This is a genomic window from Kitasatospora sp. NPDC086791, assembly GCF_040685975.1.
Lineage (GTDB): Bacteria > Actinomycetota > Actinomycetes > Streptomycetales > Streptomycetaceae > Kitasatospora.
In genome coordinates this window covers 63,160-119,576 of record NZ_JBFBOC010000016.1, presented here as the reverse complement: position 1 = coordinate 119,576, position 56,417 = coordinate 63,160, and the positions used below count along the sequence as shown (strand labels likewise).

Below are 56,417 nucleotides of genomic sequence, written 5' to 3'. Positions count from 1 at the left end.
TGCCGCGCACGGGATCCCGGCCGCCATGGTGTCCGCCTCGCACCGGCACGTGATCGACATCGTGCTGCGCTCGCTGGGCGCCCACCACTTCGCCTTCACCATCGGCGGGGACGAGGTGCCGCGCACCAAGCCGTTCCCGGACCCGTACCTGGAGGCGGCCCGCCGGCTGGGCGCCGAGCCGGCCCGCTGCGTGGTGGTCGAGGACACCCCGACCGGGGTGAGCGCCGGCGAGGCGGCCGGCTGCCCGGTGATCGCGGTGCCCTCGGTGGCGGCGATCGAGCCGGCCCCCGGGCGGCTGGTGCTGCCCTCGCTGGAACAGGTCGACCTCGATCTGCTGCGCTCGCTGGTCGCCTCGCGGGTCTGAGGGTCCGCCAGCAAGGGTGTGATTGTCATCTCATTGCGGCGGCGGCCTACCGGCCGGTACACGGCTCGGCGGGACTCCGACCCGGGGGCATCGGGGGAGAAAAAGGGCATCGGCTGACATCTCGTCGGGCGCGCGCGGAGATGCCCCGAACCGCCGTGTCCCAAACGTCACCTGCACGGGTATCGGTCGTGCGTGTTCGATATGGCACGCTACTCGGGTTTCGTGCCACCGATAAGGACGCGCCCCGTGAAGACTTCAGGTGAACGCCTCGCCGTACTCGGCTGTGCCGCTCTGGTCGCCGTGACGGTGGCCGGCTGCGGATCGGTGACCGACGCCGTCAAGGGGGACAGCGGCAAGTCGATCACGATGGGCACCGCCCAGCTGACCGGCACGCTGGACCCGGCGACCTCCTACGACTCCGGCTCCTGGCTGATCCTGCGCAACACCTTCCAGTCGCTGCTCGCCTTCCCGGCGGCCGCCAGCACGCCGAGCCCGGACGCCGCGCAGTCGTGCGAGTTCACCGGCGGCGAGGCCACCGAGTACCACTGCACCCTGCGGCCCGGGCAGAAGTTCTCGAACGGTCACCCGCTGACCGCCGCGGACGTCGTCTTCTCGATCGACCGGGTCAAGAAGATCAACGACGAGAACGGCCCGGCCTCGCTGCTCTCCTCGATCAAGTCCGTCGAGGCCAAGGGCGACAACGAGGTGCTCTTCCACCTCGCCGCGCCCGACGCCACCCTGCCGGCCAAGCTGGCCAGCCCGGCCGGCGCCATCGTCGACCACCAGGTCTACCCGGCCGACAAGGCGCTGCCCAACGACAAGCAGGTCGGCTCCGGCCCGTACCGCATCGACTCGGTCGAGAACGACGGCGGCGGCAAGCAGATCGGCAAGGTCGCGCTGTCGGCGAACGACAAGTACGGCGGCGAGGCCAAGCTGCGCAACAGCAAGTTCACCGTCCGGTACTTCGACAAGGCCGACGACCTGAAGGCCGCGCTGGACAAGGGCGACGTCGACCTCACCGACAACAGCCTGGAACCGAACACCGCCGCGCAGATCCGCTCCGACCAGCAGGGCGGCAAGACCGACCTGCAGGTGACCGAGGGCGACAGCAACGACACCCGCTCGCTGGTCTTCAACACCAAGGACCCGGTCGGCGGCAACGTCGCGATCCGCCAGGCCGCCGCGCAGCTGATGGACCGCAAGGCGCTCGCCCGCGACGTCTTCGCCCGGACCGTCCAGCCGCTGTACGCGATGGTCCCGGCCGGCGTCTCCGGCCACACCACCGCCTTCTTCGACCGCTACGGCGACCAGGACGCGGGCAAGGCCAAGAAGATCCTGACCGACGCCAAGGTCCAGACCCCGGTCAAGCTCACCCTCACCTGGTCCCGCTCCCGGGCCGGCAGCAACGAGGCCGACACGCTGAAGAAGCAGCTGGAGGCCGGCGGCCTGTTCCAGGTCACGGTCCAGCAGGAGCCGGACTGGGAGGCCTTCAAGAAGGGCTGGGCCGACGGCAAGTACCAGGCCTACGTCATCGGCTGGTTCGCCGACTATCCGGACCCGGACAACTACATCGCCCCCCTGCTGGTCAACGGCGGTGCCTACCACCACGGTTGGGACGACCCGCGGATCAGCGGCAAGCTGGTGCCGGAGGGCCTCAAGCAGGCCGACCGCAGCGCGGCCGCGGCCGGCTACGGGCAGATCCAGCAGATCGAGGCCGAGAGCGTGCCGCTGATCCCGCTGTACCAGAACAAGGCCTTCTACGCGGCCCGTTCGTACGTCACCGGGGTCGAGTCCACCGTCGACACCACCGGCGTCTTCCGCTTCTGGGAGATCGGCCGGACCGGCAAGTAGCGCGACCGGCGGGCGCACACACGTCGGCGGCCCGTCCGCTCCCCTCGTCGCCACGGGGGAGCGGACGGGCCGCCGTCACGTCCGCGCGCCGTCAGCGGCCCGCGGCGGGCCGCCGCGGGCCGTTACAGGGCGCCCGGACGCACCAGGCCGCTCTCGTAGGCGTACACCGCCGCCTGCACCCGGTCGCGCAGCTGGAGCTTGGTCAGCACGTGGCCGACGTGGGTCTTCACGGTGGTCTCGCTGACGAACAGCTCGGCCGCGATCTCCGCGTTCGACAGCCCGCGCGCCACCAGCTTCAGCACCTCCAGCTCACGGTCGGTCAGCGCGCTCAGCGCCTGCGGCGGCGCCTCGTCGCCCGAGGGCAGCTTGGTGGCGTACATGTCCAGCAGTCGGCGGGTGATGCTCGGCGCCAGCATCGCCGCGCCGTCCGCGACCACCCGGATCGCCTGCACCAGCTCCTCGGCCGGCACGTCCTTGAGCAGGAAGCCGCTGGCACCCGCGCGCAGCGCCTCCACCACGTACTCGTCCAGGTCGAACGTGGTCAGCACCAGCACCTTGGCCGGGCCGTCCCGCCCCGGGCCGGCGATCCGGCGGGTCGCCTCGACGCCGTCCATCCTGGGCATCCGGATGTCCATCAGCACCACGTCGGGCTGCAGCGCCCGGACCTGGTCCAGCGCCTGCTGACCGTCGCCGGCCTCACCGACCACCACCAGGTCGGACTCGGCCTCCAGGATCATCCGGAAACCGGTGCGCAGCAGCGGCTGGTCGTCGACCAGCAGCACTCGGATCGTCACTAGGACTCCTTGCTCATCGGATCCCCCGTGGGATCGTCTTCATCAGACCTACGGGCCAGCGGAAGGGGGTACGGCGGCGGGGTGCCGCCGAACTCCGGGCAGCTGGCCTGGTGGTCGCACCAGTCGCAGAGGCGGTTGCGGGTGGCCGGGAAGTCCCCGGTGGCCACCGCGAGCCCGATCCGCTCCCACAGCGCCTGCAGCTTGCGCTCCACCGCGAGCAGGTCGGCCCGGTCGGGGTCGTAGCTGACCACGTCCCCGCCGCCGCCGAGGTAGACCAGCTGGAGGCGCTTGGGGATCACGCCCTTCCAGCGCCACACCACCAGCGCGTAGAACTTCATCTGGAACATCGCCTTGCCCTCGAAGTCCCGCGAGGGCGCCCGGCCGGTCTTGTAGTCGACCAGCCGGACCTCACCGGTCGGGGCGACGTCCACCCGGTCGATGTAGCCGCGCAGCAGCAGCCCCGAGTCCAGGGCCGTCTCCACGTAGAGCTCCCGCTCCACCGGGTGCAGCCGGGTCGGGTCCTCCAGCCGGAACCACTGGCCGACCAGCTTCTCGGCGTCCGCCAGCCAGCGGGTGAGCGCCGCGCCGTCCGGGTCGTCCGGGAACAACGAGCCCAGCTCCGGCCGTTCACCGAGCAACCGCTCCCACTGCGGGCGCAACAGGCCCAGCGCGCGTTCCGGCGTACGCTCGGCCGCCGGGCTGTCGAACAGCCGCTCCAGCACCGCGTGCACCAGGGTGCCCCTGGTCGCCGCCGAGCTCGGCGGCTCGGGCAGCCGGTCGATCACCCGCAGCCGGTACAGCAGGGGACAGGTGAGGAAGTCCCCCGCCCGGGACGGGGACAGGCCGGTCGGGGGCGCCGCCGGGCGCACCGGGGCCCCGGTGGCGCTGGTGGTGTCGGTCTGCTGCATGGCTACGACCCTATTGCCCTTCGCTGTCATCCCGCTGCCACGGTGCTGCCACCGGGACGCGCACAGTGGGTATGAAGGCAGCAGGAGGGGCGCGCGGCCGCGGAGCGCCACGATCACGTAGCGTGGGCGCACCGGGGCACGACGGGGGCGACGACCGAAGGGATGACGGTGAGCGACAGCAGGGGGCAGCAGACCTCCGACCAGCCACCGCAGGACGACCGCGGGCGCCCGGCCGGGCAGCCGCCGGAGCGCCGCGGCGGCCTCCTGATGGGCCGGCCCTTCGGCGTGCCGATCTACGTCACCCCCTCCTGGTTCGTCATCGCCGCGCTGATCACCTGGGTGTTCGGCGGGCAGCTGAACGACGTGCTGCCCGGCCTCGGCGGCGCCCGCTACCTGGTCGCGTTCTCCTTCGCGGTCGCCTTCTACGCCTCCGTCCTGGTGCACGAGCTCGCCCACACCCTGGTCGCGCTGCGCTACAAGCTCGGCGTGCGGCGGATCCAGCTGCAGTTCTTCGGCGGCGTCTCCGAGATCGAGAACGAGGCGAGCACGCCTTGGCGCGAGTTCTGGCTGGCCTTCGTCGGCCCGCTGCTCTCGCTGGCGCTCGGCGGGGTGTTCTACCTCGCGATGCGGGCGGTGGAGCTGTCCTCCGTGCCCGGGGTGCTGCTCACCGGCCTGATGGTGTCCAACCTGGTCGTCGCCGCCTTCAACCTGCTGCCCGGCCTGCCGCTGGACGGCGGGCGGATGCTGCGCGCCGTCGTCTGGGCGGTCACCGGCAAGCCGATGACCGGCACGGTGGCCGCCGCCTGGGTCGGCCGGGCGCTGGCGATCGTCGTGCTGATCGGCCTGCCGCTGGTCAGCGCGGCCCGCGGGGTCGAGCGCACCACCACCGACACCCTGGTGGACGCGGTGCTGGCCGCCGTGCTGGCCGCGATCATCTGGAACGGCGCCACCGGCAGCGTGCGCAACGCCCGGCTCAAGGAGGCGCTGCCCGGGCTGCGGCTGCGCGACCTCGCCCGCCGGGCCGTCGAGGTCACCGCCGACACCCCGCTCGGCGAGGCGATGCGCCGCGCCCGCGAGGCCGAGGCGGGGGCGGTGGTCGTGGTGGACGGCCGGGGCGAGCCGATCGCCATCGTGCGCGAGTCCGCGGTCCGGGCCGTCCCCGAGCACCGGCGCCCCTGGGTGGCCGTGGGCGCGCTCTCCCGCGACCTCGAACCCGGGCTGCGGCTGGACGCCGACCTGCGCGGCGAGGACCTGCTGCGGGCCGTCCAGGCCACCCCGGCGGGGGAGTACCTGGTGGTCGAGGCGGACGGCCGGGTGTACGGCGTCGCCGCGCTCAGCGACATCGAGCAGCGGCTGACCGCCGCCGTCTCCGGACGGTGACGCGCGTCGGCGGTGCCGACGGTGCCGGTGGGACGGCGGGCGGGCCCAGGGCCCGGTGAGGCGGGGCGGCCCGCTTCCCTTAGGATTGGCCGCATGTCCGAACCGACCGGTGCCGCCCGCCGACGCGGGCCCTTCCAGGTCGGGGACCAGGTCCAGCTGACCGACCCCAAGGGTCGCCACTACACGTTCACGCTCCAGGCCGGGAACCAGTTCCACACCCACAAGGGTGCGTTCCCGCACGACGAGCTGATCGGCGCTCCCGAAGGCACGGTCGTGCGCACCACGGGGAACGTCCCGTACCTCGCGCTGCGCCCCCTGCTCCCCGACTACGTCCTGTCCATGCCGCGCGGCGCCGCCGTGATCTACCCCAAGGACGCGGGGCAGATCCTGGCGATGGCCGACATCTTCGCGGGTGCCCGCGTGATCGAGGCCGGCGTCGGCTCCGGGGCGCTCAGCATGTACCTGCTGCGCGCCGTCGGCGAGCACGGCATGCTGGCCTCCTACGAGCGCCGGCAGGACTTCGCCGACATCGCCCAGGGCAACGTGGAGCGCTACTTCGGCGGGCCGCACCCGGCGTGGAAGCTCACCGTCGGCGACCTCCAGGACAACCTGGTCGAGACCGACGTCGACCGGGTCATCCTCGACATGCTGGCCCCCTGGGAGTGCCTGGACGTCGCCTCCGAGGCGCTCGTCCCCGGCGGCCTCATCTGCTGCTACGTGGCCACCACCACGCAGATGTCGCGGACCGTCGAGGCGCTGCGCGAGCACGGCACCTTCACCGAGCCGCAGGCCTGGGAGACCATGGTCCGCACCTGGCACCTGGAGGGCCTGGCCGTCCGCCCGGACCACCGGATGATCGGCCACACCGGCTTCCTGCTCACCGCCCGCCGCCTGGCGGACGGCGTGGAGCCGCCGCTGCGCCGCCGCCGTCCGGCCAAGGGCGCGTACGGCGAGGACTACGACAACGGTGCGCCGGAGCCGAGCCTGCAGGAGCGCGCCGCGGCCCGCAAGGCCGCCCGGGCCGTCGAGGACGACCAGCCCGACCTGGGCTGAGCCCGCACACCACCCCGGGGGTGGCACGAGCGATCTCGTGCCACCCCTTCGCCGTGCCCGGCCCGGTCCCGCGGCCCGTCCTCCGGCCCGTCCCGCGACCCGCTCCCCGCGGGCGAGCCGGGGCGTGCCGTGTGGGACGATGCTCGCTCACGCAGACCAGCTCCTGGAGCTCTGGAGGGGACGCCTGGTGGAGACCGCGGTCGGGACGACGGCGACGGCAGGACAGCAGACACCGCGGGGCCGGACCCGGCCCGAGCACGTGCGCACCACCCCTTGGCACTGGGCCCTCGCCCTGGCCGGCAGCGGCGCGGTGGTGGGCGCCGCCCTCGCCGCCTCCCCGGCGACCGGCACTCCGGTGCCAGTGCCCGTCCACAGCACGCCCAGGGCCCTCGCCGCGAGCGCCGCCCCCGATCCGGCCGCCACCCAACTCCCGCTCGACTGCGGCCCGTTCCCGGTCAAGGCGGCGCTCAGCGTGCCGGTCGAGCTGGGCGACGGCCACCCCGGCACGGTGGTCGCCGCGCACTGCGCCGCCGAGACCGGCACCCCGCCGGACGCGGTCTTCCTGCTCGGCTTCGGCCCCGGCAACCACCCGACCGTGCTGGCCACCCTGCTCACCGAACGCGAGAACCTCACCGTGAGCCGGCTCGCGGTGCGCTCCGACGGCGCCATCACCGGCCACGCGCAGGGGTATTCGAGCGAGGACGTGCCGCGCTTCCGGCCCGACATCTCACTCGACCTCACCTGGACGCGCAAGGGCGGCGGCTGGGAACGCGCCCAGACCGCCGCCCCGATCGCCCAGGCCTGAGCCGTGGGCGCCTACTCCGCGTCCGGCCCGTACACCTCGACCCGGTCCGCGGTCCGGCGCACGTGGATGCAGTCGCCGGGGCACTCCTTGGCCGAGTCCACCACGTCCTGAAGGAGCGTCAGCGGCACCGGGGCGGTCTCCCCGGGCTGCTGGCGCAGCTCGTCGTCCGGCCCCTTCACGTAGGCGAGGCCGTCGATGTCGAGCTCGAAGACCTCCGGTGCGTACTGGACGCAGATGCCGTCGCCGGTGCACAGGTCCTGGTCGATCCACACCTCCAGTTCCTCGGTCGCCGCCGCGGTCTCGTCGGTCACCGACATGGTCCCCTGCCGTTTCTGTCCCGGGTCGCCCATTTCTGGGCGCAATCCCGCCATTCGTACAACGATCGGACCCCGCGGTGCGGTCCCGATCGGATATCACTTCGCTCGACGATACATCTGGCCCGCTTTGGGCGGTGCGCGGTGGGTATCCCCTTAGCAGAGGGGAAGCACGCTGGGGCGAAGATCGGACACGCCCGTTCCATCTTTCTTGATCTAGGGGTTTACGGACCCCTGGTCCCAGGTAGGGTCTGGAAGCGTCCAGCTCCCCGGAGGAGGTGAGGACCGTGGCAGCCCACGATGACGACTACAACCGCAGCACCGGCAGGCCCGCTCGTGGTTCCGACGAGGCCGCTCAGGTCTCGTACCTTGAGCAGGAAATCGCCGTGCTGCGCCGCAAGCTCGCCGACTCGCCGCGCAATTCGAGAATCCTCGAAGAGCGGATCGTCGAGCTCCAGACCAACCTGGCGGGCGTGTCCGCCCAGAACGAACGGCTCGCCTCCACCCTGCGCGAGGCCCGCGACCAGATCGTGGCCCTCAAGGAGGAAGTGGACCGGCTGGCACAGCCCCCGGCCGGCTTCGGCACCTTCCTCGACGCGAACGAGGACGGCACCGCGGACATCTTCACCGGCGGGCGCAAGCTCCGCGTGAACGTCAGCCCCAACGTCGCCCTCGACGAGCTGCGGCGCGGCCAGGAAGTGATGCTCAACGAGGCCCTCAACATCGTGGACGCGATGGCCTTCGAGCGCATCGGCGAGATCGTCACCCTCAAGGAGGTCCTGGAGGACGGCGAGCGCGCCCTGGTACTCGGCCACACCGACGAGGAGCGCGTGGTGCGCCTCGCCGAACCGCTGCGCGAGCTCACCATCCGGTCGGGGGACGCCCTGCTGCTGGAGCCCCGCTCCGGCTACGTGTACGAGGTGGTGCCGAAGGCCGAGGTCGAGGAGCTGGTCCTCGAAGAGGTCCCGGACATCGACTACCGCCAGATCGGCGGCCTGAGCAACCAGATCGAGCAGATCCGCGACGCGGTCGAGCTGCCGTACCTGCACGCCGACCTCTTCAAGGAGTACGAGCTGCGCCCGCCCAAGGGCGTCCTGCTCTACGGGCCGCCCGGCTGCGGCAAGACGCTGATCGCCAAGGCGGTCGCCAACTCGCTGGCCAAGAAGGTCGCCGAGGTCACCGGCCGCCCGCAGGGGAAGAGCTACTTCCTCAACATCAAGGGCCCCGAGCTGCTCAACAAGTACGTGGGCGAGACCGAGCGGCAGATCCGCCTGGTCTTCCAGCGGGCCCGGGAGAAGGCGAGCGAGGGCACGCCCGTCATCGTCTTCTTCGACGAGATGGAGTCGCTGTTCCGCACCCGCGGCTCCGGCGTCAGCTCGGACGTGGAGAACACCATCGTCCCGCAGCTGCTGGCCGAGATCGACGGCGTGGAGGGCCTGGAGAACGTCATCGTCATCGGCGCCTCGAACCGCGAGGACATGATCGACCCGGCGATCCTGCGGCCCGGCCGCCTGGACGTCAAGATCAAGATCGAGCGCCCGGACGCCGAGGCCGCGAAGGACATCTTCTCCAAGTACCTCAAGGACTCGCTGCCGTTCCACCCGGACGACCTCAAGGAGCACGACGGCTCCGTCGGGGCCACGGTGGCCGCGATGATCCAGTCGGTGGTGGAGCGGATGTACTCCGAGACCGAGGACAACCGCTTCCTGGAGGTCACCTACGCCAACGGTGACAAGGAGGTCCTGTACTTCAAGGACTTCAACTCCGGCGCGATGATCCAGAACATCGTCGACCGGGCGAAGAAGATGGCCATCAAGGACTTCCTCGACCACGGTCAGCGCGGTCTGCGCGTCTCCCACCTGCTCGCCGCCTGCGTGGACGAGTTCAAGGAGAACGAGGACCTCCCGAACACCACCAACCCGGACGACTGGGCCCGCATCTCCGGCAAGAAGGGCGAGCGGATCGTCTTCATCCGCACGCTGGTCACCGGCAAGCAGGGCGCCGAGTCCGGCCGCTCGATCGACACTGTCGCCAACACGGGGCAGTACCTGTAAGCACACGGTTACCCGGGCCGGTGGCGGTCCCCGGAGCTGTACGCACACCGTCCGGCTGTGGCGCCTCGCGGCCCCGCAGCCGGACGGCGCGTCTCGGGGCCCGCCGGTCGGCGCCGGGTCCTAGGCTCGACCCACCGTCCGCGGGCAGATGGCCGGCGCCGGTGTTGTTCAGCGGTACGTCAGCGTGTTCCGCCCGCCGGGGGCGGCGCACCGGGCAAGGAGGGCCGCATGACCGTACGGCGCGTGATGGGCATCGAGACCGAGTACGGGATCTCCGTGCCCGGGCACCCCAACGCCAACGCCATGCTCACCTCGTCCCAGATCGTCAACGCCTACGCGGCGGCGATGCACCGGGCACGGCGGGCCCGCTGGGACTTCGAGGAGGAGAATCCACTGCGCGACGCGCGGGGCTTCGACCTGGCGCGCGAGGTGGCGGACGCCAGCCAGCTGACCGACGAGGACATCGGCCTGGCCAACGTCATCCTCACCAACGGGGCCCGGTTCTACGTGGACCACGCGCACCCCGAGTACAGCTCGCCCGAGGTGACCAACCCGCGCGACGCCGTGCTCTGGGACAAGGCCGGCGAGCGGATCATGGCGGCGGCCGCGCAGCGCGCGCTGGAGCTGCCCAACGGGCAGAACATCCACCTGTACAAGAACAACACCGACAACAAGGGCGCCTCCTACGGCACCCACGAGAACTACCTGATGAAGCGGGCGACGCCGTTCGCCGACATCGTGCGCCACCTGACCCCGTTCTTCGTCTCCCGCCAGGTGGTCACCGGCGCGGGCCGGGTCGGCATCGGCCAGGACGGCTCTGCGCACGGCTTCCAGATCAGCCAGCGGGCGGACTACTTCGAGGTCGAGGTCGGCCTGGAGACCACGCTCAAGCGGCCGATCATCAACACCCGGGACGAACCGCACGCCGACGCCGAGAAGTACCGCCGGCTGCACGTGATCATCGGGGACGCCAATCTCTCCGAGATCTCCACCTACCTCAAGCTGGGCACCACCTCGCTGGTCCTGTCGATGATCGAGGACTCCTTCATCGCCTCCGACCTCGCCGTCGACCAGCCGGTGCGCACCCTGCACCGGGTCTCCCACGACCCGACCCTCAAACACCTGATCACCCTGCGCAACGGGCGCAAACTCACCGCCGTCCAGCTCCAGCTGGAGTACTTCGAGCTGGCCCGCAAGTACGTCGAGGACCGCTTCGGCACCGACGCGGACGAGCAGACGGTGGACGTGCTGACGCGCTGGGAGGACGTCCTCGGCCGGCTGGAGCGCGACCCGATGTCGCTGTCGAGGCAGCTGGACTGGATCGCCAAACGGGAGATCCTGGAGGGCTACCGCAGCCGGGACGCCCTGGGGTGGGAGAGCCCGCGGCTGCAGCTGGTCGACCTCCAGTACAGCGACGTACGGCCCGAGAAGGGCCTCTACAACCGCCTGGTGGCCCGCGGACGCTTCGAGCGGCTGCTCACCGAGGACGAGGTCGAGCGGGCCGTCTCCAAGCCGCCGGAGGACACCAGGGCGTACTTCCGCGGGCGCTGCCTGGAGCAGTACGCGGACCACGTCGCGGCGGCCTCCTGGGACTCGGTGATCTTCGACCTGCCCGGCCGGGACTCGTTGCAGCGGGTGCCCACCCTGGAACCGCTGCGCGGCACCCGCAACCACGTCAAGGAGCTGCTGGACCGCTGCCGCACGGCGGAGGACCTGCTCCGGGTGCTGGCCGGCGGGTAACTTTTCGATCACCACGGGTGAACGTCCGCCGAATGGGAATCATCCGGGGTGGCAGCGGGTGTTGGACAGGAAGCGCCACCGGCAAACCGGGAGCGGCAGTCGCACCTTGTGTATAGGGTCGGTGCCAACCGGCAACGATCCGACCGACCAAACCGTGCCAGACGATTCGAGCGGGGTGAGGGAAATGGCGAGCAAGGACACCGGCGGCGGCCAGCAGCGGGCAAACCGCTCCTCCGAGGAGGTCGAGGAGCAGGCCGCGGAAACGCAGAATTCCGACGACCTCAAGGAGCGCCAGGAAAAGCTGAGCGACGACGTCGACGCGGTGCTGGACGAAATCGACGAAGTCCTCGAGTCGAATGCGGAGGATTTCGTGAGGGGCTTTGTCCAAAAGGGCGGGCAATAGCCCGTTCCCGGTCAACGGCAATTCACGGTCGCGACCGTCGAGGGCGGTCGGGCGGCGCTGGCCGCCCGGCCGCCCGGCACCTCCCGGCCACGCTCCGGCAGTGATCGTCGGGCGGGTAGGGTGCGGGCAGCGCGCGCTTCAAGCTACCTGGAAGGAATCGTGTGGAAGCCAACACTCGTGGCACCGGGCGTCTACCGGCTGCCTTCCTGACCCCGGGGTCGTCCTCGTTCCTCGACTTCCTCGCCGAGCACCGGCCGGAGCTGATCCCCGGCCACCGCGGGCTCCCCGAGGGCTCCGTCGTCGAGGCGCCGCACGGGACCACGATCGTGGCCGCGGTCTTCGACGGCGGCGTGGTGATCGCCGGTGACCGCCGGGCGACGATGGGCAACGTGATCGCCCAGCGCGACATCGAGAAGGTCTTCCCGGCCGACGAGTACAGCGCGGTCGGCATCGCCGGCACCGCCGGTCTCGCGGTCGAGATGGTCCGGCTGTTCCAGCTGGAGCTGGAGCACTACGAGAAGATCGAGGGCACCACGCTCTCCCTGGAGGGCAAGGCGAACCGCCTCACCAGCATGATCCGGGGCAACCTGGGCATGGCGATGCAGGGGCTGGCGGTGGTGCCGATGTTCGCCGGCTACGACCTCGGCCTCGGCCGCGGCCGGATCTTCAACTACGACGTCACCGGCGGGCGTTCCGAGGAGCGCGGCTTCGCCGCCACCGGCTCGGGCTCGGTCTTCGCCCGCGGCTCGATGAAGAAGCTCTACCGCGACGACCTGACGGCCGAACAGGCCGTCACCCTGGTCGTCCAGGCGCTCTACGACGCGGCGGACGACGACTCCGCCACCGGCGGCCCGGACCTCGCCCGCAAGATCTTCCCGATCGTCTCGCTGATCACCGAGGACGGCTTCCGCCGGCTCACCGACGCGGAGGTCGCCGAGACCGCCGTGGCCATCACCGACGAGCGCCTGAACCACCCCAACGGCCCGCAGGCCCCGCTGATCTAGCCATCACCTCACAGGAAAGGGACGACCGCCGGTGTCGACACCGTTCTACGTCTCGCCCCAGCAGGCCATGGCGGACCGCGCGGAGTACGCCCGCAAGGGCATCGCGCGCGGCCGCAGCGTGGTCGTGCTCACCTACGCCGACGGCATCGTCTTCGTCGCGGAGAACACCTCCAGGGCGCTCCACAAGGTCTCCGAGATCTACGACAAGATCGCCTTCGCGGCGGTCGGCCGCTACAACGAGTTCGAGAACCTGCGCATCGGCGGCGTCCGCTACGCCGACCTGCGCGGCTACTCCTACGACCGGGCGGACGTCACCGCCCGGGGCCTGGCCAACGTGTACGCCCAGACCCTGGGCACCATCTTCTCCTCGGTCGGGGAGAAGCCGTACGAGGTCGAGCTGATCGTGGCCGAGGTCGGCCGCACCCGCGACAACGACCAGATCTACCGGCTCACGCCGGACGGCTCGGTCGTCGACGAGAAGAACTACGTGGTGGTCGGCGGCAACGCCGACTCGATCGGCAACTACCTGGGCCAGCGCCACCGCGTCGGTCTGGGCCTCACCGAGGCGGTGAAGGTCGCGGTCGACGCGCTCGCCCGCGACCCCAACGGCGGCAGCCCGCGCAGCCTCACCCCGGAGCAGCTGGAGGTCGCGGTCCTCGACCGCCAGCGGTTCCAGCAGCGCAAGTTCAAGCGGATCCTGGGCAACCAGCTCGCCCGGCTGCTCGACGGGGACCAGTCCGCCGAGGCGGACGACGAGGACCACCCGGCGGACACCGCGCCGGAGTAGCAGTGCCTGCGGAGTCCCGTACGGCGGCCGGACCGCCGTCGTACGGGGCTCCGGTGCCCCTGCGGCGGCCCAGTCGTCGTGGAGGCGGTTTCGGACAGCTCCGACCAGAATGGAGTGCTCATGGACCGCCGGATTTTCGGGCTGGAGAACGAGTACGGCGTGACCTGCACGTTCCGCGGGCAGCGACGGCTGTCGCCGGACGAGGTCGCGCGGTACCTGTTCCGCCGGGTCGTCTCCTGGGGCCGCAGCAGTAACGTCTTCCTGCGCAACGGCGCCCGGCTCTACCTCGACGTCGGCTCCCACCCCGAGTACGCCACCCCCGAGTGCGACGACGTGGTCGAGCTGGTGACGCACGACAAGGCGGGCGAACGCATCCTCGAAGGTCTCCTGGTGGACGCCGAGCGGCGGCTGCACGAGGAGGGCATCGCGGGGGACGTCTACCTCTTCAAGAACAACACCGACTCCGCCGGGAACTCCTACGGCTGCCACGAGAACTACCTGGTGGCCCGGCACGGCGAGTTCTCCCGGCTGGCCGACGTGCTGATCCCCTTCCTGGTCACCCGCCAGCTGATCTGCGGCGCGGGCAAGGTGCTGCAGACCCCGCGCGGCGCGGTCTACTGCGTCAGCCAGCGGGCCGAGCACATCTGGGAGGGCGTCAGCTCCGCCACCACCCGCTCGCGGCCGATCATCAACACCCGGGACGAGCCGCACGCGGACGCCGAGCGCTACCGCCGGCTGCACGTGATCGTCGGCGACTCCAACATGTCCGAGACCACGACGCTGCTCAAGGTCGGCGCCACCGACCTGGTGCTGCGGCTGATCGAGGCCGGCGTGGTGATGCGCGACCTGACCCTGGAGAACCCGATCCGGGCGATCCGCGAGGTCAGCCACGACCTCACCGGCACCCACCAGGTGCGGCTCGCCAACGGCCGCGAGGCCAGCGCGCTGGACATCCAGGAGGAGTACTACGGCAAGGCGCTGGAGTTCGCCGACCGCAAGGGCATCAACACCGGCACGATCGCCCGGGTCCTCGACCTGTGGGGCCGCACCCTGGAGGCCGTCCGCACCGAGCGGCTGGACGGGGTGGCCACCGAGATCGACTGGATCATGAAGTACAAGCTCATCGAGCGCTACCGCGAGAAGCACCAGATGAGCATGTCCAACCCGCGGGTGGCCCAGATCGACCTCGCGTACCACGACATCCACCGCCGCCGCGGCCTGTTCTACCTGCTCCAGGGCAAGGGCCAGGCGCAGCGGGTGACCACCGACCTCAAGACCTTCGAGGCCAAGTCGATCCCGCCGCAGACCACCCGGGCCCGGCTGCGCGGGGACTTCATCCGCCGGGCCCAGGAGCAGCGCCGGGACTTCACGGTGGACTGGGTGCACCTGAAGCTGAACGACCAGGCGCAGCGCACGGTGCTGTGCAAGGACCCGTTCCGCTCGGTGGACGAGCGGGTGGAGAAGCTCATCGCCGGGATGTAGCCCGGATCGCGATCGAGCCGCCGTGCTCACGGCGGCGTCCGGCCCCGGTGGTGTCTACCGGGGCCGGACGCGTGCCGGGCATACGCTGTCCGTCGAGTCGGGAGAGCCGACTTCGACCGACAGTTAGGACCACCGTGCGCCGCACCGCCGGTTTGCTTCTCACCCTGCCGCTGCTGCTGGCGGTCGCCTGCAGCAGTTCCCCCAAGGCGGCCGGTCCGGCGACACCGTCCCCGGCGAGCGCCGCCCCGACGGTGCCGGCGCCGGTCTCCGAGGCGTCGCCGATGCCCACTCTTTCGGGTGGCGGGTACGGCAGCAAGGCCACCATCACGATCCCCGAGGGCCAGCAGCCCAGCGGGCAGTTCGTGGTGAACACGGTCAGCGAGGGCGATCGGGCGACCGTCAACAAGGGTGACTGGGTGACGGTCAACTACACCGCGAAGGACTGGACCACCGGCAAGGACCTGCCCAGTTCGTACGACCCCAACGGCAAGCCGCAGCTCTACCAGGCGGGCAGCGGGCAGCTGGTGCCGGCGCTGGACCAGAGCGTGATCGGCAAGAAGGTGGGCAGCCGGCTGCTGGTGGTGGCGCCGCCGGCGGCGGCCTTCGGCGAGCAGGGCTCCACCCAGCTGGGCGTCAACAAGAACGACACCGTGGTGTTCGTGCTGGACATCATGGAGAGCCTGCCGCAGGACTCCACGCTGAGCGGGACCATGACCCAGCCGCCCGCGACCCTGCCGCAGGTCAAGGACAACGGCAAGGCGCCGGTGACGATCACCATCCCGGCCGGGCAGCCCGCGCCCACCGACCTGCAGCAGGCGGTGCTGATCAAGGGCGAGGGCAAGCCGGTCAAGAGCGGGCAGACCCTGGTGGTGCAGTACACCGGGGTGCTGTGGAGCAACGGCCAGCAGTTCGACTCCTCCTGGACGCACGGCGGTGCGCAGGCGGTGCAGATCGGCACCGGCAGCGTGATCGAGGGCTGGGACAAGGGCCTGGTCGGGCAGACCGTCGGCAGCCGGGTGATGCTCGTGGTGCCGCCCGCGCTCGGCTACCAGGACAAGGCGCAGGGCGCCGTCCCGGCGAACTCGACGCTGGTCTTCGTGATCGACATCCTGGAAGCGGTCTAGGAAGTCACCCGGGGGATTCCGTACGCTTGGGCGGACGCTCGTACAACGAAGCGTCCGCCCTCATCCTGAGCTGTCATACTGCCCTCGCGCTGTGGCAGGCGCCGCCCGGCGCCAAGGTCCGGGGCGGGCGGTGCGACGGCAGGCCGGCGCTCAGCACGCCGGGCGCAGACCTGGAAGACCTGTGGCGAGATGGATGGGGAGTCATGACTGAGAAGACGCCGAGCCCGGGCGGGGCCGGCACCGCGGCGAACGACAGCCCTGCGGGTGACCCGGCCGCCTCCCGTCCCGGCGGCCCGCTTCCGGGGGACGGCGAGTCGATCGTCGTTCCGCCGTCGATCCTGAAGCAGCAGGCCGGCTGGGCGCAGCCCGGTGAGACGCCGCGTGCCTCGGGCGGGACGACCACCGACGACACCCCGCAGATCTTCGCCTCCACCGTGCGCCGGGCCGACACCTCCGAGGCCGGGTACGACGAGAACCCGCCGGGGGTCGGCCGGCTCGGCGTGATCCTCGGCACGGTGCTGGCCCTGCTGCTGGCCGGCAGTGCCGTGACGCTCTACCTGGTGAACAAGGACGGCGACAAGGACACCAACGCGGCCAAGCCGGACGCGGCCAAGACCGCGCCGCCCAAGCCGAGCGCCGAGCCGGTGCCGCCGATCAAGGACAGCGCCAAGGTGCTGCCGACCGTCGCCGGTGACTTCGGCAAGAAGGCCGAGATCCAGGTACCGGGCGAGCCGTCCGACGGTTCCTTCGTGGTCAAGGTGCTCTCCGAGGGCTCCGGCGCCAAGGTGGACAAGAACTCCTGGACCTCGGTGGACTACACCGCCAAGGACTGGAACACCGGCAAGGACATCCCGAGCTCGTACGACGCCAACGGCAAGCCGCAGATCTTCCAGGCCGGCACGGACTCGCTGATCCCGGCGCTGGACCAGGCCGTGATCGGGAAGAAGGCCGGCAGCCGGCTGCTGGTGGTGGCCCCGCCGGCCGCCGCGTTCGGCTCGCAGGGCAAGGCCGACATGTCGATCGGGGCGAAGGACGACCTGATCTTCGTGATCGACATCCGCAACGCCAACGCGCCCGACGCGGTGGTCAGTGGCACGGTCACCCCGCCGCCGGCGGACTTCCCGCAGGTCAAGGACAACGGCAAGAAGCCGGCCGAGATCACCCCGGTGGCCGGCGCCAAGGACCCGACCGAGCTGAAGTCCCACGTCCTGATCAAGGGCACCGGGCCGAAGGTGGAGAAGGGCGAGAAGGTCGTCGTCCAGTACACCGGCGCGCTGTTCAAGGACGGCAAGGTGTTCGACTCCTCGCTCAGCAAGGGCCAGGCGTTCACCTTCCCGGTCGGCGGCGGCCAGGTCATCCAGGGCTGGGACCAGGGCCTGGAGGGCCAGACCGTGGGCAGCCGGGTCGAGCTGGTGATCCCGGCCGCGCTGGGCTACGGCGACAAGGGCCAGGGCGACATCCCGCCCGGCGCGACGCTGGTCTTCGTGGTGGACATCCTCGACGCCGGTCAGGGCTGATCCACTTTCGGGTGACAATGGTGTGCGTGTGACCTTCGGGTCCGGCCGCGTGGCCGGACCCGGACGGGCGGCGGGCGCCTGTACCGTGGTCCGCCCGTACGTCGTCCGGGCGGACCTGCGGTGCGGGCGTCCGCCGCTTGGTCGTGAATGCAACGCGAAACCTGAGAAGAGGGACTGTGAGCGTCAACCTCAACGAGAAGCCCGAGATCGACTTCCCGATCGGCGACGCCCCGGCGGAGCTGCAGATCCGCGACATCGTCGTGGGCGAGGGCGCGGAGGCCAAGAAGGGCCAGAACGTCAGCGTCCGCTACGTCGGCGTGACCTTCGAGACCGGCGAGGAGTTCGACGCCAGCTGGAACCGGAGCCCGAACGAGTTCCGCTTCCCGCTCGGTGGCGGCCGCGTCATCAAGGGCTGGGACCAGGGCGTCGTCGGCATGAAGGTCGGCGGCCGCCGCGAGCTGACCATCCCGTCGCACCTGGCGTACGGCAACCAGTCGCCGACCCCGGCCATCCCGCCGGGCTCGACCCTGATCTTCGTGGTCGACCTGCTGGCCGTCTGAGCCCGCTCGCGCCGTGGGCCGGACCCCTCCGGGGGCCCGGCCCACGGGCGTGTCCGGGGCCGGTGGGCGCGACGCGGGGACCAGGCAAGGGACGGCTCCGGGGTCGGGCTCGGACCGGCCTGGGGACCGGGCTCGGGAGCGCTCGGGGGCCGGGCGCGGGGCGCGGCTTTTGCAGCGCGTACCGCTACCGGTACGGTCGGTCCCGCCGGGTGGTGATCGCCCGGTTGGCGCACCCCGCGCGCGGCGCGGCACACCGGAAGGGTCAGCGATGGCGATCGCCAAGGCAGAGCGGCTGATGAATCTCGCCCTGTGCCTGATGAACACCAGACGTCCGCTCTCCAAGAAGGAGCTGCGGGAATCCATCGAGGCGTACCGCGAGGCCTGGCAGGCCAGCAGCGAGGACGCCTTCAACCGGATGTTCGAGCGGGACAAGGACGACCTGCGCGAGCTCGGCCTGGTGATCGACGTCGACGAGAGCACCCTGGACGGCGAGCTCGGCTACCTGGCCCGCGCCGACCGCAACCGGCTGCCCGAGATCGCGCTGGACGCCGAGGAGGCGGCCGCGCTGACCCTGGCGGCCCGGGTCTGGCAGCAGGCCAAGATGTCCGGCGCGGCCAGCGGCGCGCTGCAGAAGCTGCGCGCGGCCGGGGTGCCGTTCGCCGAGGCCGAGGGCCGGACCGCCCTGGAGCCGCGCATCCCCGCCCGGGAGGCCGCGTTCGAGCCGCTGCTCACCGCCGCCCGGGACCGCCGTCCGGTCACCTTCGAGTACCGCAAGGCCGGCGCCGCCGCCGTCGAGCAGCGCAGCGTCGAGCCGTGGGCGCTGGAGTGCTGGCGCGGCCACTGGTACCTGGCCGGGTACGACCGCGACCGCGGCGACGCCCGGGTGTTCCGGCTCAGCCGGATCACCGGCAAGGTGCGGGCCAGGAACGGAGCCTTCCTGGGCACCGTGCCCGAGCACGTGGACGTCCGGGCGACCGTGGCGAAGTTCGCGGGGGAGGGTGCCACCGCCACCGCGACCGTCCGGGTCCGCCGGGACGCCGGCTTCCCGCTGCGCACCAAGGCGCTGGCCGGCACCCGGGTCGACGAGGCCTGGGACGAGCTGGAGATCCCCTACGGCAACGGGCTGGGCGCCGACCTGGCGGAGTTCGGGCCGGACGTGCTGGTGCTCGGGCCGGAGGAGCTGCGGGCGGATGTGGTCGACCGGCTGCGGGCGGTCGCGGGGCTGGATGTGGAAGGCGTGCGGGCATGAGCAATGCGATCGACCAGACGCGACGGATGCTGTCGCTGGTCACCTATCTGCGCGAACGGCCGGGGGCCGAGGTCGCCGAGGTGGCCCGGGCCTTCGGGATCAGCGAGCGCGAGCTGATCGGGGACCTCAACGTGCTGCCGATGTGCGGCACCAGCTTCCGCGGCGGCGACCTGCTCGACATCGACACCGACGGCGAGCGGATCTGGTGGCACAACGTCGACGACGTGGCCCAGCCGCTGCGGCTGGCCGCCGACGAGGCGACCGCGCTGCTGGTGGCCGCCCGCGCGGTGGCCGGGCTGCCCGGGCTGCGGGCCGGGGACCGCGAGGCGCTCACCCGGGCCGTCGCCAAGATCGAGAACGCGGCCGGGGAGAGCGCCGAGGGCAGCGCCCGGGTCGGTGTGACCTTCGAGGCGGAGAGCCACGTCTTCGCCGACATCGACCGCGCGCTCAGCGAGGGCCGCCGGCTCTGGCTGCGCTACTACTCGCACGGGCGCGGCGGGATGACCGAGCGCGAGGTCGACCCGATCCGGCTGCTCACCGAGGGCCACACCTACCTCGAAGCCTGGTGCCGCACCTCCGAGGACCACCGGATGTTCCGGCTCGACCGGGTCGCCGAGATCCGCGTCCTGGACGTCCCGGCCGACCCGCCCCGGCGCGAGCCGCGCGACCTGAGCGGCGGGCTGGTCAACCCGGCGGCCGACGACCCCGAGGTGGTCGTCGAGGTCTCCTCCGGCGGGCGCTGGGTGGCCGAGTACTACACCCACGACCGGGCCGAGGAACTGCCGGACGGCGGACTGCGGATCACCCTGCGCAGCGCCGACCCCTCCCAGCTGCGCCCGCTGGCGCTGCGGCTGGGCCGGGACGGCCGGATCGTCTCGCCGCCCGAGCTGGCCGAGCAGGCGCGCTCGGCCGCGCGGGAGGCACTCGCCGCCTACGGGGAGGGGCAGGTCTGAGCGGTGGAACCCGGGACCAGATTCAAGGTGTACTGCTCGGAGTGCCGGGAGAAGGTGGAGCTCCCGGCCGAGGAGTTCCGGCTGACCCTCGGCCGCACCCCGGCCCAGGCGAACTACAGCTTCGGCTGCCCGCTGTGCGGCGCGGCGGTGCGCAAGCCGGCCGGGGAGAAGATCGTCGAGGCGCTCACCGGGGCCGGAGTCCGCACCATGCGGCTCGTCCCGGCCGAGGGGTAGCGCACCCGGCCGGAGCCGCAGGTGGGCCCGTATAGGGTGGGGCGCATGTCCTGGATGCTCGTCGCCGCCGTCCTGCTCGCCACCGCGGGCCTGCTGGTCCTCGGGGTCCTCGCGATCCGGCTCTGGCTGGACGTGCGGGCGCTCGCCAAGGGCGTGGACGCGGCCTCGCGGGCGCTGGCCGCGGCGGCGGAGGAGCTGGCGGACGCGGTGCCGGCCCGGGTCTAGGGTCCGTCCCGCGGCCCCCGCCGTACGGGGGCTGCTGCGTGCGGGCAGGGGCGGGTTACGCTCTCAGATGGCTCCTGAATCCGTGTGCCGGGAGCCGCTGTCCTGTTCGGGCGGCCGTCGTCGTGGCGTCATCCGCAGCGGTTACCATCCGCAGGGGACGGCCCGTCGGGCGGCCGAGACTGAAGGTGGTCGCGCATGCGCATCTCGATGACCGCGATCGTGGTGGTCGTGGTTTTCGCCGTCCTGCTGTTCGGCGCGAAGCGGCTGCCCGATCTGGCGCGTTCGCTCGGGAAGTCGATGCGGATCCTGAAGAGCGAGGCCAGGGCGATGCGCTCGGACGGCGCCGAGGAGGGCGACGCCGCGACGCCGCCCCCGGCGGCGCAGGTCGACGGTGGTCCGGCGACGACCGCGGCCAGGACCATCCAGGCCGCTCCGGGAGCGTCGGGCACGGCCCGTCCGGTGGCCGAGCCCACCGCCGGGCCGTCCGCGGCCGACGGCGACCGCCCGCACTGAGTGCGGCGCACGTGACGAACGCGACCACGGAGGCCCGTCGACCGGCGGGCCTCGACGCACGAGTTGAGGACCGGGGTTGAGCAAGCTCTCCAAGGCGTCGAAGGCGTCCAAGGATCCTGAGGGGCGGATGGCCCTCACCGACCACCTGCGGGAACTGCGCAACCGCGTGGTCAAGTCGGTCCTGGCGATCGTGGTGATCACCATCGTGGCGGCGATCTACCACAGGCAGATCGAGAACTTCCTGCTGGAGCCGCTGCCGCGCTGCACACCGGAGACTGCCGGCCAGTTCAAGGGCAAGTGCGCCCAGGTCTCCAACATCGGTCTGACCGCCGGTTTCACCTGGATGCTCAAGGTGTCGCTGACGGCCGGTGTGGTCGCGACCGTGCCGATCTGGCTCTACCAGGTCTGGGCCTTCGTGGCGCCCGGTCTGCACCGGCACGAGAAGAAGTACGCCGTCATCTTCATGCTGTGCGGGGCGCCGCTCTTCCTGGCCGGTGTGGGCTGCGCCATCCTGGTGCTGCCGACCACCGTCGACGTGCTGATCTCGTTCACCCCGGACAAGACCACGCCGATCCTGCCGCCCGAGGACTACCTCGACATCGCCACCCGGATGGTGCTGGTCTTCGGCCTGGCCTTCGAGTTCCCGCTGCTGCTGGTGATGATGAACATGGTCGGCATGGTCACCGGCAAGCGGCTGCTCGGCTGGTGGCGCGGCATGGTCATGGGCATCACGGTCTTCGCCGCCTTCGCCACCCCGAGCGCCGATCCGGTGAGCATGCTCACGCTGGCAGCGCCGATCTGGGCGCTGTACTTCCTCGCGGTGGGCATCGCGATCGTCAACGACAGGCGCAAGGAGCGCCGCAACCCCGACGCCGGGCTGAGCGACGAGGAGGCCTCGCACCTCGACCTGTCCGTGCAGCCGGTGGCCGGCGCGGAGGCCGTCGGGGCCTCGGCGGCCCCGGTGGCCTCCAGCGCCCCGGTGCCGGCCGCGCGCCACGAGCAGATGGACGACATCACCTGAGCCGGTGAGCCCTGAGGGAGCCCCGGTCCGTCGCGGAGAGCGGCGGGCCGGGGCTTTCCGCTGGTCGGGGGGCGTCCTCGGGTTCCGGTGGCGCGTCCTCGGGTTTCGGTGGGGCGGTCTTGGCAGGGTGGATGGCATGTGACATATTACTGACGTGCTCAAGACCCAGAGACCTCCCCTGGACGTCGTCGTGGTCGGCGCCGGCGTGGTCGGCGCCGCCTGCGCCTACTACGCGGCCCGCGCCGGGCTCACCGTCGCCGTCGTCGACCGCGGGCCGGTGGCCGGCGGCACCACCGGCGCCGGTGAGGGCAACCTGCTGGTCTCCGACAAGGAGCCCGGGCCCGAACTCGACCTCGCCCTGCTCAGCACCCGGCTCTGGCGCGACCTCGCCGAGGACCTCGGCGAGGCCGTCGAGTACGAGGCCAAGGGCGGCGTGGTGGTCGCCTCCACCGCCGCCGGGCAGGAGGCGCTGCGGGCCTTCGCGGCCGGGCAGCGCGCCGTCGGGGTGCTCGCCGAGGAGGTGCCCGGCGAGCGGCTGCGGGAGCTGGAGCCGCACCTCGCCCCCGGCCTGGCCGGCGGCTTCCACTACCCGCAGGACGCCCAGGTCCAGCCCGCCCTGGCCGCCGCCCACCTGCTGCGCGCGGCCCGGCGGCGGGGTGCCGAGCTGATCACGGGGGAGACCGTGACCGCCATCGACCGGGGACCGGACGGCGCCGTGCGCGGCGTACGGACCGACCGCCGCCGGCTGGCCGCGCCCGCCGTGGTCAACGCCGCCGGCACCTGGGGCGGCGAACTGGCCGCCCTGGCCGGGGTGCACCTGCCGGTGATGCCCCGCCGCGGCTTCGTCCTGGTCACCGAGCCGCTGCCGAGGGTCGTCCGGCACAAGGTCTACGCCGCCGACTACGTGGCCAACGTGGCCAGCGGCTCGGCCGGGCTGGAGACCTCCGCCGTGGTCGAGGGCACCCCGGGCGGGCCGGTGCTGATCGGCGCCAGCCGCGAGCGGGTCGGCTACGACCGCACGCTCTCCCAGGAGGTGCTGCGGCGGCTGGCCGACCAGGCCGCGGAGCTCTTCCCGGTGCTCGCGGACGTCACCGTGCTGCGCGCCTACCGGGGCTTCCGCCCGTACCTGCCGGACCACCTGCCGGCCATCGGCGAGGACCCCAGGGCGCCCGGGCTCTACCACGCCTGCGGGCACGAGGGCGCCGGCATCGGGCTGGCCCCGGCGACCGGGCTGCTGATCAGCGAACAGCTCACCGGCAAGCGGCCGGAACAGGACCTCGCGCCGTTCCGCGCGGACCGGTTCCCGCTCGCCTGACGCACCCGGGCCGCAGCCCGCCGTTCCGTACGAGATGCCGTTCCGCATGAGATTCCGTCCTGGATTGGAGACGCCGCCGATGCGCCGCCGCCGCACCCCCGCCGGGCTGGTCGAGGCCGAGCCCGGGCCCGCCCACCACATCGAGTTCGACGGGCGGCCGGTCCGCGCGCTGCCCGGGCAGTCCATCGCCGCCGCGCTCTGGGCCGACGGCGTGCTCGCCTGGCGCACCACCCGGGTCGGCGGGGCGCCGCGCGGGGCGTTCTGCGGGATCGGCAGCTGCTTCGACTGCCTGGCCACCGTGAACGGCCGCCCCAACCAGCGCACCTGCCTGCTCCCCGCCGAGCCCGGCACCACCGTCACCACCCAGGAGGGCCACGGCCGTGCCGACCTCGCCGTCTGACTCCTCGCCGTTCGGTTCCCCGCGGTCCGGTTCCTCGCAGTCCGGCTCCTCGCCGGTCGACCTCGCCGTGGTCGGGGCCGGCCCGGCCGGGCTCGCCGCCGCCGTCACCGCCGCCGACCTCGGGCTGCGCTGCGTCCTGCTGGACGGCGGGCAGCAGACCGGTGGGCAGTACTACCGCCACCCGGCGCCCGGCCTCGGCGCCGCCCGGCCGGACCGGCTGCACCACCACTGGTCCGCCTACACCGGTCTGGCCGACCGGCTCGCCGCCCACGAGCGGGCCGGGCGGGCCGTCTTCCGGGGCGGGCACCAGGTCTGGGCGCTGGAGCGCTCCGCGGACGGCTTCGCGGTGCACGTCTCCTGCGGGCCCGGGAGCACCGACCGGGCCACCGTCCGAGCCCGGTCGGTGCTGCTCGCCACCGGCGCGTACGAGCGGCAGCTGCCGTTCCCCGGCTGGACCCTGCCCGGGGTGGTGACCGCGGGCGGCGCCCAGGCGATGCTCAAGGCCGGACTGGTGCTGCCCGGACGGCGGATCGTGGTCGCCGGGAGCGGACCGCTGCTGCTCGCGGCGGCGTCCTCGCTGGTCACCGCCGGGGCCGAGGTGCCCGCGGTGGTCGAGGCCACCGCCTACCTCGGGTACGCCCGGCGGCCCGGCGCGCTGGCGGGCGTCCCCGGCAAGCTGGTCGAGGGCGCCGGGCACGGCGCCGCGCTGCTGCGGCACGGCGTCCGGCTGCGGCCGCGCAGCGCGGTGGTCGAGGCGCACGGGACGGACCGCGTCACCGGTGTCACGGTGGCCCGGCTGGACGCCGACTGGCGCCCGCTGCCCGGCACCGGGCGGCGGATCGCCTGCGACGCGCTCGCCGTCGGCCACGGCCTGCTGCCGCAGATCGACCTGGCCACCGAGCTGGGCGCGCGCACCCGGACCGGGCCGGACGGCGCGGTCGCGCTGGCGGTCGACGCCAGGCTGCGCACCAGCGTGCCCGGCCTGTGGTCGGCGGGGGAGACCAACGGCGTCGGCGGCGCCGACCTCGCGCTCGCCGAGGGCGAGCTGGCCGCGCACGCGGTGACCGGGGCGCTGCCGGGGGCCGCGCTGCTGCGCCGCCGCTCCCGGCTGCGGGCCTTCGCGGAGCTGATGGCCGCCGCCCACCGGCCCGGGCCGGGCTGGACCGGGTGGCTGCGTCCGGACACTGACGTCTGCCGGTGCGAGGAGGTGCCGGTCGCGGCGATCCGGGAGGCCGTGGACGAGCTGGGCGCGGGCGATCCGCGCACCGTCAAGCTGCTCACCCGGGCCGGGATGGGCTGGTGCCAGGGGCGGATGTGCGGTCCGGCCGTGGCCTGCCTGGCCGGCTCGGGTGAGCCGGGGCCGGACCGGCGGCCGCTGGCCTGCCCGGTGCCGCTGTCCCAGCTGGCGGTCGGTCCGTCCGGGTCGTCCGGCGAGGACGCCGACACGGCTTGAGGTCCGTCGAACACGCGGGCCGGGGACTCTTGTCTCCGGCCCATCTCCTCTAATAAAATGTCACACCTCACCAAGGAGCTCACCGTGTCCAACACCCCACACGACACCGCCCGGCCCTGGCGCGGCATCATGGTCGCCACCACGATCCCGCTGCGCCCGGACCTCTCCGTCGACTACGACGCGTACGCCGAGCACGTCCGCTGGCTGATCGAGTCCGGCTGTGACGGCGTCGTCCCCAACGGCTCGCTGGGCGAGTACCAGACGCTCACCGCCGAGGAGCGCGCCCGCGTCGTCGAGGTGGCCGTCGAGGCGGCCGGCGACGGCTCCCGGGTGATGCCCGGCGTGGCCGCGTACGGCAGTGCCGAGTCCCGCCGCTGGGCCGAGCAGGCCGCCGAGGCCGGCGCCGGCTCCGTGCTCCTGCTGCCGCCGAACGCCTACCGGGCCGACCACGACTCGGTGCGGGCGCACTACGCCGACGTGGCCAAGGCCGGACTGCCCGTCGTGGCGTACAACAACCCGATCGACACCAAGGTCGACCTCGTCCCCGCGCTGCTCGCCCAGCTGCACGGCGAGGGCTCGATCGTCGCGGTCAAGGAGTTCAGCGGGGACGTCCGCCGGGCGTACGAGATCGCCGAGCTGGCCCCCGGGCTGGACCTGCTGATCGGCGCGGACGACGTGCTGCTGGAGCTGGCGCTGGCCGGTGCGGTCGGCTGGATCGCCGGCTACCCGAACGCGCTGCCGGAGGCCTCGGTGGCGCTCTACGACGCCGCCGTCCGGCACGAGCTGGAGACCGCGCTGCCGCTGTACAAGTCGCTGCACTCGCTGCTGCGCTGGGACTCCAAGACCGAGTTCGTCCAGGCCATCAAGCTCTCCATGGACATCGCCGGGCGCCCCGGCGGTCCGGTCCGGGCTCCGCGCCGGCCGCTCACCGCGGAGGTCGAGGCGGCCGTGCGCGCGGCCACCGAGAAGGCGCTGGCCGAGGGCCTCGCGTAGGACCACCGCTCCGCCTCCCGGTCGGCTGCGGCGGCAGCCGGCCCGGCGCCGGATCCCTGAACGTCCATCGACCATCCGAACCTGTACGGGAGTTGTGACCCATGCGCAGCCGTCACGTGTTCCACGCCGTCGACTCGCACACCGAGGGCATGCCGACCCGGGTGATCACCGGCGGCTTCGGCGTCATCCCCGGCGCCACCATGGCCGAGCGCCGGGTGCACTTCCAGGAGCACCTGGACCACTTCCGCACCCTGCTGATGTACGAGCCGCGCGGCCACGCGGCGATGAGCGGCGCCATCCTGCAGCCGCCCACCCGGCCGGACGCCGACTTCGGCGTGCTGTACATCGAGGTCTCCGGACTGCTGCCGATGTGCGGGCACGGCACCATCGGCGTCGCCACCGTCCTGGTCGAGACCGGGATGGTGCCGGTGGTCGAGCCGGTCACCACCGTACGGCTGGACACCCCGGCCGGACTGGTGGTCGCCGAGGTGCGGGTGGAGGACGGCGCCGCCACGGCGGTCACCATCCGCAACGTCGCCTCCTACTCCGTCGCGCTGGACCGCAAGATCGAGGTGCCCGGCTACGGCACGGTGACCTACGACCTCGCGTACGGCGGCAACTTCTACGCCATCCTGCCGCTCGCCGAGTTCGGGCTGCCCTTCGAGCGCGAGCGCAAGCAGGAGATCCTGGACGCCGGCCTCGCGATGATGGACGCGATCAACGCGGGCCCCGACCGGCCGGTGCACCCGGAGGACCCGTCCATCCACAGCTGCCACCACGTGCAGCTGCTCGCCCCCGGCTCCACCGCCGAGCACTCCCGGCACGCGATGGCCATCCACCCCGGCTGGTTCGACCGCTCGCCCTGCGGCACCGGCACCTCGGCGCGGATGGCGCAGCTGCACGCGCGCGGGGAACTGCCGCTCGGGCAGGACTTCCGCAACGACTCCTTCATCGGTACGACCTTCACCGGGCGGCTGGTCGAGGGGGCCGAGGTGGCCGGGCGGCCCGCCGTGGTGCCGACCGTCACCGGGCGGGCCTGGATCACCGGCACCGCCCAGTACTTCCTCGACCCGAGCGACCCGTTCCCGGCGGGGTTCCTGCTGTAGGCCGGGCCCGCTCCGAACGCAAGCCGGGTTCGCTCCGAACGCAAGCCGGGCTCGCCCCGAACGCAAGCCGGGCCCGCTCCGGACCTCCCCTGAAGGGCTGCCAGTCGTGACCATCACCTCGTACAACCCCGCCGACCCGGACGACCTCGTGGTCGCCGTCGAGGAGCCCGGCGCCGACGCCGTGCGGGCCGCCGTCGGGCGGGCCCGGACCGCGCAGGCCGGCTGGCTCGCGGCCGGCGCGGGCGCCCGCTCGGCGGCGCTCGGCCGGATCGCCGACGCCGTCGAGGCGCACGCGGAGGAGCTGACCGCGCTGATCGTGCGCGAGGTCGGCAAGCCGCTCGCCGAGGCGCGCGGCGAGGTCGCCCGCACCGCGGCGATCTGGCGCTACTACGCGCAGGCGCCGTACGCGGCCTCCGGGGCGGTGCACGAGCCCGCCGCCGGGCCCGGGCTGCTGCTCACCCGGCGCCGCCCGTACGGGGTGGCCGGGCTGATCGCGCCGTGGAACTTCCCGTTGGCGATCCCGAGTTGGAAGGCCGCCCCGGCGCTGGCGGTGGGCAACACGGCGGTGCTCAAGCCGGCGCCCGAGGCGACGGCGTGCGCGCTGCGACTGGCGGAGCTGACCCGCGCGGCGGGGCTGCCCGAGGACGTGTTCACGGTGCTGCCCGGCGGGGCGGCGGAGGGCGCGGCGCTGGTCGACGCGGCGGACGTGCTCTCCTTCACCGGCTCGACCGGCGTCGGCCGGGCCGTGGTGCGCGCCGCGACCGAGCGCGGGGTGCCGGTTCAGGCCGAACTCGGCGGACTGAACGCCGCGTTGGTGCTTCCGGACGCCGACATCGCGCAGGCCGCCGGCCACATCGCGGCCGCCGTCGCCGGGTACGCCGGGCAGAAGTGCACCGCCACCAGCCGGGTGATCGCGGTCGGCGCCGCGTTCGAGCCGCTGCGCGAGGCGCTGGTCAAGGCGCTGGCGGCGGTCGACGACTCGGTGTGCGGGCCGCTGGTCAACTCCGGTGCCAGGGACCGGTTGACGGCCGCCGTCGACTCGGCCGTGGCGGCCGGGGCGAACGTGCTCACCGGCGGTGCGGTGCCCGAGCGGGCCGGCTGGTACGTCGAGCCGACCCTGCTCGCCGACGTGCCGGCCGAACACCCGCTGGCCCGCGAGGAGTTCTTCGGACCGATCGCCGTGCTGCACGCCGCCGCCGACCTGGACGAGGCGATCGCGCTCGCCAACGACACCCCGCACAGCCTCTCCACCTCGGTGCACACCCGTAGCCTGGACGTGGCGCTGGCCGCCGCCGACCGGCTGGACGCGGGCATGATCCGGGTCAACGCCCCCTCCAGCGGCGTCGACTTCCACCTGCCCTTCGGCGGCGCCAAGGGCGCGAGCCACGGCGAACGTGAACAGGGCCAGGCGGCCCTGGACTTCTACACCGTCAGCCGGACGGTCAGCGTACTGCCGGGCGGAGGTGCCTGATGTTCGTCCGCACCGTCGACTACCACACCGCCGGCGAGCCGTTCCGGATCGTGCTGGACGGCACGCCGGCCATCCCCGGCGACACCGTCGCCGAACGCCGGGCCATCGCGCTCGGTGCGGGCGGCAGCGCCACCGCTCCCCGGCCCGGCGCGCTGGACGAGGTCCGGCGGCTGCTCACCCGCGAGCCGCGTGGACACGCCGGGATGTACGGCGGGTTCCTGGTGCCGCCGGACGACGACGAGGCCCACCTGGGCGTGCTGTTCTGGCACAAGGACGGCTACTCGACCGCCTGCGGGCACGGCACCATCGCGCTCGGTGCCTGGGCGGTGGAGTCCGGGCTGGTCGCCGCCCCCGAGGACGGCGTGGCCCGGGTGCGGATCGACGTGCCCTCCGGCCGGGTCACCGCGCTGGTCCACCGGGCCGGCGGGCGCACCACCGGTGTCACCTTCCGCAACGTGCCCACCCGGGTGAGCGCGCTGAAGCTGCCGGTGCGGACCTCGCGCGGCACGGTGGAGGTCGCGGTGGCGCACTCCGGCGCCTGCTACGTGTCGGTGCCGGCCGCGACCCTCGGGCTCGCCGTGGAGCCGTCGCTGCTGCCCGAACTCACCGCCGTGGGGCGGGAGATCAGGGCGGCGCTGGCCGACGCGGACGCGGTGGCGCACCCGACCGACCCCCGGCTGTCCGGGGTCTACGGAGTGATCCTGTACGACGAACTCCCCTCCGCGGACGGCGGGTTGAACCAGCGGAACGTCACCGTCTTCGCGGACGGGCAGATCGACCGCTCGCCCTGCGGCTCCGGTACCTCCGCCCGGCTCGCGGTCCTCGCCGCGGAGGGCCGGCTGGCGCCGGGGGAGGCGCTGCGGCACGAGTCCGTCATCGGCACGGTGTTCACCGGCCGGGCGCTCCCGGGCGGTGACCCGCTCGGCGAGGGCGTCGTCACCGAGGTCGGCGGGACGGCCCACCGCACCGGCGAGCACGGCTTCGTCCTGCAGCCGGGCGACGAACTGGGGACGGGGTTCCTCCTGTGAGACCGACCGAACCGCCCGGCGCGGCCGTTGTGCCGCTCCAGTACGCCGTGCCGGGCACCGGCGGAGTCGGGCCCGCCGGGGCGGTGGGGGCGATCGAGCGGGTGCTGCTGGACGGGTTCGACCCGGAGGCGGCACCCGCCCGGTCGGCGGTGCCGGTGCCGGCCGGCGAGCTGCTGCTGATGCCGGCCGCCGCCGGGCCGTACGCGGGCGTGAAGATCGCCGGGGTCGCGCCGGCCAATCCGGAGCACGGACTGCCCCGGATCACCGGCAGCTACCTGCTGCTCGACGGACCCACCCTGCAGCCGCTCGCGCTGCTGGACGGCGCCGCGCTCACCGCGCTGCGCACACCGGCCGTCACCGCCGCCGCCCTCCGGCGGCTCGCGGTGCCGGAGGCGGCGCACCTCGTGCTGTTCGGCTCCGGGCCGCAGGCGTACGGGCACCTGGACGCGCTGCTGGCCGTCCGGCCGCTGACCCGGCTCACCGTGGTCGCGCGCCACGCCGAGCGGGCCGCGGCGCTGGCCGGGTACGGGCGGCGGCTCGGGCTGACGGCCGCGGTCGCGGGGCCGGAGGCCGTCGCGGAGGCGGACCTGGTGGTCTGCTGCACCACCGCGCGCACGCCGCTGTTCGACGGCGGGCTGGTGCCCGGGCACGCGGCGGTGGCGGCCGTCGGCTCGCACGAGCCGGACGCCCGGGAGGTGGACCAGGCGCTGGTCGGTCGCGCCGAGCTGTACGTGGAGGCCCGCTCGGTCGCGGGCCGGGAGGCCGGGGACCTGCTGATGGCGGGCGTGGCCGGGCGGCGGCTGTGGAACCTGGCCGAGCTGGTGCGCGGCGAGGCGCCGGTGCCGGCGGGGCGGCCGCGGTTCTTCAAGAGCGTCGGGATGGCCTGGGAGGACCTGGCGGTCGCGGCGGAGGTGTACCGGGCGGGGCGCGCCGCGCCGGCGTAGCGGGCCCGGTCAGCGCTGCGGACGGTCCGACGGCCCGGTGTGGCAGTGCGGTCGGCGAGCCGGAGTCGGAGCCGGAGCCGGAGTCGGAGCCAGAGCCGGAGTCGGCCCGGAGGGAAGGGATCCCCCGCCGGGCCGGCTCCTTCGCGTTCCCGGTGCCGTTCCGTGTCGTTCCGTGTCGTTCCCTGTCGTCCGGTGGCCGCTGGTGCCGTCCGGTGGCAGATCGTGTCCCGCCGGTCGTTGTCATGGCCGACGGCCGCTGCCACCATGAGCGTCGACGGGCCCGGCGGGTCCGACCGTCCTGGCGGGCCGCTCGAATCACGGACAGTTGCGCACGCAACGCAACGTGACATTGTACGCTGGTGTTCTGCACCCACCCGGAGGAACACCATGGCCGACCTCAAACCCCGCACCCTGATCTCCGTCCAGGAGCGGCTTCGCGACCAGGTCGCCCACGCGCTCCGGGCGGCCCTGATCTCCGGCGAGCTCCGCCCCGGCGTGGTCTACTCCGCCCCCGCCCTCGCCGCCGACTTCGGCGTCTCCGCCACCCCCGTCCGCGAGGCCATGCTCGACCTCGCCCGCGAGGGCCTGGTCGAAGCCGTCCGCAACAAGGGCTTCCGGGTCACCGAGCTCACCGAGCGCGACCTCGACGACTACACCGAGATCCGGGCCCTGATCGAGGTCCCGACGGTCGGCCGGGTCACCCGCAGCGCCACCGAGGAGCAGCTGGAGCGGCTGCGCCCGCAGGCCGAGGCGATCGTCGCGGCGGCGCGCAAGCACGACCTGATCGGCTACCTGGAGGCCGACCGGCAGTTCCACCTCGACCTGCTCGGCCTGGCCGGCAACGCCCGGCTGGTCGACGTCGTGGGCGACCTGCGCAAGCGCTCGCGGCTGTACGGGCTGAACCGGCTCGACGAGCGCGGCGAGCTGGTCTCGTCGGCGGAGGAGCACCTGGAGCTGCTGGACCTGATGATCGCCGGCGACGCGGCGGCGGCCGAGGCCTGCATGACGCGGCACCTCAGCCACGTGCGGTCGCTCTGGGCCGGCCAGGACGAGGCCGAGCCGGAGCGCCCGACGCTGCGCCTGCGGGCTCGGTAGGGAGCCAAACCACCCGTTGGGGTGAATGTGGAGGACCGGGTGTCGGGGGACGCCCGGTCCTCCACCATGATGGTCTCGACATCGGCAGTCAGGAGGAATTCCATGTCCGCCGCAGCAGTGGAAGAGCCCTTCGAGACGCCCTTGGTCGACGACGTACTGGACGACGTACGGACTGCCGAGAAGTAGTGCCGTACTCCGTGCTCGGCATGGCCGAGGTTCTTTTCGAGCGCTTCCCCAAGCACCGGGTGGAGGTGCTGGGTGGTGAGGTGTCCGTCGAGCCGTTGCCGGACGGCGTCACGCCGAAATCCTCACGGACGTGATGGTCGCGTGCTTCCGGGCCGGGATGGTCGACCGGGATCCTTGGCCCGTCCAGCGGCTCGCGATCTGGCTGCCCACCGGGCCGGATGACTTCGCGATGCCGGACCTGTCGGTCGTGGATGGTGAGTTCCACGACCGCATGGTCACGTACAACTGCTACGACCCGGCGGTCTTCCGGCTGGTGCCGGAGGTGACCTCGGCTGCGCTGTGCAGTGACCTCACCAGGAAGCCCGCCGCGTACGCGATGGCCGGGGTGCCGGTGTACGTCATCGTGGACCGGGCCGGTCGGCGGGTGGTGGTGCTGACCGAGCCCGAGGACGGCGAGTACCGGAAGGAGGTCGTCCACGGTCCGGGGCGGGTGTTCACCCTGCCGGAGTCGATCGGGGTGTCGGTGGCCCTGGGCGTGGACGACCTGCTCTCCTAGCCGACCGCCGCCGGGAGGGTCAGCTTTCCGTCGTGGACCTCGGCGATCTGGTCGACGGCCGTCAGGTGGGTGCGGTCGTGGGTGACCAGGACCGTCGCCGTCGCCCGGCGGTGGGTGAGTTCGGTGATCAGGTCCAGGACGGCGGCGCCGCGTTCGTGGTCGAGGGCGCTGGTGGGCTCGTCCACCAGGAGCACCGTGGGGTCGTTCATCAGGGCCCGCGCGATGTTGACCCGCTGGCGCTGGCCGCCGGAGAGCTGGTGCGGGCGGCGGCCCGCCTGCTCGCGGAGGCCGACGGCGTCCAGGAGGTCCAGGGCGCGGGGAAGGGCCTCGCGCGGGGAGCGCCCGTCGAGGTGGGCCATCACCTGGAGCTGTTCGGCGGCGGTGAGCGAGGGCAGCAGGTTGGCCTGCTGGAAGACGATGCCGATCCGGGTGCGGCGCAGCGCGCTGAGGTCCGCCCGGCTGAGGCCCGCGGTGTCGGTGCCGTCGATGACGACCTGCCCGGAGTCCGGGGCGATCAGGGTGGCGGCCACCGCGAGCAGGCTGGACTTGCCGGAGCCGGACGGGCCGACGACGGCGGTGATCGAGCCCTTGGGGACGGTCAGCGAGACGTCGTCGAGTGCGGTGAGCCGGCTGTCGCCGTCCGGGTAGGTCAGGGTGATGTGGTCGAGGGTCAGGCTCATGCGCCCGCCTCCCTTCGCTCGGCGGGGGCAGTCGCCCCCGCGCGCCTTCTGGTGGTCGGTTCGGTCCGCTCGTTCACCGGGCGCTGCCCAGCGCGGTCAGCGGGTCGACGGAGGTGATCCGGCGGATGGACAGGGCCGCGCCGACCGCACCGAGGGCGATCATGACGGCGGCGGGCAGCAGGAGGGTCGGCGCGTCCAGGACGAAGGGCACCGCGGAGCCGATCAGCGCGCCGGCGCCGAGCGCGATCGCGGTGCCGACGGCCGTGCCGAGCACCAGCAGCAGGACGGCCTGGCCGAGCGCGTCGCGCAGCAGGTAGCGGGTGGAGGCGCCGAGGGCCTTGAGGACGGCGACGTCGCCGCTGCGCTGGATCGTCCAGACGGTGAAGAACGCGCCGATCACCAGCGCCGAGATGGCGAACAGGAAGCCGCGCATCAGCTGGAGGGAGCCGTTCTCGGAGGTGTAGGAGCCGATCGCGGCGAGGGCGTCGTCGCGGGTGTGGCTCTCCGTGCCGTGCCGGGCGTCGGCGGCGGCCAGGTCGGCGCCCTTCGCCGTGGTGAGCGCGATGACGGTGGCGTGGCCGGCGCCGCCGGGGGCGAACTGCTGCCAGTCGGTGAGGCTGGTCCAGACCACCGGGGTGTGGCTGTACGCGGCGTCCCCGTCGACGGCCGCGACCCGCAGCGGGTGCCCGGCCAGGGCGAACTCGGCGCCGGGGGCGAGGCCGCCCAGGTTCGCGGCGGCGGTCTTCGACAGCACCGCCTGGCCGGGGGCGATCCGGGCGCCCTGCGGGGCCAGTCCGGAGCCGTCCGGGACGCCGAAGGCGGAGAGCGCGGCGGTGCGCTGCCCGGCGGCGGCCTTGGTGGTGGTGATGCCGAGCGGCTGGGCGGAGGTGACCCCGGGCTCGCGGGCCCAGGCCTGCCACTGCTCGGGGGTGACCTGGGAGTCGGTGAAGGACAGCTTCTGCCCGTCGGCGGGCTTGCCGAAGACCAGGTGGTCGGCGGACAGGCCGGTGATGGCGGAGATGTTCTGCCGGCCGAGTCCGGCGGTCAGCCCGGACAACAGGCCGACCAGTACGGTGATCAGCACGATGACGGTTCCCATCAGGGCGAACCGCCCCTTGGCGAACCTCAGGTCCCTCCAGGCGACGAACACGGTGGCCTTCCTCTGCACAGTTGGTTTCCGACGCTCCCCACCGTCCTGGATCGGCGGGCCTCGCGGCATCGCGCCGGGGATTGCATCCTGGGCATCGAAGGGCAGAAGCGGAGTTCAACCTTTTGATTGATGCCGCACCCGGGAACGGAACTTAGGCTGGACGGATGGCGACCGAACGATTCCGAATCACCCCCGTCGCCCGCGTACTCCAGGTCTGCCTGCACCTGCTCGTGGCGGGCCTGCTCGGGCTCGCCGTCGCCCGGGCCGTCTTCGCCGACCACGGCGGCGAGCCGGCGGCCGTCGCGGCCGCGGCCACCGCGATGGGCGCCGTCTACGCCGTCGGGCCGCGACTGGCCGCCGTCCGCCGCTCGCGCCGGGCGGCCGCGCTCTGGCTGGCACTGCTCGGCGTCACCTGGGCGGGCGTGCTGCTGGTCACCCAGGACGGGGTCTGGCTGGCGTTCCCGCTGTACTTCCTGGAGCTGCACCTGCTCGGGCGGCGCGGCGGGCCGGTCGCCGTCGGGCTGACCGCCGTCGCCGCGATCGCCGCGTGGTCCTGGCACCAGCACAGCTTCAGCCTCGCCGCCTCGATCGGGCCCGCCCTCGGCGCCGCCGTCGCCACCGCGACCGTGCTCGGCTACCAGGCGCTCTACCGGGAGAGCGAGGAACGCCGCCGGCTGATCGACGAGCTCACCGCCGCCCGCGCCGACCTGGCCGCCGCCCACCACACCGCCGGGGTGCTGGCCGAACGCGAACGCCTCGCCCGGGAGATCCACGACACCCTCGCGCAGAGCCTCACCTCCATCCAACTGCTGCTGCGGGCGGCCCAGCGGGCCCTGCCCGAGCGCACCGAGGCCGCCGCCGGGTACGTCGAGCAGGCCCGGCAGGCCGCCCAGGACAACCTGGACGAGGCCCGGCGCTTCGTCCGCGCGCTCACCCCGCCCGCGCTGGAGAGCGACTCGCTGCCGGTCGCGCTGGAGCGGCTGTGCGCGACCACGACGGCGCACGGCGCGCTGCCCGTGCACCTGCACGTCTCCGGCGACCCGGTACGGTTGCCGGTCGCGCAGGAGATCGCGCTGCTGCGGATCGCGCAGTCGGCGCTCGGCAACACCGTCCGGCACGCGAAGGCCTCGCGGGCCGAGGTGACGCTCAGCTACATGGAGGGCGAGGTGGCACTGGACGTGGTCGACGACGGAGCCGGGTTCGATCCGGCGGCGGTCGCGGGCCGCACCGACGGGGACGGCGGGTTCGGGCTGCCCTCGATGCGGGCCCGGGCCCGGGCGCTCGGCGGCACCTTCACGGTGGAGTCCGCGCCGGGGGAGGGCACGGCGGTGGCGGTGCAGCTGCCGGTCACCGCGGAGGCCGGGTCGTGATCCGGCTGCTGATCGCGGACGACCACCCGGTGGTCCGGGCCGGGCTGCGGGCGGTGCTGGAGAGCGAACCGGACTTCGCGATCGTCGCGGAGGCGGCGACCGCCGAGCGGGCCGTCGAACTGGCGGCGGAGGCGGGCGTCGACGTGGTGCTGATGGACCTGCAGTTCGGGCCCGGCTCGGCGATGAACGGCGCGCAGGCCACGGCCGCGATCACCGCCCGGGCGGGTGCGCCGCGGGTCCTGGTCGTCACCACGTACGACACCGACGCCGACACCCTGCCCGCCCTGGAGGCCGGTGCCACCGGGTACCTGCTGAAGGACGCGCCGCCGGAGGAACTCGCCCAGGCCGTACGGGCCGCCGCGGCGGGCCGCTCGGCGCTGGCGCCCAGCGTCGCGGACCGGCTGCTGGAACGGATGCGGACGCCGGCGGCGGCGCTCAGCGCGCGGGAGACCGAGGTGCTGGGGCTGGTCGCCGACGGGCTGACCAACCAGCAGGTCAGCCAGCGGCTGCACCTGAGCCAGGCCACGGTGAAGTCCCATCTGGTGCACATCTACACCAAGTTGGGGGTGGACTCGCGCACGGCCGCGGTGCGGGAGGCACGGGAGCGGGGGCTGATCCGCCGGGCGTAGGGTGGGCGGGACCCGAACCTTCCGGCGGAGTGGAGGAACCCCGATGACCGTGCGACTCGACCGGCTCGCGGTACCGGTGCTCGCCGCGCCGATGGCGGGCGGGGCCTCGACCCCGGAGCTGGTGGCCGCGGTGAACCGGGCCGGCGGGCTGGGGTTCCTCGCGGCCGGGTACCGGAGCGCCGCGGCGACGGCCGAACAGATCGCGCTGGTACGGACGTCGAGCGACCGGCCGTTCGGGGTGAACCTCTTCGTCCCCTCGCCGCCCGGGGACCCGGCGGCGGTCGCCGCCTACCGGGAGCGGCTGCGGCCCGAGGCCGAGCGGTGGGGGGTGGTGCTGCCGGAGGAGACCGGGCCGGACCGGGACGACTGGGAGGCCAAGCTCGCCGTGCTGCTCGCCGACCCGGTGCCGGTGGTCTCGTACACCTTCGGCCTGCCGACGGCGCGGGAGGCCGCGGCGCTGCGGGCGGCCGGGACGCTGCAGGTCGGCACCGTCACCACGCCGGAGGAGGCGCGGGCGGCGCAGGCGGTCGGGATGGACGCGCTGTGCGTGCAGGGCCCGGAGGCGGGCGGGCACCGGGGCACCCACCGGGTCGCGGACCGGCCGGGTGAGCTGCCGCTACTCGAACTGCTGCCCGCCGTCCGGCGGGTGACGGCGCTGCCGCTGATCGCCGCCGGCGGGCTCGGCGACGGCGCGGCGGTCACGGCGGCGCTGCGGGCGGGGGCGGTCGCGGTGCAGCTGGGCACGGCGCTGCTGCGCTCCGACGAGTCCGGCGCCTCGGCGGCGCACCGGGCGGCGCTCACCGAGCTCCCGGAGACGATCGTCACCCGCGCCTTCACCGGCCGCCCCGCGCGCGGCCTGCGCAACGCCTTCATCGACCGCCACGGCCCGTACGCCCCGCCCGCCTATCCCGAGGTCCACCACCTCACCGCCCCGCTCCGGGCCGCCGCCACCCGCCGTGCCGACACCTCGGCCATGCACCTCTGGGCGGGCACCGCCCACCACCTGGCGCGGACCGGCCCGGCGGAGGCGATCGTCACCGACCTGTGGCGCTCCGCGCGGGGGTAGTGCGCCCGGCGTGTGGCGGGCGGGGAGTGTCGTCCCCCGCAGGAGTGGATTGAGGGGGAAAGCGCGCGGTAACGTATAAGAGACAACTTAATGTGACCGCATGTGGGAGATCACGCTCTTTGATTCGGTGAACGACTGGTTCTTGGACATCTGTCGCAAGGATCCGGATACGGCCAACCAGATTGCTGACGCGATCATGATGCTGGCGCGCCGGGGTCCTCTGTTGGGGCGTCCGCTGGTGGACCGCATTCATGGAAGCAGGCTGCACAACCTGAAAGAACTGAGGCCCGGCTCGGCTGGGCGCTCGGAGATTCGAATGCTCTTCGTATTCGACGCCGAGCGGGAGGCGATCATCCTCGTGGCTGGAGACAAGGGTGGGGAGTGGTCCCGGTGGTATGACGTCAACATCCCGCTGGCGGAAGCCCGCTATGAGCAGTACGTGGATGAGAAGGACAAGGGAGCGCGTGCATGAAGGGTCGTAGTTGGACCGAGGTGTGGGCTGAGGCCCAGCGCGTCAACCCGTGGCTGGCGTCGCCCGAGGCGGAGGCGGACCGGGCACGGATCCGGCAGGAGACGTTGGCCCGGATCCGAGGCCACGAGCTGGCCGAGCTGCGGAAGGCAGCCGGGCTGACGCAGAAGGAAGTCGCGGGACTGATGGGTGTGAGCCAGGCGCGGGTGTCGCAGATCGAGCACGGGCAGGTGGACAGCCTGGACAACCTCCGTGCCTACGCGGCCGCGATCGGTGGCGAGGTGGAGGTCGCGGTCCGCCAGGGCGAGCGGACGATCAAGGTGGCCTGACCGTCCGCTCCGCCCGTCCGTCGGGCTCCGCCCGTTCGCGGCCTCAGCTCAGCAGGCTCGCCATCCAGGACTCGATGCCCTCGACCGTCCTCGGGAGGGCGCCCGACATCAGGTGGGCGCCGTCGGCGGTGATGACGAGGTCGTCCTCGATGCGGATGCCGAGGCCGCGGAGTTCGACGGGGAGGGTCTCGTCGTCGGGCTGGAGGTAGAGGCCGGGTTCGACGGTGAGGACCATGCCCTCCTCCAGGACGCCGTCGAGGTAGCGGTCGGCGCGGGACGTGGCGCAGTCGTGGTAGTCGAGGCCGAGCATGTGGCCGCTGCCGCAGAGGGTGTAGCGGCGGTACAGGCCGTTGTCCTCGGCGAGCGCCTGTTCGGCGGGGATGCGCAGGACGCCCCAGTCGGCGAGGCCTTCGGCGATGACCGCCATGGCGGCGCGGTGGAAGTCCCGGAAGCGGGCGCCGGGGCGCAGCGCGGCGATGCCCGCGCTCTGGGCGGCGAGGACGAGCTGGTAGGCCTCGCGCTGGACGGGGCTGAAGGTGCCGCTGAGCGGGAGGGTGCGGGTGATGTCGGCGGCGTAGAGGGTGTCGGTCTCGACGCCGGCGTCCAGCAGGAGCAGGGCGTCCGGGTCGAGGGCGCCGTCGTTGCGGATCCAGTGCAGGACGCAGGCGTGGGCGCCGGAGGCGGCGATGGTGGTGTAGGCGGTGCCGTTGCCCTCGGCGCGGGCGCGCAGGTCGAAGACGCCCTCGATCCAGCGCTCGCCGCGGTGGTGGCGCAGGGCGGTGGGCAGGGCGCGGACGACGTCCTCGAAGCCGGTGGTGGTGTGGTCGACCGCGAGTTGCAGCTGTCCGATCTCCCAATCGTCCTTGACCAGACGCAACTCCGAGAGCACGGCGGCCAGTTCGCCGTCCTCGACGGTGGCCGCCCGCCGCCCGGCGGCCTGGTCGACCGCGGCGTCGGTGCCGGCCAGGACCCGGGTGGGCGGCTGGGGTCCGGAGAGCAGTCCGCCCAGGTCGTCGAGGTGTGCGGTGCGGACCCCGGTGAGCCGGGCCGCTTCGGCGAGGTCGGGCCGGGGACCGACCCAGAACTCGCCGTAGCGGCGGTCGCGGTAGAACTCGCCGCCGTCGCGCGGGGAGCGGGGGCGCAGGTAGAGGACCGGTTCGTGGCCTTCGGGGCCGGTCGGTTCGAGGACGAGGACGTGGTCGGCCTGGTCCTCGCCGGTGAGTCCGGTGAGCCAGACGTACGCGCTGTGCGGGCGGAAGCGGTGGTCGAGGTCGTTGCAGCGGACCTTGAGCCGGCCGGCCGGGACGATCAGCCGTTCGCCGGGGAAGGCGGCGGAGAGGCGGGCGCGGCGGCCGGGGAAGCGGTCGTACCCGGGGACGCGCTGGTCGGCGGGGAGCGGGGTGGCGGCCCAGCGGGTGCCCATGAAGGCGGCAAGGGCGGGGGTGACCGGGAGGTCGTGGCTCCCGGTGCTGAGGCCGGTCTGGCGGAGGGTCACCGGTGAACTCCTAGGTGGGGCTGGGGAGATGTGTGGCGGGAGGGCGGGCACGGACACAGCTCGGTAACGGGGGGCGTCACCTCTTGTGCAGTGCAATTTCACATTACTATGTTACGGGTCACACAGCGGAGCGGCCTGATCGGGCCCCCCACAGCGGAGTTGCACATGACCAGGCGCACCCACGCCGCCCTCGCGGCGGCCCTCGCGGCGACCCTCACCCTCGGCCTCGGGGCCTGCACGAACGACAAGAGCGACAGCGGCGGCGACGCGGCCCCCTCCGGCACCAAGGGCCCGGGCGCGGAGAGCGGCTCGATCGTCGGCGGGACCCCGGCCAAGGGCGGCACCCTCACCGTCCTGACCAACCAGGACTTCGCCCACCTCGACCCGGCCCGCAACTGGGTGGTGCCGCACATGGACTTCGGGACCCGGCTGCTCTACCGCACCCTGACCACCTTCAAGTCCGAACCGGGTGCCGCCGGCAGCGAGATCGTCCCAGACCTCGCCACCGACCTGGGCACGTCCTCCGAGGGCGGCAAGGTGTGGACCTTCACCCTGAAGGACGGCCTCAAGTACGAGGACGGCAGCCCGATCAAGTCCGCCGACATCAAGTACAACGTCGAGCGCTCGTTCTCCCCGGACCTCACCGGCGGCCCCGACTACGCGGCCCAGTACCTGGCCGGCGGCGAGAACTACAAGGGCCCGCTGACCGGCGAGCACCTGGCGAGCATCGAGACGCCGGACGACCGGACCATCACCTTCCACCTGAAGCGCCCGGTCGCCGAGTTCTCCGACACCGTCACCCTGCCGACCTTCTCCCCGGTGCCGCAGTCCCAGGAGAAGGGCACCCAGTACGACTCCCGGCCGTTCTCCTCCGGCCCGTACAAGATCGAGACCTACGACCGGGGCAAGCAGCTGGTGCTGGTCCGCAACACCAACTGGGACCCGGCCACCGACACCGTCCGCAAGGCCTACCCGGACAAGGTCGTGGTCACCCAGGGCATCAAGGGCGGCCAGGCGGACGACCGGATCATCGCCAGTGACGGCGCCGACGCCAACGCCATCAACATGCCCTGGATGCAGCACGAGACCGTGGCCAAGGTGCTGCCCAAGGCGGACGTCAAGTCCCGCATGGTGGCCGAGCGGACCGGCTGTACCGACATGCTGTACCTGAACACCGCCAAGGCCCCCTTCGACGACCCGAAGGTGCGCGAGGCGGTGATGTGGGCGGTCGACCGCGAGGCGCAGGTGACGGCCTTCGGCGGCCCGGCGGTGGCCGACGTGGCGACCTCCTACCTGCCGCCGTCGCTGACCGGCGGCGTCACGTCCGACCCGCTGAAGATCCCGGCGGCCGGCGACCCGGAGAAGGCCAAGGCGCTGCTCAAGGAGGCGGGCAGGACCGACCTCAAGGTCGCGCTCACCGTCTCGCTCGCCGACAAGACCCGCGCCGAGGCGATCCAGCAGTCGCTGGCCAAGGCCGGTGTCCAGGTCACCGTCAACACCACGGACCCGTCCGCCTTCGCCGACACCATCGGCGACATCAAGAACGCCCCCGAGCTGACCATCAACGGCTGGTGCCCCGACTACCCGTCCGGTGCCACCTTCCTGCCGTTCCTCTTCGACGGACGCACCATCAAGGAGAAGGGCAACCAGGGCAACTACAGCCAGTTCCGGGACCAGGCCACGATGGACCGGATGGACCGGATCGCGGCCATGACCGACGCCAAGGAGGCCGACAAGGCCTGGCAGCAGCTGGACCAGGACCTGATGAAGAAGGCCCCGGCCGTCCCGCTGATGTGGCAGCGCCGCCCCCTGCTGGTGGGCAGCAACGTGGCCGGCGCGTTCGGCAACTCCGGGTACGCCGGCATGATCGACCTCGCCGTGGTGGGCCTCAAGGACCCCGCCAAGGGCAAGTGAGGGACCGGCAGCGATGAGTACCACCACTGAGTCCGCCGCCGTGGCCGGGTCCACGGCGGCGGGCGCCGAGAAGAGCGCCGGGCGGGGGCCGTGGCGGCTGGTCCGGGACCAGCTGTGGGCCAAGGGTTCGGCCCGGTTCGGACTGATCACCGTCGGCGTGCTGCTGCTGTCCGCAGCCCTGGCCGGGCCGCTGAGCTCGCTCGGCGGCTGGACCCCCGAGGAGTTCGACAAGCGCGCCATCGACCCGTACCTGGGCGGCCTGCCCCGGGGCGACTTCGGCGGCATCAGCGCCCGGCACTGGCTGGGCGTCGAGCCGATCACCGGCCGCGACCTGTTCGCCCGGGTGCTGCACGGCGGGCAGGTGTCCCTGCTGATCGCGTTCACCGCGACCGCGGTCGTCGTGGTCACCGGCACGCTGGCGGGCATCGCGGCCGGCTACTTCGGCGGCCGCACCGACGCCCTGCTGTCCCGGCTGATGGACCTCACGATGTCCTTCCCCTCGCTGATCTTCATGATCGCGATGATGTCGGTGGCCAAGGACGTCAACCGGATCCTGCTGATCACCCTGGTGATCGGGCTGTTCACCTGGCCCGGCATCGCGCGCGTGGTCCGCGGCCAGACGCTGTCGCTCAAGCACCGCGAGTACGTCGAGGCGGCCAAGGTCGGCGGCGCCCGCTCCTGGCGCATCCTCACCCGGGAGATCCTGCCGAACGTCTCCGGCCCGATCATCGCGTACACCACGCTGCTCATCCCCGGCATGATCGCCACCGAGGCCGCGCTCAGCTACCTCGGCGTGGGCGTCCGCCCGCCGACCCCGAGCTGGGGCCAGATGATCGCCGAGAGCATCGTGCACTACGAGACCGACCCGACCTACTTCCTGATCCCGACCGCCTTCCTCTTCCTCGCCGTGCTCGCGTTCACCCTGCTCGGGGACGCGCTGCGCGACATCCTCGACCCCCGGGGAGGCCGGTCGTGATCCTCTACCTCGGCCGCCGACTGCTCGGCGTGGCGGGCATCCTGCTCGCCATCTGCGCCATCACCTTCACCATCTTCTACCTGCTGCCCAACGACCCGGCCGCGGCGGCCTGCGGCAAGACCTGCAGCCCCGAGCGGCTCGCCGACGTCAAGGCGGCGATGGGCCTGGACAAGCCGGTCTGGGACCAGTTCCTCGCCTACCTCGGCGGCATCTTCGCCGGCCGCGACTACGGCTCCGGCCCCAGCGCCGTGCACTGCGGCTTCCCGTGCCTCGGCTACTCCTACGAGTACGGGCTGCCGGTGTGGGAGCTGCTGACCGACCGGCTGCCGGTCTCCGTCTCGCTGGCCCTCGGCGCGGCCGTGCTCTGGCTGCTGCTCGGCCTCGGCGCGGGCGTCACCTCGGCGCTGCACAAGGGCCGGCCGATCGACCGCACCCTGATGGTGCTCTCGGTCGGTACCGCCTCGCTGCCGGTCTACTTCACCTCGATCATGCTGATCTGGGGCGTCGTCAGGACGGCCGGACTGCTGCCCTACCCGGCCTACCACCAGTTCACCGAGAACCCGGTCGCGTGGGCCTCCAACCTGCTGCTGCCGTGGATCGCCCTGGCCCTGCTGTACGCGGCCATGTACGCCCGGCAGAGCCGCAACGCGATGATCGAGGCGATGGCCGAGCCGTACATCCGCACCGCCCGGGCCAAGGGCCTGCCGGCCCGGACGGTCACGGTCAAGCACGGGCTGCGCGCCGGGATGACGCCGATCCTCACCATCTTCGGCATGGACCTCGGCGGCCTGCTCGCCGGAGCCGTCATCACCGAGTCCATCTTCGGACTGCCCGGGGTCGGCCGGCTGTTCTACGACGGCCTGGGCCGCTCCGACCAGCCCGTCATCCTCGGCGTCACCCTGCTCGCGGCCTTCTTCATCGTCGCGGCGAACCTGCTGGTCGACCTGCTCTACGCGTTCGTCGACCCGAGAGTGAGGTACTGATGGCCGGCTTGCTGGAGGTCGAGGACCTCAAGGTCGCGTTCGACACCCCGCGCGGTACGGTCCGGGCCGTGGACGGCATCTCCTTCGCCGTCGAGGCCGGGCGCACGCTCGGCCTGGTCGGCGAGTCCGGCAGCGGCAAGTCCGTCACCTCGCTCGCCGTCATGGGCCTGCACCGCGGCGCCGCCGTCACCGGCTCGATCCGGCTGCACGGGCAGGAGCTGAACGGGCTCGGGGAGAAGGAGCTGGGCGCCGTCCGGGGCCGCCGGGTCGCGATGATCTTCCAGGACCCGCTGTCCAGCCTGCACCCCTTCTACACCGTCGGCGAACAGATCGCCGAGCACTACCGGGTGCACTTCAAGGCCGATCGGAAGGCCGGCCGGGCCCGCGCGGTGGAGATGCTGGCCGAGGTCGGCATCCCCGAACCGGCCCGCCGGGTCGACGAGTACCCGCACCAGTTCTCCGGCGGCATGCGCCAGCGCGTCATGATCGCCATGGCGCTGGCCTGCGAGCCCGACCTGCTGATCGCCGACGAGCCCACCACGGCGCTCGACGTCACCGTCCAGGCGCAGATCCTCGACCTGATCGCCCGGATCCAGCAGGAGCGCGGCCTCGGCGTCGTGATGATCACCCACGACCTCGGCGTGGTCGCCCGGGTCGCCCACGAGGTGCTGGTCATGTACGGCGGCCGGGCCGCCGAACAGGCCCCGGTGACGGGGCTGTTCGCGCAGCCCGCGCACCCGTACACCCGCGGCCTGCTGGACTCGCTGCCGCGGCTGGACGACACCGACGACGCCCCGCTGCGGGCCATCCCCGGCAGCCCGCCGTCGCTGATCGCCCCCGTCCCCGGCTGCTCCTTCGCCCCGCGCTGCGCCCGCACCGCCGCCGCGTCCGCCGAGGAACACGCCCGCTGCCTGGCCGAGCGCCCCCTGCTCGGCCCGCTCGCCCCCGGCCACCAGGCCGCCTGCCACCTGCCGCTGGTGCCGGAAGGGGTGCTGTGATGACCGAACCACTGTTGTCTGTAAGGGAGTTGGTGAAGACCTTTGCCGGTCGGCGCAGCCGCACCGGGCGGCCGGGCGCGCCGATCCGGGCCGTCGACGGCGTCAGCTTCGACGTCGGCGCGGGGGAGACGCTCGGCCTGGTCGGCGAGTCCGGCTGCGGCAAGTCCACCACCGGCCGGATGATCGTCCGGCTGCTGGACCCGACCTCGGGCACCGTCACCTTCGACGGCACCGAGATCGGCGGGCTCTCCCAGGCCCGGCTGCGCCCGCACCGGCGGGACCTGCAGATGGTCTTCCAGGACCCGTACTCCTCGCTCAACCCCCGGCAGACGGTGTCCCGGATCATCTCCGAGCCGTTGCTGGTCCAGGGCGGGAGCGCGGCGGCCGCGCGCCAGCGGGCCGCCGAACTGATGGAGCTGGTCGGGCTGATCCCCGAGCACCTGGACCGCTACCCGCACGAGTTCTCCGGCGGCCAGGCGCAGCGCATCGGCATCGCCCGCTCGCTGGCCACCTCGCCGCGGCTGGTGATCGCCGACGAGCCGGTCTCGGCGCTGGACGTGTCCATCCAGGCCCAGGTGGTCAACCTGATGGAGCGGCTCCAGCAGGAACTCGGGCTGGCGTACGTGTTCATCGCGCACGACCTCTCGGTGGTCAAGCGGGTCTGCGACCGGGTCGCGGTGATGTACCTGGGCCGGATCGTGGAGATCGGCGACAAGGCCGAGGTGTACGGCAGCCCCGCGCACCCGTACACCAGGGCGCTGCTGTCGGCCGTGCCGCTGCCGGACCCGGAGGCGGAACGCACCCGGGAGCGGATCGTCCTCCTCGGTGACCCGCCGAGCCCGGCCGACCCGCCGCCCGGGTGCTCCTTCCACCCGCGCTGCCCGAAGGCGCAGGACCTGTGCCGGACGGAACGGCCGCTGCTGCGGATCGCCGGCCCGGGCGGGCGGCAGGCGGCCTGCCACTTCCCGGAGGCGTGAGCCGGGCACCGAAACCCCCGGTCGGGCGCGGCGGGGAACCCTTCGAGGGCCGCGCCCGACCGGGTTCCACCCGTGCCGGCGCCATGCGTGCCGGTGCGGGCAACGCCGGTTCCGCCCGTGCCCGCGCCACTCGTGCCCGCGCCGCCCGGCTCAGTCCTCCGGCAGCAGTAGACGCGGGCCGGGCCCCTCGGCGGCGAGTTCGTCGCCGGGGTTGAGCACCCGGCAGCGGCGCAGCGACACGCAGCCGCAGCCGATGCAGCCGGTCAGCTCGTCCTCCAGTCGCTCCAGTTCCAGCCGGCGGGCGCGCAGCTGCTCGGTCCAGCGCCGGGAGATGCGCTCCCAGTCGTGCTTGCCGGGCATCCGGTCCGCCGGGAGGCCGGTGAAGACCTCGGCGACCTCGCTGAGCGGGATGCCGAGCCGTTTGGCGACCAGGATGAGCGAGATCCGGCGCAGCACGTGCCGCCGGTAGCGGCGCTGGTTGCCGGCCGACCGCTCGGAGGAGATCAGCCCCTGGTCCTCGTAGAAGCGCACCGCCGAGGTGGCGATCCCGGCCCGCCGGGCGACTTCGCCGACGCTCAGCAGATCGACCGGTGCGGTGGTCATGGCGGCTCCTTGACTTCAAGTTCTGTTGAAGTCCTACGGTACTCGACATGACCGGATCAGTTGCCGCGAAGACCGACACGACCCGTGCTCGGCTGGGCAGTTACCCAGCGGAGTCGCCGTCCGGGGGAGCCGGCGGCGGATGGCGCGAACTCTTCTCCCGCCGGTACGCCGCGGTCGCCTCGATCCTGGCGGGCGGTGTCGCGCTGTACGCGATGAACCTCTACCTCACCGCGGCGCTGATGCCCTCGATCGTGGCCGACATCGGCGGCGACCGTTACTACGCGTGGGTGGCCACCGGCTTCCTGACGGCCGCCGTGATCGCCTCGATGCTGGTCAGCCGGCTGCTGGACCGGCTGGGCGCCGCCCGGGCCTACGTCCTCGGCTTCCTGGTGTTCGGCGCGGGCGCGGTGCTCAACGCGCTCAGCCCGTCGATGACGGCGCTGATCCTCGGCCGGGTGGTGCAGGGCCTCGGCGGCGGGCTGGTCGCCGGGCTCGGCTACGCCGTGATCCGCAGCGCGCTGCCGGAGCGGCTGTGGACCCGGGCGGCCGGGCTGGTCTCCGCGATGTGGGGCGTCGGCACCCTGGTCGGGCCGTCGCTGGGCGGGCTCTTCGCCCAGCTCGGGGCCTGGCGCGGGGCGTACGTCCTGCTGCTGGTCGCCGCGCTGGTCCTGGCCGTGCCGGCCCGCCGGGTGCTGCCCGGGCGCTCCGGTGCGGGCCGGGCGGGCGGCCCGGTGCCGCTGCCCTCGCTGCTGCTGCTCACCCTGGCGGCGGCCGCGTTCAGCGTCAGTTCGACCGTCCCGGGCGGCTGGGCGACGGCGCTGTGCATCGGCGCGGGCCTGGCGCTGCTGGTGGGCTTCCTGGCGGCCGAGCGGCGCGGCGGCGCGGCGACCGTCCTGCCCGGGCCGACCTACCGGGCCGACAGCCCGCTGAAGTGGCTCTACCTGACCGTCGCGGTGCTGTGCGCGGGCGTGGTCGGGGAGAACTTCATCCCGCTGTTCGGCCAGCAGCTGGGCGGCCTCGGTCCACTGGTGGCCGGGTTCCTCGGCGCCGCCGTGTCGGCGGGCTGGACCACCGCCCAGCTGTTCAGCGTCGGCATCGAGTCGGCGCACGGCCGGGCCCGGGCGATCCGCACCGCCCCGCTGGTGCTGTTGGGCGGCCTGCTGGCCTACGGGCTGCTGCAGACCGACCACGCCTCCGGGCCGCGGGTGGTGCTGTGGGCGGTGGCGCTGTTCGTCGCCGGCACCGGGATCGGGCTGGCGTTCCCGCACCTGAGCGTGGCGGCGATGCGCAGCAGCGGCGACCCGGCCGAGGGCGGCAAGGCCGCCGCGGCGATCAACACCACCCAGCTGATCGCCTTCTCGGTGACCTCGGCGCTGGCCGGCACCCTGGTCAACCTGGGCGGGGACAGCCCGGTCGACGCGGCCCGGTACATGACCTTCGGCATCGCCGCGATCACCGTGTTCGGCGTGGCCACGGCCGCGCTCACCGCCCGCCGTCTCGGGCGGTGAGCGCACCCGTGCCCGCGCGGCCCCGTGCCCGCGCGGCCCACACGGGCTCGGCCCGGCACGCGCCGGGCCGTGCCCGCGTGCGCGTGCGGGTCAGGAGGCCGGGCCGACCCGGACGGTGGTGATCCGCCCGCCCTGGGACTCCCGGACGACCTCGATCCTGGTGTTGGTGTCCGGCACCTTCACCGTCAGCTGCGGCGTGGCCGGGTCGGCGTACACCCCGGTGTGGTCGTTGAACACCGGCACGGCCGGCTCGGCCGGGATCCGCACCGCGACCCCGCCCTTGTGCAGGGTGAACGGCGTGGTCGGCTTGAGCGAGAAGGTGGCGTCGAAGGTCTGCGCCCGCCCGTTGACCAGCGTGCCGTCGGCGAAGCGGATCGGCGCCGGGTGGGCGTCGATCGGCAGGATCAGCCCGCCGCCGGGGTGGTCCTTGGTGTTGTTGTCGCCGTAGGAGGTGTCCCACAGCCAGAGCAGGACGCCCTCCTGGTACGGGTAGTTGTCGACCACGTTGGCCTTGCCCGGGACGCCGCCGTAGCCGAAGTTGTACGGCCCGGTCCTCAGGAACGCCCCGTAGCCGGTGTAGCGGCGGTTCTCGGCGAGGTAGGCGCGCGGGTGCTGCTTGACGGCGGTGCGGCCGGTGACGACCGTGAAGCCGTTGGCCGTCCAGCCGCCGGCCCCGTTCTCCGCGCCGTCGGCGAACAGCTCGGTGCCCCCGGCGGTGGCCCGCACGGCGTCCACCAGGACGCCCTTGCCGTGGGTGTTGCTGTCCGAGGTGACGTGGAAGCGCAGCCGGACCTGCTGCCCGAGGTAGCCGTCCAGCGGGATGTGCAGCTTCCGGTACGCACCGGAAGTGCCGCTCAGACCGGGGGTGTTGGCGCTGGTGGTGCCGATCGGCGCGCCGTCCACGGTGCCACCGAGGGCGGTCCAGTGCTTGCCCTGGTCGGTGGAGGCCTCGACGGTCAGGAAGTCGTAGTCCTGCTCGACGTCGTACCAGACCGCGGCGTCCAACGCGGCCGGTCCGGCGGCGGTGCGCAGGTCGACGTCCCGGGCGAGGGAGTTGTCGAGGTTGTCGCCGGTGTCGCTCCACCACTGCTTGCCGCCCTCGTACGGGTCGGCGAGGTCGGTGCTGGTGGTGCCGTCGGGCAGGTGCACGAGGACGGCCTGCGCCTGGTCGGTGTTGTAGCTGCTCACGCCGAGGGCGTGGCTGGAACGGGTCGCGGCCTGCGCCTCGTCGTAGTTGAGCCAGCCGAACTGCAGCTTGCTCCAGGCGTCGAGGTCACCCGGGTAGCCGCCGGTGGTGTTGGGGCCCTTGCCCAGGTACGAGCCGGAGGACATCAGCGACCAGAAGTTGACGCTGTTGTCGCCGCCGTTGGTCGGGTAGAGGTCGGGCAGGCCGAGGTTGTGGCCGTACTCGTGGGCGAACAGGCCGACGCCGCTGTTCTCGCCCGCCTGGACGTAGTCGTAGACGTAGAGGCCGGTGTCGCCGACGGGCGCGCCGCCGATCCTGTCGCCGGCCGGGCCGGTCTGGCCGGTCGCGTCCGGGAAGGCCCAACTGCGGTGCGCCCACAGCGCGTCGGCGCCCTGGGCGCCGCCGCCCCAGGTCTCGTCCACGCCGGCGTGGACCACGATGACGTTGTCCAGGTAGCCGTCGGGTTGGTCGAACCGGCCGTCCTTGTCGTGGTCGTAGCGGTCGTAGACGTCGTACTGGGCGAGCTGCGCCTTGATGTCGGCGGTGGAGCGGCCCTTGGCGACCTCGCCGTCGTACCAGGCCTTGACGGCGTCCCGGACGAACTCCTGGGCCTGGGTCCAGGCGCCGGAGCCCTGCGGGCCCTTGTTGCTGCCGTAGCGGGCCTCGTTGTAGGGGACGGTGACCCAGTCGCTGACGGTGCCCTCGACGTCGTACCGGCCGGAGGACTGGGTGCGGTAGTAGTTGCGCATCGACACGGCGCCGGGCGCGTCGTCGAAGAACATCTTCTGGTAGTACGCGCGGTCGAAGTCCGGTGCCCACAGCGTGTGGTTGTCGTCCGTGCCGGGCTTGGGGATCCGGTTGTGGCGCGGGCCGGGGGTGCCGCCGTAGCGGGCCTGGCCGTTCCACTGGGTGGAGTCGTCCACCTGGTCGCCGAACTGGGCGAGGATCACGAAGACCTTGTCCGTGCGCTGGTGCGCCAGTTGGACGTAGTCGTCGCCGATCCTCACCTTCGCCGGGGCCCGCTTGTCGGCGCTCTTGGCGACGGCGCCCTTGTTGAGCTGTTCCAGGGCCTTGCTGCGGAGCGCCTGGCGCTCGCGCTCCTGCGGGACGAGCGGTGCGGGCGGGGCCTCGGCGCCCTGTGGGGCGGCGTCGGCGGCCGCGGCGGCGGTGACGGCGAGCGGTGCGGGGGGAGCGGCCTGGGCGGGAGTGCCCAGCAGGGTGGCCGCTATCGCGCTCGTGGTGAGCGCGGCTGCGAGGGCCGCGGACAGTCTGCGCAACTGACCGGTCCTTTCCGGGGGATGGGGGTGTTTCGGGTCATCGGTCGGTGAAGCGCAGGTAATATTTCACATGTCACGGGTCACATGGAAGGTGTCCGGGGCAAGCGGAAGGGCGCCGCACCCGGAGGTGCGACGCCCCTGTCGGCGTGGCCTCGTGTCGTTTCGTCAGCGGTCCTGCCGCTGGTCGGACGTGTCGTCAGCGGGTGGTGTACTCGACGGCCACGCTGACCACCACCAGCACGCCGTACACCACCGCGAGCGTGGTCCGCCCGGTGGCGTGCAGGGCGAGCGCGGCCGTGCCGAGCGTCAGCAGCTTGAGCACGATCTCCGCGGCGAGCGGCAGCCGGAAGGCCGGCCCGCCCGCGGCCAGGAACAGGCCCCAGACGGCGGCCGCCAGGGCCGGTGCGCCGAGCCCCAGCAGCAGCCGGGTGCCCGGGCCGGAACCGGTCTTGAAGCCCCAGTAGCCGAGGGCCGCCAGCATGGCCAGCTCCAGCCCGAAGGCGAGGCCGGCGTTGCCGGCGGTCAGCGGGGTCCACTGCCGCTGTCCGACCGGGCCGGGTCTGTCGATCCTCATCCGCGCTCTCCCCGTTCGACCGCGCCGCCCGGGCCGGGTGGCGATCACGCGGAGTGTCGCAGTCCGGCCCGGGCGGCGCAACGGATCCGCCCGGGTGGCGCGACGGAGCGGCCCGGTGGGAGGATCCCGGCGCGACGGATCAGTCGGCGTGAGGGTCCCGGCGCGGCGGATCAGCCCAGGGAGTCCTTCAGGAAGGCGAGTTCGGCCAGGCTCAGCCGCTCGTTCATCCCGTCCGGGGTCATGTGGGTGACGCCCGGCAGCGGGAGCACCGCGTGCGGGCGGCCGGCCTCGGTGAGTGCCTGGGAGAGCAGCAGGGTGTGCGAGGGGTGGACGTTGTCGTCGGCCAGGCCGTGGATCAGCAGCAGCGGCCTGGTCAGGCCGGGCGCGTCGGTGAGCAGGCAGTCGCCGGCGTAGCCCTCGGGGTTGTCCTGCGGCAGGCCCAGGTAGCGCTCGGTGTACGCGGTGTCGTACTGGCGGAAGTCGGTGGGCGGGGCGCCCGCGCAGGCGGCGTGGAAGACGTCCGGGCGGCGCAGCACGGCGAGCGCGGCGAAGTAGCCGCCGTACGACCAGCCGCGCACGCCGACCCGGCCGAGGTCGAGGTCCGGGTGGTGCGCGGCGAGCGCGTGCAGGGCGTCGACCTGGTCGTCCAGGGCTGCCCGGGAGAAGCGGCGGAAGATCGCCCGGCTGAAGTCCGGGGAGACGAACGGGGTGCCGCGGTTGTCGGTGGTGACCACGGCGAAGCCCTGGTCGGCCCACCACTGGCGGAGCTGCCAGCGGCGCGGTTCGGCGGCCACGGCCTGGTGGCCGGGCCCGCCGTAGACGTCCAGCAGGACGGGCAGCCGGCGGCCGGGGACGTGGTCGCGCGGGTACACCAGCGCGGTCGGCAGACCGCGGTCGGTCACCCGGGCGAGCAACGGGCTGACCCGGTACGGCAGTTCGGCGCCGAGGTCGGTGAGCGGCAGCTCACGGCCGGCGCGCAGGACGCGGCGGAGGACCCCGTCGGCGGAGGCCGAGGTGAGCAGCAGGGTGTCGGCGGCGGCGAGGGCGGAGTGCACGCCGGGGCCGGTGGTGAGGAGTTCGGGTGCGCCGCCGTCCGGGTCGATCAGGTGGACGTACTGGTCGGCGGGGTCGCCCTGGCCGGTCTCGCAGAGCAGTCGGCCGTGCAGCCGCCCGACCACCCGGCGGATCTGCAGCCCGGTGGTGTCCAGCGGCTTGCCGTCCAGGGCGAGGCCGCGGGCCTGCGGCGTGTCGTGGACGGTGAGCAGTCGGCCGTCGGGCAGCCGGTCGGGGGTGCCGGGCAGCTCGTCCACCCAGAACTCGTCGGTGGTGCGGGAGAGTTCGCGGGTCACGCCGGTCGCCGGGTCGGCGCCGAGCAGCAGCACGTTCTGCTGCGGCCGGTCGGCGACGGTGAGCAGCACCTCGTGGTCGGAGGCCCAGGTGGCGGCGCAGAGGTACGGGAACTCGTCGGCGTCCCAGCGCAATTGGATCCGGCTGCCGTCGAGGCCGAGGACCCAGAGCTGGACGTCCGCGTTGGGGCCGCCGGCCTGCGGGTAGGCGAAATCCTCGGGCGCCTCGGCGGGGCGGGCCGGGTCGGCGAAGTGGCGCCGGGGGAGGGCGGATTCGTCCACCCGGGCGGCCAGCAGCGCGCCGCCGTCCGGGCGCCACCAGTGGCCCCGGGTGCGGCCGAGCTCCTCGGCGGCGGCGAACTCGGCGACGCCCCAGCGGGCGCCGTCGGCGGGGGAGAGCGGTTCGAGGCCGGGGGTGACGTACAGGGCGTCGTCGGCGACGTAGGCGACGCGCTGGCCGGTGGTGTCCGGGCGGGGGTCGAACGCGGGCCCGGCGACCGGGAGTTCGTCGCTGGTGCCGGCGGCGGTGTCGGTGCGGAACAGCCGGCCGTCGAGGGTGAAGACGGCGATCGCGAGGTCGGCGGTGGCCGCGTAGGTGCCGATGCCGGCGGCGACCAGCCGGGTGCGCTCGCGCAGGCGGCGCTCGACGGCGGGCAGGTCGTCACGGCGGCCGGTGCGGCCGGGCAGCAGCGCGGCCGGATCGGCGACCGGTCGTTCCTCGCCGGTGGGGATGTCGAGGAGGTGGAGGCGGTCGACCGGGTCCTCGGGGCCGGTCGAGCGGAGCAGCAGCAGCCGGGTACCGTCCTCGGCGAGGGTGTACGCGCGCGGCGCGCCGTGGCCGAACCGGCCGGTTCGGGCGCTGAGGGCAAGGAAGGCGTCGGTGATGGTCACGGCCCGATCGTGGTCGCGCGGTGCGCGCCCCGACCAGTAGTCTGCCATGTGAAATGTCACACATCGCTTGATGTGTGCCGTACGAGCGGAGGAAACCGTGATCGAGGACCTGTCGGCCGCCGAGCCCCCGGCCCCGCTGCCCGCCGAACCCCCGGCTGCGCCCGCCGAGCCCCCGGCTCCGCTGCTCGCCGCCGAGGGCCTGTTCAGCGTGTCGGCCGACGCGGCGCACCTGAACCACGGGTCGTTCGGCGCCGTGCCCGTCCCGGTGCAGCGGGCGCAGGAGCGACTGCGGACCGAGCACGAGCTCGACCCGGACGGCTTCTTCGCCGACCTCCCGGCCCGGATCGCCGCCGCCCGGACCCTGCTCGCCGCCGACCTGGGTACCGATCCGGACCGCCTCGCCCTCGTCGCCAACGTCACCGAGGCGGTCGCGATCGCCCTGGACAGCCTGCCGCTCGCCCCCGGCGACCGGATCCTGGTCACCGACCACGGCTACGGCGCGGTGACCCAGGCCGTCGCCCGCAAGGCCGCCGAGACCGGGGCCGAGGTGGTGGTGGCCCGCGTCCCGCTGGACGCCCCGGACGAGGAGGCCGTCCGGGAGGCCGTGCTCGCCGCCGTGGACGCGCGCACCACCGTCGCCGTCCTGGACCAGCTCACCTCGCCCACCGCCCGCCTGGTGGCCGGTCCGGCCCTGCTCGCCGAACTGCGCGGACGCGGCGTGACCACCGTCGTCGACGGCGCCCACGCGCCCGGCATGCTGCCCGCCCCGGTCGACCCGAACGCGGACTTCTGGTTCGGCAACCTGCACAAGTGGGCCTTCGCCCCGCGCGCCACCGGCGTGCTCTCCGTCCGCCCCGAGTGGACCGGCCGGGTGCGCCCGCTGGCGCTGTCCTGGGAGCACGACAAGGGTTTCCCGGGCAACGTCGAGTGGCGCGGCACCTGCGACTACACGCCCTGGCTGGCCGCCCCGGCCGGCTTCGAGCTGCTCCGCGCGCTCGGCCCGGCGGCGGTGGCCGCGCACAACACCGCGCTCGCCGCGTACGGTCGGCGGGCGCTGGCCGAGCGCGCGGGGCTGGCGCCGCTGCCCTCGACGCCGGGGGTGTGGATGCGTTCCGTCCGGCTGCCGGCCGGCCACGGCGAGACCGAAGCGCAGGCCCGGGCGCTGGTGGCCGAGGTGTGGCGGCGGCTGCGCACCCGGATCGCCGCCCGCCCCTGGGCCGGCGGCGGGGTGCTGCGGATCAGTGCCCAGCTGTACAACCGGCCGGCGGAGTACGAGCGGCTGGCGGACGGGCTGGCCGAGGTGCTCAAGGGCTAGCCGGTCCGGTCCGGGGGTCGGCCGGTTCCGCTCCGGGGGCCGGCCGGTCCTGCTCCGGGCCCGGCGCGGGCCGGTCCGGCCCAGGGGCCTGGATCGGCTCCTGAACCGGCTCCGGCTCCTGGCTGTGCTCCGGCTCCGGTCCCGCTTCCGGTTCCTGGTCCGGGTCCGCCCGCAGTTCCGCGAGCAGCAGGTTCCGGTCCGCGAGCAGCCCGGTGAGGATCCGCCGGGCCGCCCGCAGCAGGTCGGCGACGTCACCGCCGGCCAGTGCGTAGACCACCGTGCTGCCGTCCCGGGTGGCGGTGACGATGCCGGACCGGCGCAGCACCGCGAGCTGCTGCGACAGGCTGGAGGGCTCGATCTCCAGCTCGGTGAGCAGACAGCGGACGGGCGTCGGCCCGGCCTGGAGCAGTTCCAGCACCCGGATCCGGACGGGATGGCCGAGCATCCGGAAGAACTCGGCCTTGGCCTGGTAGAGCGCCACCGTCACGAGGCCCCCCTTCCTGGTGTCCGTCCCGGGTTCAGATCTCCAGTGACATCTCGATCCGCTTGAGCTTGTGGCGGGCCATCGCGAGGTTGGAGCGGCTGCGGTTGAGCGCCAGGAAGAGGAACAGTCCGCGCCCGGAGGGCGTCGTGATCGGCCGGACCATGTGGTACTGGTTGGTCAGGCTGATCAGGATGTCCTCGATCTCGTTGTCGTGCAGGTTGAGCATCTCCATCGCCCGCATCTTCGCGCGGACCACGTCGGTGTTCCCGGCAGAGGCGACGTTGAGGTCCAGTTCGCCGCCGTCGCCGAGGCTGCCGAGCGCCATGCCGCTGCCGTAGTCGACCAGGGCGACGCCGATCGCGCCGTCGATCGACATGGCTTCTTTGAGGGACGTCTCCAGGTTCGCCATCGTGGCTGTCCTCCCGTGGTTGGTGGTTGTGACCTCGAAGGTACGGAGCTTGGGCGGAGGTTCACCGGCGATGAACGAAGTCGTTCGAATCCGACTGGTCTGTGATCACTTGAAGACATTTGCAACTATGGATCTGAGAGAGAACTGATCCCGTGATGATTGTGCGACCGATCAACCGACCGATCAGCCGACCGATCCGGCGACCGGTCCGGCGGCCGGTCGTCCGACCGATCCCGGGTCGACCCGGCGTCGATCCGGCGGTCGACCGCACCCCGGAAAAACGGTGCTATCGATGTCGGTCCTCCCGGGTAACCTCTCGCTGAGATGCGAGATCACACCAACCACACCCGGACGGCGATGAACACCCCTGATCCAGAGCCCCAGGACGACCGGGAGCTCAGCCCCGCCGAGGCGTACGCGGCCAGCCGCCGCCGGGCCAAGGAGCAGGCCACCGCCCTGTACGGCTTCCAGCAGCTGTACGACTTCCCGCTGGACGACTTCCAGCTGGAGGCCTGCGAGACGCTGGAGGCCGGCTCGGGCGTCCTGGTCGCCGCCCCGACCGGCTCGGGGAAGACCATCGTCGGCGAGTTCGCCGTGCACCTGGCCCTGGCCGCCGGGCGCAAGTGCTTCTACACCACCCCGATCAAGGCGCTGTCCAACCAGAAGTACGGGGACCTGGTCAAGCGCTACGGCGCCGCCAAGGTCGGCCTGCTCACCGGCGACAACACCGTCAACGGCGACGCCCCCGTGGTGGTGATGACCACCGAGGTGCTGCGCAACATGCTCTACGCGGGCTCCAGCACCCTCGACGGCCTCGGCTACGTCGTGATGGACGAGGTGCACTACCTCGCCGACCGCTTCCGCGGCGCCGTCTGGGAGGAGGTCATCATCCACCTCCCCGAGTCG

Annotated in this window: 55 protein-coding genes and 2 pseudogenes (2 of these 57 only partly in view); 45 read left to right on the top strand and 12 right to left on the bottom strand. The window is 73.1% G+C overall.

The window, feature by feature from the left end:
* Together AB0Q99_RS21795 and AB0Q99_RS21790 are read left to right on the top strand one after the other, a co-directional pair.
* Positions 1-364, top strand: partial view of an HAD family phosphatase gene (locus AB0Q99_RS21795; protein WP_363574174.1) — the 3' portion only. The gene continues 341 nt to the left of window position 1, outside the view; only the last 364 of its 705 coding nucleotides appear in the window; the start codon falls outside the window, past its left edge; its stop codon occupies positions 362-364.
* Positions 365-610: 246 nt separating this feature from the next.
* Positions 611-2,215, top strand: coding sequence for an ABC transporter substrate-binding protein (locus AB0Q99_RS21790; protein ID WP_363574172.1), 1,605 nt, complete (start codon positions 611-613; stop codon positions 2,213-2,215).
* 122 nt (positions 2,216-2,337) lie between these two features.
* Here the strand turns inward: AB0Q99_RS21790 and AB0Q99_RS21785 are convergent, their stop codons facing one another.
* Positions 2,338-3,009 carry a response regulator transcription factor gene (locus AB0Q99_RS21785; RefSeq protein WP_363574171.1) on the bottom strand — a complete coding sequence of 224 codons (672 nt, stop codon included), beginning with the start codon at positions 3,007-3,009 and terminating at the stop codon, positions 2,338-2,340.
* Positions 3,009-3,917 (bottom strand): RecB family exonuclease, encoded by a 909-nt coding sequence (locus AB0Q99_RS21780; protein ID WP_363574169.1) that lies wholly within the window; start codon positions 3,915-3,917, stop codon positions 3,009-3,011. Before AB0Q99_RS21780 ends, AB0Q99_RS21785 begins: the two co-directional genes overlap by 1 nt.
* A gap of 168 nt (positions 3,918-4,085) precedes the next feature.
* Here AB0Q99_RS21780 and AB0Q99_RS21775 point away from each other — a divergent pair, with 168 nt between their 5' ends.
* The 3 genes from AB0Q99_RS21775 to AB0Q99_RS21765 all read left to right on the top strand — a co-directional run bounded on the left by AB0Q99_RS21775 (position 4,086) and on the right by AB0Q99_RS21765 (position 7,155).
* Positions 4,086-5,297 carry a site-2 protease family protein gene (locus tag AB0Q99_RS21775; protein ID WP_363574167.1) on the top strand — a complete coding sequence of 404 codons (1,212 nt, stop codon included), beginning with the start codon at positions 4,086-4,088 and terminating at the stop codon, positions 5,295-5,297.
* A gap of 93 nt (positions 5,298-5,390) precedes the next feature.
* The gene (locus tag AB0Q99_RS21770) at positions 5,391-6,350 is read left to right on the top strand and encodes a tRNA (adenine-N1)-methyltransferase (RefSeq protein WP_363574165.1); all 960 of its coding nucleotides are present in this window, start codon (positions 5,391-5,393) and stop codon (positions 6,348-6,350) included.
* A gap of 139 nt (positions 6,351-6,489) precedes the next feature.
* Positions 6,490-7,155: a hypothetical protein gene (locus AB0Q99_RS21765; protein ID WP_363574163.1), complete on the top strand. Its 666-nt coding sequence runs from the start codon at positions 6,490-6,492 to the stop codon at positions 7,153-7,155.
* Positions 7,156-7,166: 11 nt separating this feature from the next.
* Here the strand turns inward: AB0Q99_RS21765 and AB0Q99_RS21760 are convergent, their stop codons facing one another.
* Positions 7,167-7,472 carry a ferredoxin gene (locus tag AB0Q99_RS21760; protein WP_363574161.1) on the bottom strand — a complete coding sequence of 102 codons (306 nt, stop codon included), beginning with the start codon at positions 7,470-7,472 and terminating at the stop codon, positions 7,167-7,169.
* Positions 7,473-7,756: 284 nt separating this feature from the next.
* Between AB0Q99_RS21760 and arc the strand changes: the two genes are divergently transcribed.
* From arc to AB0Q99_RS21625, 27 genes and pseudogenes are all read left to right on the top strand, one after another.
* Positions 7,757-9,523: a proteasome ATPase gene (gene arc / locus AB0Q99_RS21755; RefSeq protein WP_363574159.1), complete on the top strand. Its 1,767-nt coding sequence runs from the start codon at positions 7,757-7,759 to the stop codon at positions 9,521-9,523.
* Positions 9,524-9,751: 228 nt separating this feature from the next.
* Complete coding sequence (gene dop, locus AB0Q99_RS21750; RefSeq protein ID WP_363574156.1) at positions 9,752-11,263, top strand: depupylase/deamidase Dop; 1,512 nt, start codon at positions 9,752-9,754, stop codon at positions 11,261-11,263.
* Positions 11,264-11,447: 184 nt separating this feature from the next.
* Positions 11,448-11,666, top strand: a complete 219-nt coding sequence (locus tag AB0Q99_RS21745; protein WP_031069167.1) for a ubiquitin-like protein Pup — start codon at positions 11,448-11,450, stop codon at positions 11,664-11,666.
* Positions 11,667-11,798: 132 nt separating this feature from the next.
* Positions 11,799-11,876 (top strand): annotated as a pseudogene (locus tag AB0Q99_RS21740) (recombination endonuclease VII); the annotation flags it as partial.
* Positions 11,873-12,670, top strand: coding sequence for a proteasome subunit beta (gene prcB / locus AB0Q99_RS21735; protein WP_363574229.1), 798 nt, complete (start codon positions 11,873-11,875; stop codon positions 12,668-12,670). The pseudogene AB0Q99_RS21740 and the gene prcB, both read left to right, overlap by 4 nt.
* A 31-nt stretch (positions 12,671-12,701) precedes the next feature.
* Positions 12,702-13,457: a proteasome subunit alpha gene (prcA, locus tag AB0Q99_RS21730; protein ID WP_363574154.1), complete on the top strand. Its 756-nt coding sequence runs from the start codon at positions 12,702-12,704 to the stop codon at positions 13,455-13,457.
* A gap of 120 nt (positions 13,458-13,577) precedes the next feature.
* Positions 13,578-14,939 carry a Pup--protein ligase gene (gene pafA / locus AB0Q99_RS21725; protein WP_363574152.1) on the top strand — a complete coding sequence of 454 codons (1,362 nt, stop codon included), beginning with the start codon at positions 13,578-13,580 and terminating at the stop codon, positions 14,937-14,939.
* A gap of 134 nt (positions 14,940-15,073) precedes the next feature.
* The gene (locus AB0Q99_RS21720) at positions 15,074-16,063 is read left to right on the top strand and encodes an FKBP-type peptidyl-prolyl cis-trans isomerase (protein WP_363574150.1); all 990 of its coding nucleotides are present in this window, start codon (positions 15,074-15,076) and stop codon (positions 16,061-16,063) included.
* A 203-nt stretch (positions 16,064-16,266) separates the two neighbouring features.
* Positions 16,267-17,580, top strand: a complete 1,314-nt coding sequence (locus AB0Q99_RS21715) for an FKBP-type peptidyl-prolyl cis-trans isomerase (protein WP_363574148.1) — start codon at positions 16,267-16,269, stop codon at positions 17,578-17,580.
* A 176-nt stretch (positions 17,581-17,756) separates the two neighbouring features.
* On the top strand, positions 17,757-18,140 hold the full coding sequence (locus AB0Q99_RS21710; RefSeq protein ID WP_363574146.1) for an FKBP-type peptidyl-prolyl cis-trans isomerase: 384 nt from the start codon (positions 17,757-17,759) through the stop codon (positions 18,138-18,140).
* A 268-nt stretch (positions 18,141-18,408) separates the two neighbouring features.
* The gene (locus AB0Q99_RS21705) at positions 18,409-19,389 is read left to right on the top strand and encodes a WYL domain-containing protein (protein WP_363574144.1); all 981 of its coding nucleotides are present in this window, start codon (positions 18,409-18,411) and stop codon (positions 19,387-19,389) included.
* Entirely contained in the window at positions 19,386-20,342 is a 957-nt protein-coding gene (locus AB0Q99_RS21700; RefSeq protein ID WP_316520336.1) for a WYL domain-containing protein, read from the top strand. Before AB0Q99_RS21705 ends, AB0Q99_RS21700 begins: the two co-directional genes overlap by 4 nt.
* Positions 20,343-20,345: 3 nt before the next feature.
* Complete coding sequence (locus tag AB0Q99_RS21695) at positions 20,346-20,576, top strand: hypothetical protein (RefSeq protein WP_363574142.1); 231 nt, start codon at positions 20,346-20,348, stop codon at positions 20,574-20,576.
* 45 nt (positions 20,577-20,621) lie between these two features.
* Positions 20,622-20,801 carry a hypothetical protein gene (locus tag AB0Q99_RS21690; protein WP_363574141.1) on the top strand — a complete coding sequence of 60 codons (180 nt, stop codon included), beginning with the start codon at positions 20,622-20,624 and terminating at the stop codon, positions 20,799-20,801.
* A 195-nt stretch (positions 20,802-20,996) separates the two neighbouring features.
* Positions 20,997-21,314: a Sec-independent protein translocase subunit TatA gene (gene tatA / locus AB0Q99_RS21685; RefSeq protein WP_363574139.1), complete on the top strand. Its 318-nt coding sequence runs from the start codon at positions 20,997-20,999 to the stop codon at positions 21,312-21,314.
* 76 nt (positions 21,315-21,390) lie between these two features.
* On the top strand, positions 21,391-22,335 hold the full coding sequence (tatC, locus tag AB0Q99_RS21680) for a twin-arginine translocase subunit TatC (RefSeq protein ID WP_363574137.1): 945 nt from the start codon (positions 21,391-21,393) through the stop codon (positions 22,333-22,335).
* Between the two features lie 154 nt (positions 22,336-22,489).
* A complete protein-coding gene (locus tag AB0Q99_RS21675; protein ID WP_363574135.1) occupies positions 22,490-23,650 on the top strand; it encodes an FAD-binding oxidoreductase in 1,161 nt (386 codons plus the stop codon).
* Between the two features lie 46 nt (positions 23,651-23,696).
* Positions 23,697-24,050, top strand: a complete 354-nt coding sequence (locus AB0Q99_RS21670) for a (2Fe-2S)-binding protein (RefSeq protein WP_363574133.1) — start codon at positions 23,697-23,699, stop codon at positions 24,048-24,050.
* 67 nt (positions 24,051-24,117) lie between these two features.
* Positions 24,118-25,503: an NAD(P)/FAD-dependent oxidoreductase gene (locus AB0Q99_RS21665; protein WP_363574227.1), complete on the top strand. Its 1,386-nt coding sequence runs from the start codon at positions 24,118-24,120 to the stop codon at positions 25,501-25,503.
* A gap of 84 nt (positions 25,504-25,587) precedes the next feature.
* Positions 25,588-26,496 (top strand): dihydrodipicolinate synthase family protein, encoded by a 909-nt coding sequence (locus AB0Q99_RS21660; RefSeq protein ID WP_363574132.1) that lies wholly within the window; start codon positions 25,588-25,590, stop codon positions 26,494-26,496.
* A 101-nt stretch (positions 26,497-26,597) separates the two neighbouring features.
* Positions 26,598-27,602 carry a proline racemase family protein gene (locus tag AB0Q99_RS21655; RefSeq protein WP_363574130.1) on the top strand — a complete coding sequence of 335 codons (1,005 nt, stop codon included), beginning with the start codon at positions 26,598-26,600 and terminating at the stop codon, positions 27,600-27,602.
* A gap of 97 nt (positions 27,603-27,699) precedes the next feature.
* Positions 27,700-29,073, top strand: coding sequence for an aldehyde dehydrogenase family protein (locus tag AB0Q99_RS21650; protein ID WP_363574226.1), 1,374 nt, complete (start codon positions 27,700-27,702; stop codon positions 29,071-29,073).
* Positions 29,073-30,101, top strand: a complete 1,029-nt coding sequence (locus AB0Q99_RS21645) for a proline racemase family protein (RefSeq protein WP_363574128.1) — start codon at positions 29,073-29,075, stop codon at positions 30,099-30,101. Before AB0Q99_RS21650 ends, AB0Q99_RS21645 begins: the two co-directional genes overlap by 1 nt.
* A 47-nt stretch (positions 30,102-30,148) precedes the next feature.
* On the top strand, positions 30,149-31,045 hold the full coding sequence (locus tag AB0Q99_RS21640; RefSeq protein WP_363574225.1) for an ornithine cyclodeaminase family protein: 897 nt from the start codon (positions 30,149-30,151) through the stop codon (positions 31,043-31,045).
* Between the two features lie 387 nt (positions 31,046-31,432).
* Positions 31,433-32,140, top strand: a complete 708-nt coding sequence (locus AB0Q99_RS21635; RefSeq protein WP_363574127.1) for a GntR family transcriptional regulator — start codon at positions 31,433-31,435, stop codon at positions 32,138-32,140.
* A 197-nt stretch (positions 32,141-32,337) separates the two neighbouring features.
* A complete protein-coding gene (locus AB0Q99_RS21630; RefSeq protein WP_363574125.1) occupies positions 32,338-32,460 on the top strand; it encodes a hypothetical protein in 123 nt (40 codons plus the stop codon).
* Positions 32,460-32,882: a Uma2 family endonuclease gene (locus tag AB0Q99_RS21625; RefSeq protein ID WP_363574223.1), complete on the top strand. Its 423-nt coding sequence runs from the start codon at positions 32,460-32,462 to the stop codon at positions 32,880-32,882. Before AB0Q99_RS21630 ends, AB0Q99_RS21625 begins: the two co-directional genes overlap by 1 nt.
* Here AB0Q99_RS21625 and AB0Q99_RS21620 read toward each other — a convergent pair.
* A complete protein-coding gene (locus tag AB0Q99_RS21620; protein ID WP_363574123.1) occupies positions 32,879-33,562 on the bottom strand; it encodes an ABC transporter ATP-binding protein in 684 nt (227 codons plus the stop codon). The two genes, AB0Q99_RS21625 and AB0Q99_RS21620, sit on opposite strands and share 4 nt — an antisense overlap.
* A 73-nt stretch (positions 33,563-33,635) precedes the next feature.
* Entirely contained in the window at positions 33,636-34,712 is a 1,077-nt protein-coding gene (locus AB0Q99_RS21615; protein WP_363574121.1) for an ABC transporter permease, read from the bottom strand.
* A 164-nt stretch (positions 34,713-34,876) separates the two neighbouring features.
* On the opposite strand from AB0Q99_RS21615, the gene AB0Q99_RS21610 reads away from it, so the two are divergent.
* The 5 genes from AB0Q99_RS21610 (at position 34,877) to AB0Q99_RS21590 (ending at position 38,575) form a co-directional block, all read left to right on the top strand.
* Positions 34,877-36,082, top strand: a complete 1,206-nt coding sequence (locus AB0Q99_RS21610) for a sensor histidine kinase (protein WP_363574119.1) — start codon at positions 34,877-34,879, stop codon at positions 36,080-36,082.
* Positions 36,079-36,711 (top strand): response regulator transcription factor, encoded by a 633-nt coding sequence (locus AB0Q99_RS21605; protein WP_363574117.1) that lies wholly within the window; start codon positions 36,079-36,081, stop codon positions 36,709-36,711. The genes AB0Q99_RS21610 and AB0Q99_RS21605 overlap by 4 nt, the downstream gene beginning before the upstream one ends.
* Positions 36,712-36,754: 43 nt before the next feature.
* Complete coding sequence (locus tag AB0Q99_RS21600) at positions 36,755-37,777, top strand: nitronate monooxygenase (protein ID WP_363574115.1); 1,023 nt, start codon at positions 36,755-36,757, stop codon at positions 37,775-37,777.
* Between the two features lie 100 nt (positions 37,778-37,877).
* Positions 37,878-38,249: a type II toxin-antitoxin system RelE/ParE family toxin gene (locus AB0Q99_RS21595; RefSeq protein WP_363574113.1), complete on the top strand. Its 372-nt coding sequence runs from the start codon at positions 37,878-37,880 to the stop codon at positions 38,247-38,249.
* The gene (locus tag AB0Q99_RS21590) at positions 38,246-38,575 is read left to right on the top strand and encodes a helix-turn-helix transcriptional regulator (RefSeq protein ID WP_363574111.1); all 330 of its coding nucleotides are present in this window, start codon (positions 38,246-38,248) and stop codon (positions 38,573-38,575) included. The genes AB0Q99_RS21595 and AB0Q99_RS21590 overlap by 4 nt, the downstream gene beginning before the upstream one ends.
* A gap of 43 nt (positions 38,576-38,618) precedes the next feature.
* Here AB0Q99_RS21590 and AB0Q99_RS21585 read toward each other — a convergent pair whose 3' ends face one another.
* Entirely contained in the window at positions 38,619-40,070 is a 1,452-nt protein-coding gene (locus AB0Q99_RS21585; RefSeq protein WP_363574109.1) for an aminopeptidase P family protein, read from the bottom strand.
* Positions 40,071-40,235: 165 nt separating this feature from the next.
* Between AB0Q99_RS21585 and AB0Q99_RS21580 the strand changes: the two genes are divergently transcribed.
* From AB0Q99_RS21580 to AB0Q99_RS21560, 5 genes are read left to right on the top strand one after another with little or no spacing between them, the layout of a single operon-like run.
* Positions 40,236-41,984 carry an ABC transporter substrate-binding protein gene (locus tag AB0Q99_RS21580; RefSeq protein WP_363574108.1) on the top strand — a complete coding sequence of 583 codons (1,749 nt, stop codon included), beginning with the start codon at positions 40,236-40,238 and terminating at the stop codon, positions 41,982-41,984.
* A 13-nt stretch (positions 41,985-41,997) separates the two neighbouring features.
* On the top strand, positions 41,998-42,960 hold the full coding sequence (locus AB0Q99_RS21575) for an ABC transporter permease (RefSeq protein WP_363574106.1): 963 nt from the start codon (positions 41,998-42,000) through the stop codon (positions 42,958-42,960).
* Entirely contained in the window at positions 42,957-43,943 is a 987-nt protein-coding gene (locus AB0Q99_RS21570) for an ABC transporter permease (RefSeq protein WP_363574104.1), read from the top strand. Before AB0Q99_RS21575 ends, AB0Q99_RS21570 begins: the two co-directional genes overlap by 4 nt.
* Complete coding sequence (locus tag AB0Q99_RS21565) at positions 43,943-44,941, top strand: ABC transporter ATP-binding protein (RefSeq protein ID WP_363574102.1); 999 nt, start codon at positions 43,943-43,945, stop codon at positions 44,939-44,941. Before AB0Q99_RS21570 ends, AB0Q99_RS21565 begins: the two co-directional genes overlap by 1 nt.
* Positions 44,941-45,918: an oligopeptide/dipeptide ABC transporter ATP-binding protein gene (locus tag AB0Q99_RS21560; RefSeq protein WP_363574100.1), complete on the top strand. Its 978-nt coding sequence runs from the start codon at positions 44,941-44,943 to the stop codon at positions 45,916-45,918. Before AB0Q99_RS21565 ends, AB0Q99_RS21560 begins: the two co-directional genes overlap by 1 nt.
* 150 nt (positions 45,919-46,068) lie before the next feature.
* On the opposite strand, the gene soxR is transcribed toward AB0Q99_RS21560, so the two are convergent.
* Positions 46,069-46,521 carry a redox-sensitive transcriptional activator SoxR gene (gene soxR / locus AB0Q99_RS21555; RefSeq protein WP_363574098.1) on the bottom strand — a complete coding sequence of 151 codons (453 nt, stop codon included), beginning with the start codon at positions 46,519-46,521 and terminating at the stop codon, positions 46,069-46,071.
* A 47-nt stretch (positions 46,522-46,568) separates the two neighbouring features.
* On the opposite strand from soxR, the gene AB0Q99_RS21550 reads away from it, so the two are divergent.
* Positions 46,569-48,029 (top strand): MFS transporter, encoded by a 1,461-nt coding sequence (locus tag AB0Q99_RS21550; RefSeq protein WP_363574096.1) that lies wholly within the window; start codon positions 46,569-46,571, stop codon positions 48,027-48,029.
* 90 nt (positions 48,030-48,119) lie between these two features.
* On the opposite strand, the gene AB0Q99_RS21545 is transcribed toward AB0Q99_RS21550, so the two are convergent.
* The 3 genes from AB0Q99_RS21545 to AB0Q99_RS21535 all read right to left on the bottom strand — a co-directional run bounded on the left by AB0Q99_RS21545 (position 48,120) and on the right by AB0Q99_RS21535 (position 53,303).
* Entirely contained in the window at positions 48,120-50,492 is a 2,373-nt protein-coding gene (locus tag AB0Q99_RS21545; protein WP_363574094.1) for an immune inhibitor A domain-containing protein, read from the bottom strand.
* A gap of 196 nt (positions 50,493-50,688) precedes the next feature.
* Positions 50,689-51,066, bottom strand: coding sequence for a YrdB family protein (locus tag AB0Q99_RS21540; protein ID WP_363574092.1), 378 nt, complete (start codon positions 51,064-51,066; stop codon positions 50,689-50,691).
* Positions 51,067-51,236: 170 nt separating this feature from the next.
* Positions 51,237-53,303, bottom strand: a complete 2,067-nt coding sequence (locus AB0Q99_RS21535) for a prolyl oligopeptidase family serine peptidase (RefSeq protein ID WP_363574090.1) — start codon at positions 53,301-53,303, stop codon at positions 51,237-51,239.
* A gap of 97 nt (positions 53,304-53,400) precedes the next feature.
* Between AB0Q99_RS21535 and AB0Q99_RS21530 the strand changes: the two genes are divergently transcribed.
* The gene (locus AB0Q99_RS21530) at positions 53,401-54,618 is read left to right on the top strand and encodes an aminotransferase class V-fold PLP-dependent enzyme (RefSeq protein WP_363574088.1); all 1,218 of its coding nucleotides are present in this window, start codon (positions 53,401-53,403) and stop codon (positions 54,616-54,618) included.
* A gap of 169 nt (positions 54,619-54,787) precedes the next feature.
* Here the strand turns inward: AB0Q99_RS21530 and AB0Q99_RS21525 are convergent.
* A pseudogene (locus tag AB0Q99_RS21525) lies at positions 54,788-55,105 on the bottom strand (metalloregulator ArsR/SmtB family transcription factor); the annotation flags it as partial.
* 31 nt (positions 55,106-55,136) lie between these two features.
* A complete protein-coding gene (locus AB0Q99_RS21520; protein ID WP_363574086.1) occupies positions 55,137-55,511 on the bottom strand; it encodes a hypothetical protein in 375 nt (124 codons plus the stop codon).
* Between the two features lie 357 nt (positions 55,512-55,868).
* On the opposite strand from AB0Q99_RS21520, the gene AB0Q99_RS21515 reads away from it, so the two are divergent.
* A protein-coding gene (locus tag AB0Q99_RS21515; RefSeq protein ID WP_363574221.1) for a DEAD/DEAH box helicase crosses the window boundary here: on the top strand, positions 55,869-56,417 show its beginning. It continues 2,307 nt past the right edge of the window; only the first 549 of its 2,856 coding nucleotides appear in the window; it begins with the start codon at positions 55,869-55,871; its stop codon lies off the right edge, out of view.

Bases quoted from the DNA above. Each gene is read 5' to 3' on its own strand.
- AB0Q99_RS21760 (WP_363574161.1), bottom strand. From the start codon at position 7,472: ATGTCGGTGACCGACGAGACCGCGGCGGCGACCGAGGAACTGGAGGTG.
- AB0Q99_RS21635 (WP_363574127.1), top strand. From the start codon at position 31,433: ATGGCCGACCTCAAACCCCGCACCCTGATCTCCGTCCAGGAGCGGCTT.
- AB0Q99_RS21655 (WP_363574130.1), top strand. From the start codon at position 26,598: ATGCGCAGCCGTCACGTGTTCCACGCCGTCGACTCGCACACCGAGGGC.
- AB0Q99_RS21770 (WP_363574165.1), top strand. From the start codon at position 5,391: ATGTCCGAACCGACCGGTGCCGCCCGCCGACGCGGGCCCTTCCAGGTC.
- AB0Q99_RS21765 (WP_363574163.1), top strand. From the start codon at position 6,490: ATGCTCGCTCACGCAGACCAGCTCCTGGAGCTCTGGAGGGGACGCCTG.
- AB0Q99_RS21565 (WP_363574102.1), top strand. From the start codon at position 43,943: ATGGCCGGCTTGCTGGAGGTCGAGGACCTCAAGGTCGCGTTCGACACC.
- AB0Q99_RS21745 (WP_031069167.1), top strand. From the start codon at position 11,448: ATGGCGAGCAAGGACACCGGCGGCGGCCAGCAGCGGGCAAACCGCTCC.
- AB0Q99_RS21550 (WP_363574096.1), top strand. From the start codon at position 46,569: ATGACCGGATCAGTTGCCGCGAAGACCGACACGACCCGTGCTCGGCTG.
- AB0Q99_RS21520 (WP_363574086.1), bottom strand. From the start codon at position 55,511: ATGGCGAACCTGGAGACGTCCCTCAAAGAAGCCATGTCGATCGACGGC.
- tatA (WP_363574139.1), top strand. From the start codon at position 20,997: ATGCGCATCTCGATGACCGCGATCGTGGTGGTCGTGGTTTTCGCCGTC.
- AB0Q99_RS21625 (WP_363574223.1), top strand. From the start codon at position 32,460: ATGGTCGCGTGCTTCCGGGCCGGGATGGTCGACCGGGATCCTTGGCCC.
- AB0Q99_RS21670 (WP_363574133.1), top strand. From the start codon at position 23,697: ATGAGATTCCGTCCTGGATTGGAGACGCCGCCGATGCGCCGCCGCCGC.
- AB0Q99_RS21705 (WP_363574144.1), top strand. From the start codon at position 18,409: ATGGCGATCGCCAAGGCAGAGCGGCTGATGAATCTCGCCCTGTGCCTG.
- dop (WP_363574156.1), top strand. From the start codon at position 9,752: ATGACCGTACGGCGCGTGATGGGCATCGAGACCGAGTACGGGATCTCC.
- AB0Q99_RS21600 (WP_363574115.1), top strand. From the start codon at position 36,755: ATGACCGTGCGACTCGACCGGCTCGCGGTACCGGTGCTCGCCGCGCCG.
- AB0Q99_RS21690 (WP_363574141.1), top strand. From the start codon at position 20,622: ATGTCCTGGATGCTCGTCGCCGCCGTCCTGCTCGCCACCGCGGGCCTG.
- AB0Q99_RS21575 (WP_363574106.1), top strand. From the start codon at position 41,998: ATGAGTACCACCACTGAGTCCGCCGCCGTGGCCGGGTCCACGGCGGCG.
- AB0Q99_RS21715 (WP_363574148.1), top strand. From the start codon at position 16,267: ATGACTGAGAAGACGCCGAGCCCGGGCGGGGCCGGCACCGCGGCGAAC.
- AB0Q99_RS21580 (WP_363574108.1), top strand. From the start codon at position 40,236: ATGACCAGGCGCACCCACGCCGCCCTCGCGGCGGCCCTCGCGGCGACC.
- AB0Q99_RS21590 (WP_363574111.1), top strand. From the start codon at position 38,246: ATGAAGGGTCGTAGTTGGACCGAGGTGTGGGCTGAGGCCCAGCGCGTC.
- AB0Q99_RS21620 (WP_363574123.1), bottom strand. From the start codon at position 33,562: ATGAGCCTGACCCTCGACCACATCACCCTGACCTACCCGGACGGCGAC.
- soxR (WP_363574098.1), bottom strand. From the start codon at position 46,521: ATGACCACCGCACCGGTCGATCTGCTGAGCGTCGGCGAAGTCGCCCGG.
- AB0Q99_RS21700 (WP_316520336.1), top strand. From the start codon at position 19,386: ATGAGCAATGCGATCGACCAGACGCGACGGATGCTGTCGCTGGTCACC.
- AB0Q99_RS21540 (WP_363574092.1), bottom strand. From the start codon at position 51,066: ATGAGGATCGACAGACCCGGCCCGGTCGGACAGCGGCAGTGGACCCCG.
- AB0Q99_RS21645 (WP_363574128.1), top strand. From the start codon at position 29,073: ATGTTCGTCCGCACCGTCGACTACCACACCGCCGGCGAGCCGTTCCGG.
- AB0Q99_RS21610 (WP_363574119.1), top strand. From the start codon at position 34,877: ATGGCGACCGAACGATTCCGAATCACCCCCGTCGCCCGCGTACTCCAG.
- AB0Q99_RS21780 (WP_363574169.1), bottom strand. From the start codon at position 3,917: ATGCAGCAGACCGACACCACCAGCGCCACCGGGGCCCCGGTGCGCCCG.
- AB0Q99_RS21560 (WP_363574100.1), top strand. From the start codon at position 44,941: ATGACCGAACCACTGTTGTCTGTAAGGGAGTTGGTGAAGACCTTTGCC.
- pafA (WP_363574152.1), top strand. From the start codon at position 13,578: ATGGACCGCCGGATTTTCGGGCTGGAGAACGAGTACGGCGTGACCTGC.
- AB0Q99_RS21595 (WP_363574113.1), top strand. From the start codon at position 37,878: ATGTGGGAGATCACGCTCTTTGATTCGGTGAACGACTGGTTCTTGGAC.